This is a genomic window from Pseudoxanthomonas mexicana, from assembly GCF_001556105.1.
GTDB classification, from domain to species: domain Bacteria; phylum Pseudomonadota; class Gammaproteobacteria; order Xanthomonadales; family Xanthomonadaceae; genus Pseudoxanthomonas_A; species Pseudoxanthomonas_A mexicana_A.
Genome location: NZ_LSIF01000041.1, coordinates 1 through 43,244, shown reverse-complemented (window position 1 = coordinate 43,244; position 43,244 = coordinate 1). Strand labels below are relative to the sequence as shown.

Here is a 43,244-nt window from a genome sequence, read left to right as displayed (position 1 = left end):
CCGCCGATGCGCCCGCCGCCGCGGCGAGCGGCACGACCGCGCCCGCTGCGGACGCCCCGGCAACCCCCGCCGATGCCACGGCCGCCGCGCCCACCCCGCCCACCGCAGGCGCCGAGACGCCCGCCACCAACACCAACCCGATCGTGCCGCCGCAGGGTCCGGCACCGGTCGCAGGCAAGGACTACGTCGAGATCCCCAATGGCCAGCCGTATGCGCCGCTCAACGGCCAGGTCGAAGTCGTCGAGGTGTTCGGCTACGTCTGCCCGGCGTGTGCGCGCTTCGCCCCCGAGATCGCCTCCTGGAAGAAGAAGCAGCCTGCCGACGTGCGCGTGTCCTACGTGCCGGTCGTGTTCGGTAATGTCTGGGCGCCCTATGGCAAGGCGTTCTACGCAGCGCAGGCCAAGGGCCTGGTCGACCAGACCCACGATGCGGTGTTCATCGCCATCCATCTGCAGCGCGCGCTGCCGGGCGAAGGTCAGCCGCCGGCGGATCCCGCACAGATCGCGCAGTGGTATGCCAAGTACGGCGTCGATGCGAAGGAATTCGTCTCGCTGATGAACGGTTTCAGCACCAACGCTCAGATCGCCCGCGGCATGCAGTTCGCCAAGAACAGCGGCGTGGAAGGCACCCCGACGATCATCGTCAACGGCAAGTACCGCGTCACCGGCGGACAGACCTACGCCGACGTGCTGCGCATCGCCGATCACCTGATCGCGATGGAACGCGCGCAGCCCTGAGCGAAGCGGAAGCCCCCACTTCCATGACCGACTCCCCCGCCACGCGGCGGCTGCGACTGCTCAGCGCCAACATCCAGGCCGGCTCCAGCACCCGCCGCTACAGCGACTACGTGACACGCAGCTGGTCGCACGCGCTGCCGGCGGGCAACAAGCGCGGCAGCCTGGATGCGATCGCGCAGCTGGCCGGCGAGCACGACATCGTCGGCCTGCAGGAAGCCGACCCGGGCAGCCTGCGCTCGGGCTTCACCAACCAGACGCACTATCTGGCCGAGCGCGCCGGGTTCGATTACTGGACCCACCAGCCCAACCGCAACGTCGCGCGCGTGGCCGGCAGCGCGAACGGTTTGCTGAGCAAGCTGGAACCCGTGGAAGTGACCGACCACAGCCTGCCCGGCCGCATCAGCGGCCGCGGCGTGCTGATGGCGCGCTTCGGCGAAGGCGACGAAGGCCTGACCGTCGCGGTGGCGCACCTCTCGCTGGGCGCCACCTCCCGCCGCTCGCAGCTCGCCTTCATCGGCGAACTGCTGTCGGACCACCCGCACGCGGTGCTGATGGGCGACTTCAACTGCGCGCCCGATACGCCGGAAATGGAACTGCTCTACAAGCGTACGCGCCTGCGCCCGCCGGCCTTCCGCGTACCCACGTTTCCCAGCTGGCGGCCGCAGCGCGCAATCGACCATATCCTGCTGAGCGAAGGGCTGCGTGGCGACAATGCGCGCGCGATGCCCGCCGCCAACTCCGACCACCTGGCGCTGGCGATGGATATCGACGTGCCGGACAGCGCACTGCGCTGAGTGCACAGTCGCGGGCGCTTCAAGGCGTCGATGCGATGCGCTGCTTGAACGCATCCACGTCCATCGGACGCCCGAACAGGTAACCCTGGAACAACCGGCATCCCTGTTCGCCCAGCAATGCGAACTGGTCCTCGTGCTCGATGCCTTCGGCGATCACGTCGATGCCGAGGTCGCGCCCCAGCTGCAACAGGTTGCGGGTGATCGTGGCGGCCTGCGCATCGCGGACGATCCCGCGGGTGAACGCACGATCGATCTTCATCTCGGCGAAGGGCAGCTCGCGCAGGTAGGACAGCGAGGAATAACCCGCGCCGAAATCGTCGAGCGACAACCGCACGCCCATCGCGTGCAAGGCCCGCATCTTGGCCACGGCGTCGTCCATGTCGTGCACCAGCACGCTTTCGGTCAGTTCGAGCGTCAGCAAGCCGGCGTCGATGCCGCTGCGCGTCACAGCATCGTCCACCTGCTGCACGAAGTCGGGTTGCCGCAACTGCAGCGCGCTGACGTTCACCGACAGACGCAACCTGCGCAGCGCGGGTTGCGACTGCCAGGCCGCGAGCTGCCGGCAGGCTTCGTTCAGCACCCACTGGCCCAGCGGCAGGATGAAGCCCGTGTCCTCTGCCGCCTGCATGAAATCGGCCGGGCGGATCAGGCCGCGACGCGCATCGTGCCAACGCAGCAGCGCCTCCGCGCCGATGATGCGACCGCGTGCGTCGACTTGTGGTTGGTAGAGCAGCATGAAGCGACGTTGCGACAACGCGTCTCGCAGAGCCCGGTGCAGTGCGCGATGCTCGGCAACGTCGGTTTCCGCCAGACGCAGCACGACCAGGAAACTCGCCATCGCCGTGGCCAGGTTGACCCAGATGCCGACGCGCCGTACGTCTTCGGCGATGGCGAACGAGTACGGCAGGCGTATCGGAGCCCCTGCGAATACCGCGAACAACACCAGCAGCACGACGACCATGCCGTAGCGCAGCCATGGCCGCTCGTCACGGAATACGTGGTGTGCGCAGAGCGCGAGCACCAGCAGGAAGACATGGCTCGTCCGCGGAACGGCGTCGGTCGACACATCGAGAAACGTCGAGAAAAAGCACAGCAGCATCGACAGGCCGGCGAATGCCACCCATGAGGCGGCGCGTGGACGATGAAGGCGCGCCATCACGATCACCACCAGCCCCAGCAGCGCGATCGCCAACTCGACGGCCACGATCGGCCATGCGCCCCGCCAGGCAAAGAACGTGGCCCAGCCCAGCCCCAGCAGCAGCATGATCAGGCCGGTCGCCAGCAGCAGATAGAAGGCACGGCGACGACGCCGGCGGTCCATCATCCCCGGCCAGCCCACGGCTTGTGCGTTGTCGATCGGCGCGTCCATACGATGAGCGTCCTCCCGCCAGCCCGCATCGTACTCCTGCCATGACCGAAGTCACGGCGGGCACGGCCGCCTGCACACGCCATCGATCAAGCGATGCCGGATGCCGCCGCGACGGCGTTGATCCAGCGTCAGCGCCCTGTCGTACGAACGCGCACCCACGGCGCCAGCCAGCGCAGCCAGCGCGGCTGCCAGGCAAGCGTCATCGCCACGCTGACGGCGCCGGCCGTCATCCCCATCATCCAGACCAGGCAGGCCATGGTGGCGTGGTCGACCGCCAGGCAAAGCGCCAGGGCAGCGACCAGTGCCAGAATGCCCGCGACACGCAATGCGCGCCCCATTCCTGCAGAAAGTGCCGCGCCCCACACCTGCTGGGCATGAACGGGCATCGACAACGCCAACCACCCCATGCCGGCCACGCTGGCCAGCAACGCCGCCAGCGACATGACGGCCGCGGGGATGGACTCATGCATGGGTCGTCTCCGCGTTGGCGGGGTGCGAGACTGGCAGCGTGGCGGCACGACGCGCCAGGGTGCGTGCGGTCAACGCGGCCAGTACACCGCCGACCAGGAGCGTCAGATCCACGCCCGCCACCGGCCAGTAGCCCACGCCGATCGTGCGCAGCAGATGGTCGCCGGTGGTGATCCAGTTCAGCAGCACCGCCGCCAGGGCCAGCACCGCGATCATGCCGCACTGTTCGCGCCACGCTGGATTGGCAAGGCCGCGAGCGACCGGTGCGCTGCGCCATGCGGCATGCAACAGCGCCAACAACCAGGTGCCCCAGAACGCAGAGCGCTCCCAGTCGCCGCGGGCAGGCAGGTCTTCGGGCAACAGCCGGTTGGCGACGAGGATGCCCAACGCCGCAAGCACCATGCCGGTCACCGTGGTCACCGCCAATGCGTCGACCACGCGTGCGCCCTGCTGTCCCTGTCGCGCATGCTGGCGCTTGCGCTTTTCCACGAAGAACAGGAAGCCGGTGGCGATGCACACCGCACCCAGCAATCCCCCCAACACGTACATCCAGCGCAGCAGCCAGTGGCGGAAGTGCTGCAGGTGCAGGCCGGTGAGGAATTCGGCGACCCGGCCTGCCGTCGTGGGCGCGGGGTCTTCGTGGATCAGTTCGCCCGTCGAGGCCTTGAAGTGGATGCCGTCGCCGACCAGTGCGATGCGATCGGTGCCGGCGCGGTACACGCTCACGTAGCCATTGGCGTCGCCTACGTGCTGCAGCACCAGGAAGCCGACCTCGCCCGCCTTGTCGTTCGCCTCCCAACGGCGCTGCGCCTCGGCCACCATCGCGTCGACATTGGCCAGGCCTGCGGGCACGCCGGCGCGCTCGTGGGGAAGGCCGGTTTCACGCGCCTCCACTTCCGCATTCAGGTCGTGCAGTTCATTCAACTGGGTATGGCCAAGCGGGAAGTAGTACGCCGCCGCGAAGATCAGCAGGCCGGTGAAAGCGAAGAAGAAGTGGAACGGCAATGCCACCACGCCGGTCAGGTTGTGCAGATCCAGTACGCTTCGCAGCCCTCCCTTCGCGGGCCGGAAGGTGAAGAACTCGCGGAAGATCTTGCGATGCATCACCACGCCGGTGACCAGCGCGACGAGCATCATCAGCGCGGAAAAGCCGACGATCCAGATGCCAAGATTCTTCCAGTCCAGCGTCAGTCCGTAGTGCATCGGATAGAAGAATCCACTGCCGACTTTCAGGCGGTCGTTGGGCAGCGGCGTACCGTCACGCGGGTCGATGGTGCTGTCGGCCCAGATCGCCTCCTCGGGATCTTTCGCGTTGGGCACCTCGTAGCCGGCGAATACCTGCAATACCGGATCTCGGTGCGTGGTGTACGCACTCCAGCTGACCACGGTATCGAAGCGCTCCGGCATCGGCCCGTTCACGCGCGGACGCATCGCGTCGACCGCGGCTGGCAACGGCTGCATGCGCTCGAACGCGGGGCGAAGGACCCGTTCGTACGACGGCATCGGCTGCGGCTCGAAGCGCGTGGACGGAATCGCCCAACGATCGATTTCGCGGTCGAACACCGACAGCGCACCGAAGAAGAACGCCGCCATCAGCACGAAACCGAGGACCAGGCCGAACCAGGTGTGTAGCCAGGCCATCGCCTGTCGGAAACTCTGCATCACGATGGCGTCCTCCGCCTCAGACCAGCAGCGATTGCACGAGCGAGCCGGTGGCGGCCAGCAGCGCCCCCCCTCCTGCCAGCGCTGTCCACACCACCCACAGGCGGCGTGCCGCGAACGCCCACAGGAAGGTCGTCAGGAACGCGAGCACGCCGAACAGGCTGGCGAGGAATTCAGCGTCGTGGAAACCCATGCCGGCGGCGAACATCAAGCTCGCGCCAGCGGCCACCACGCCCCACGCGAAGGCATAGCCGCCGAACACGGCGGCCGCGACGCGTGCCGTCAGGCGCAAGCGCGGTGAACGGGGGATCGCAGTCGTGCGGGACATGGCGATGGCTCGTGTCTCGAAGGAAATGGGCCGATGCCTCAAAACCGCCAGTTCAGGCTCAACGTGTAGTTGCGCGGCGCACCGTAGTAACCGCTGTAACGGAGCGTGTTGATGTACTTCTCGTCACCCACGTTGTTCACGTTCAAGCGCAGCGTCGCATTGGGCTGGAAGTCCCACGCCACGAAGCCATTGACCACGGCATAGCTGCCCTGACGCACAGTGAAGCCGCTGGTTTCCGTGTTGGAGATGTCGCTCTGCCAACGACCGCCGATGCCGTATGAAAGCGCGGCGTAGCTGGGCAGGCGACCGCTCACCACAATGTTGGCGGTACGTCGCGGCACCCAGGAAAAGGTATCGCTGCCGTCCACGCCATCCAGCTTCAGCGTGGTGTAACCGAATACGACATCCAGGTGGTCACTGACCTTGCCCGTGGCTTCGAACTCAACCCCCCTGGATTCGACATACCGGCCTTCGTAATAGAACTGCCCCAGATCGTTGTAGCCGATACCGGTCGCGAAGTTGTCCTGCTCCGCGCGGAACACCGCCACTGTGGTCAGCAGACGCTTGTCCCACCAATCCGCTTTCACGCCAAGTTCGTAGTTCGAGCCCTTGGTCGGATCCAGGTAGACCCCATCCGCATCCGACTGGCTCTGCGGCTGGTAGATGTCCGAGTAGCTGATGTAGCCGAGTATGTTCGGCGTGAAATCGAATGTCAGGCCAGCGTACGGACTGGTCTCCTTCTCGGTCTGGTTGAACGGCTGCGTGTAGTTGACGCCGTCACGCTGGTATTCAACCCAGTTGAAGCCGACCACCGCCTTCAAGCGATCGGTCAGCGCCAGTCGAGTGGCGCCGTAGGCGCGCTTCAGGCGCTCGTTCAACGTGCTGTAGACCGACAAGTCGCCCCACACGGGCTCCGAGATGTAGTCGCCCGGCCAAGGGAACGCGGGCATGGGAACGTAGCCGCACGCCACGCCGTCGCACATCGCGCCGGCATACTGGCTGCTGACGCTTTCGCTCTTGGACCAGCTCACGCCCAGCATCACTTCCTGCTCGCGACCGAGCATCTGGAAGCGGCCGTTGACCGTGGCCGCACCGAGATCGGCGATAAACGTGTCCGCACCGCCCCACGGATAGCCATACAGACCCAGGCCCGTCACCGGATCCATGCCGGCACCCACGAGGTCGGTGGCATAGAACAGCTTGTCGTCATTGCGGATATCGCGACGGTTGTAGGACAGCTTCAGCTGCCAGTCCTCACCCAACTGGTGGGCGTATTCGATGAAGCCGGTTTTGGTGGTCGTGTCCCAGTAGGTCCAGTCCTGCGTGGTCGACGCGCCGCGATCCCATTCGGCCTGCGTGCCGTCGCTGTACGTGAAGCCCAACGCGCCCCACATGTTGCCGTTGGTCTTGCCTTTCTGCCAGGAGTATCCCAGCGTCAGCGTGCCGTTATCGCCGATCTGGCCGTCGACGACGCCGTAGAGGAAATCGCGCTTGTCGTCCTTGCCGCGCAGATAGGAATCGCCTTCTTCGTGCGCAGCGACCACACGACCCGCCCACGTGCCGCCCTCGGTGAACGGCGTGGAGTAGTCCACTTCGGCACGGCTCGTGCCCCACGTGCCGTAGCTGATGCCTGCCGAGCCTTTCGTGTCGTTGGTCGGACGCTTGCGTACGTAATTGATCGTGCCCGCGGCATTGCCTACGCCCGTCAGCAGGCCATTGGCGCCGCGGATGACTTCCAGCTTCTCATAGCCGAACGTGTCCTGCGTACCCGTGACGATGCCCCAACTATTGGGCAGGCCCACGCCGTCGATCTGCGTGTTGGCGATGTCGAAGCCGCGCGCGGTGAAGTTGGTACGGTTGGTTTCCCACTCCTCCACCTGGATACCGGTCGCCATGCGCAGCGCTTCATTGAGGCTGTCGGCGCCGAACTGCGTCATCTGTTCGCTGCTGACCACGCTGATGGACTGCGGTGTTTCCTTGATGGCCAAGTCCAGGTTGGTCGCACCATTACTCACGCGGTTGGCACGCTGGCCGACCACCATGACCGTGTCCAGATCCGTGGCGCTGGCATCGCTGGCCACCGGCACGGCGGTCGCCGTCTCCTGGGGAGCGGCCAGCACGGCACCGGACACGCACAGCAACGACAGCCCGATGGCCGCCTGCAGCCGGCTCTTCAAGGGAGGGAATGGACCAGCCTGGACGAACGGCCGGGGGGACGAGGACAAACGACGCATGGGAGAAAGCCTGAGGCAGGAAGGAGGGGGGTGCGATCCATCGCCCGCACGTCGATTGCACGCCAATGGGCGCCTGGAGATGACGTCGCGCGGCGACGCCAGGCTTGTCAGGCCCGGCGCGCAGCCCCGAATTAAATGCGAATGAGTCTTATTTTTCAAGCTCAGGCATGCCATCCGACCTGCGACCGATCGTCGCGGCCGCTGCCTCAAAGGCATTTTCTGCCGGGCATCCGCCTCGCCGCCGCCATCGGATGGAAACAAAGAAGCCGGCTTTCGCCGGCTTCCTGCTCCACCTTCTCTACGCGGTCAGAACCTCAGATTCGCCCGCACGTAGAAGAAGCGCCCGCCCGGGATGTCGTAGGTCGAGGCTTCGTACCCGTTGAGCGAGCACGAGGTACAGACCGGCGGATCCTCATTGAACAGGTTGTTGACGCCACCGATCAGCTTCAGGCCCTTGAACCATGCCAACTCGTAACCCACCTGCAGGTCGTGGTACGTCGTGGCCGCCAGCGTGTTGGTGGTGGCCGTGCTGCAGAATTCTGCCGGATCGGCGGCCAGGCAGGCTTCCTCCATCGCTGACAGATGACGGATGCTCCAGGCGGCATTCCAGTTACCGAGCCTCCAGTCAAGCGTGGCGGTCGACGTCCATTCGGGGATCGCGCTGTCGTTCACCACGATGCCGGGACCCTGCGGCTGCACCTGACCACTGGCGTCGCGCGCTTCGTAGCGGGTGACGAAGGTGTTCTGCCAGATCAGCTTGAAGCGGCCCACATTGGTTTCCGGCAATGTCCAGAACACGTCGGCATCCCACCCATCGGTCTTGATCGAGCCGAGGTTGATCAGGAAGTTGGCGAAGGTGTCGATCTCGCCCGACGCCAAGCGATTGATGCCGCTGCAGTACTGCGGATCCTGTGTGGTGGCGCACAGGTCCAACTGAACCTGCGCATTGATGGCCTGGATCGCACCCTCGAGGTTGTGCCGATAGTAAGTGACCTCGATGTCGAGATTGTCCGACCACGCCGCGTTCTCGGCGAACGAAGGACTGAACACCAGACCCGTGCTGAAGCTGCGCGCGGTCTCCGGTCGCAACGCAGGATTGCCACCGGTCAGCACCGGGATCTGCGGGTCGTTCTGCCGTGCGCCGGCGGGCACGCCCGGACATGCGACGGGTGCGAGCGAGCCGGCCGGCGCACTCGGTGGTACCAGGCAGGGATCTACCAGCAACGCATCGAAGCGGCTCTGCGAGCCGAACAACTCACCGATTGAGGGTGCGCGGAATCCTGCAGCGTACGTCGCACGCAGCAGCAGGTCTTCGGCGACCTGCCAGCGCAGGCCATACTTCGGGGTGAACTCGCCGCCGTAGGTGGAGTAGTCGGAGTAGCGACCAGCCAGGCTCAGGTCGAGTTTGCCCGGGCCATCCTGCTGCGCATACAGCGGCACGTTCAATTCCAGGTAGACCTCGTTGACGTCGTACTTGCCCGAGGTCGGCGACGACGGCACGCCGTTGTACTCGCCAGCGACGGTCTGTGGATCCGGGTTGTAGCTACCTTCGTACTTGCGGTACTCGTAACCGGCGGCGAACTCGACATCACCCGCCCACGCCGGGAAGAGCGCACCGCTGACGTTGGCAGTGACCTGCGTCAGCTTCTGCTCGCTGCGGTCGCGGAACAGCGGACTGATGTAGGCGAGCATCGCCGGCGAAATGGTGTCGAAGCCGAAGATGTCGAGCGGCGTGCAACCCGTCGTCGCCGCGCACACGGCGGGATCGCCCAGCGCGATGGCGATGTTGCGCGCGTTGTAGCTTCCGTGGTTGGTCTGCTCGGCCTCGTTCTTGCTGAAAGCCGCGTTGACGTCCCAGAAGAACTGCCGTTCGCCGCCGAACGAGCCCTCCAGGCCGGCCGCCACGTACTGCGTATCGACTTTCTGCTCGAAGATGCGCGGCCCTCCTTCGATCGGGCGGCGACGAATCGTGCTGATGTTTCCACCGGGTCCTCCGGTCAGGGCGAAGCCGAACGGATTGAAGGGATGGTTGGCCGGGATCGTCAGGTTGGCGGTGTAGCTGGTGCCGGCGCCAGGTCCGAGATCGATGGGCTCCGGCGCGGCCTGGTTGGTGGATTCCCGGGTGTTGTACAGCGCCTTGGCGTAGAAGTTCAGCTGTTCGGTGATCGAGAAGCGGTATTGCGCGAACACGCCCATGCGCTTGGACGGCGTCATCAGCAGGTTGTAGGGTGCGTAGTTGAACGCATCGCGGCCGAAGTCGAAGCACTGGAAGCCATCCGTGCGCGTCACGCCCGAAGCGCAGCCCGGCAAACCCGGGGTATAGGTCGGATTGGTCTGTCCAGGCTTCACCGACAGGTCGTAAGGGTTGCCATTGGGATCGGTAAAGGAGAAGCGTCCGCCCAGGATGCGCGAGCTGCCGCCCTGGATCGGAATGGCCGAGATGGCGCGGCTGGCCGAGCTGACCTCCTTCTGTTCGGTGTAACTCAGGCTGAGGAACAGGTTGCTGCGATCGTTGTCGAAGCCCCAGGCGAGATCCGCGCCGGTGACATCGCCGTCACCCTTGTCGAACTGGCCGTAGTTCAGCGTGAGCTGTCCGCCGTCGACGTTGCGACGGGTGATGATGTTGACCACGCCGGCGATCGCATCGGAGCCGTACAGTGAGGACGCACCGTCTTCCAGCACCTCGATGCGTTCGACCAGGGCCAACGGAATCGTGTTGAGGTCGACCGCTGCGCTGACGCCAGACGCGGAGGACTCGTTGACCCAGCGCATGCCATCGACCAGCACCAACACACGCTTCGGCCCCAGGTTGCGCAGGTCCACCTGGGCGGAGCCCGCCCCGACGCCATCGCCGTTCGGTGAGAAGCCGAAGTTGCCTGACGAATTGAACTTGGTGTTGAGTGCCGACCCGGACCCCGTCAGCTTCTGCAGGATGTCGCCGATGGACGTCAGGCCCGTGCGTTCGATCTGCTCGCGCGACAGCGTCTGCACCGGGACGCGACCTTCCATTTCAGCGCGCTTGATGCGGCTGCCGGTGACGGTGAGGGTATCGAGGGTGGTCGCTTCCTGCGCGACGGCGGTGGCCGGCAGGGTCAAGAGCACGGCAAGTCGAATGGCCGAAGCCAGGGTGTGGCGGCGCGAGTTCATGGATTCTCTCTCCGGAAAGGGGCAGGTCGCACGGCGGATGCCTAAAGCGGCCTGCCTTTCGTTGTAAAGAATCTGTAAAACGCCGACAACGGAAACAAGTCACCGTTCTGAAGATGGTAACGACGATTATCGTGGAGTAAACGCAATTACCCGGAGTTTCTACACGCGGTCGTCACGAGCATTAATAACTAAACACGTTTAGATAATCCGGCATCAGCCGCTGGCGATGATGGCGATGCCCATCACCACCATGAAGATGGCGAACACGCGCTTCAGCGCTTTTCCACCGATCCGGTGCGCCAGCCGCGTGCCGTAGGGCGCAGAGAGCACGGAGGCGATCGCGACGCCGATGGCAGCCGGCAGATATATGTAGCCCACCGCATGCGATGGCAATGCGCCGGGCGGTGCATGCAATGCGTAACCCAGGGCGCTTGCGATACCGATGGCCACGCCACAGGCACTCGACGTACCAACCGCGCGCACGGGTTGCACGCCGCGCCACACCAGCAACGGTACGGTCATGCTGCCGCCGCCGATGCCGACCACCGCCGACACCGCGCCGATCGCGGAACCCGCCACGCTCATGCCAGGGCCGCGCGGCGCAGGCACACCGCGTCCTTCCGGATGCGCGTTGCCGCCAAAGATCATCTGCGCGCCGGCAATGAAGCAGTATCCCGCCACGATCCAGCGCAGCACATCGTCATCGAGGTAGACCGCCAGGCCACTGCCCAGCCAGCCACCGATCAGCAGCCCTGGCACCATCCACGCCACGGTAGGCCACAGCACGCTGCCACGGCGATGGTGCGCGTAGGCCGACGACGTCGCCGTCAGCACGATGCTCGCCAGCGAACTCGCCAACGCGGCATGCATCGCGGCCTCTTTCGGAATGCCGTGCATCGGCAGGATCCACGCCAGTGCCGCGACGAGCACCAGTCCGCCACCGATCCCGAGCAGGCCCGCAAGGATGCCGGCCAGCACGCCGAGCACCGGAAATATCCACACACCTTCCACGCACCACCTCACTGTCATGGCCTGTCTACAGGGAGGTTCAGCCGGCATGGGTATAGTCCCGGCATGATCCGAATCCCCCCTGCCATCGTACTCGCTGCCTTCGCCAGCCTGTGTTCGGCACCGGTCGCGCACGCGCAATCGCTCGATGCACAGCGCCCAGCGATACGCGATGCGCTCGCCGCCGCCGAAGCCGGACGCCTTGATACCAGCACCGCGTCATCGCTCGCCCGCCATCCCTTGTACGGCTGGGTCGAACTCGCAGTCCTGCGCCGTGATCCGGATGCCGTGTCCACATCGCAGGCGCACGCGTTCCTGCAGCGTTACGACGGCCAGGCGGTGGCGAACCAGTTCCGTCCGCTGTGGCTGGCAGCCCTCGCGCGCCGGCAGGACTGGCCGACGTTCCTCGGCGCATGGAAGCCCTCCGACAGCATCGCCCTGCAGTGCGCGCACCTGCAGGCCCGCCAGGCCACGGGCCGCATCGATGCGGCATGGACCGAGCAGGCGCAGGACCTCTGGCGCAAGGGCGCGAAGTCGCTGCCCGGCGGCTGCGACACGGTGTTCAACGTGCTCACCGCGCAAGGCACCTTGTCCTCCGCATTGCGCTGGGAGCGCATCGACGCCGCCGCGGGTGAGCGCCAGACGGCAGTCATGCGCAGCGCCGCGCGCGGGCTGCCGGGCGATGAGCTGGCGCTGGCCAACGACTACGCCGCCTTCATCGACGCCATCCATCCCCGCGCGCTGAACTGGCCAAAGACCGACCGCAGCCGCCGCATGGCGGCGCAGGGCCTGGCGAAGCTGGCGCAGAACGATCCCGATACCGCCGAGCGCCTGCTGCCGCAGTACGCGGACGCGCTGGGCATGGGTGAAAGCGAGCGCGGGCACGTGCTGTACCAGATCGCGCTGTGGACGGTCGCATCGTACGGACCGGATTCCGCGCGTCGCCTCGGCAACGTACCGGAATCGGCCTACGACGAACGCCTGCACGAGTGGCGCGTCCGCGAAGCGCTGTCGCGCGGCGACTGGCCTGCGGCGCTCGCCGCACTGAAGAAGATGCCGCCCGCGCAGCGCAATGACTCGCGCTGGCGCTACTTCGAAGCACGCATGAGCGAGAAGACCGGTGACCGCGCCGCCGCGCAGCGCCTGTTTCGCGAAACGGCAGGCAGCCCCACCTTCCATGGCTTCCTGGCGGCCGACCGCCTCGAGCAGTCGTACGCGCTCTGCGCCTGGATTCCCAACGATCCCGCGACGGCGAAGCAGGCCATCGCGCGCGACCCGGCCATCGTGCGTGCGATGGAGCTGTGGCAGCTGGAACGCCCGGGCTGGGCGACGGCCGAGTGGAACGAGGCACTGTCGCGCTTCGACGACACCCAGCGTCGCATCGCGGTGGAGGTGGCGCAGGACAACGGCTGGTTCGACCGTGCGGTGTTCTCGCTGGGCAGCGTGCGCGGCGAGAGCCGGCCCGACGAGCAGCGCCTGTACCAGCTGCGCTTTCCGCTGCACCACGGCGACACCATCAAGCGCGAAGCGGCGAAGCACAGCATCGACCCGGCCTGGGTCGCCGCCGAGATCCGCGCCGAAAGCATCTTCAATCCGAAGGCGCGCTCGGGCGCGAACGCGATGGGGCTGATGCAGGTGCTGCCGACCACCGGCGCCGGCGTCGCCAGGCGGCTGGGCATTCCGTATGCCGGCGCGGCGAGCCTGTACGACCCGGACACCAACATCGCCATCGGCACGGCCTACCTGCGCGAGATGGAAGACAAGTACGGGGTGCCCTACGTCGCCATTGCCGCCTACAACGCAGGACCGGCGCCGACCGCGCGCTGGCAATCGCAGCGTCCGGGCTTCGATCCGGATATCTGGATCGAGACGATCAGCTACAAGGAAACCCGCGAGTACGTGGCGCGCGTGCTGGCCTTCAGCGTGATCTACGACTGGCGCCTCAACGGTAACGCGCTGCCGGTCAGCGACCGCCTGATGGGGCGCGTGCAGGCCAGGCGCAAGGCCTTCACCTGCCCCACCGCGCAGATGCCGAAGAGCTGACGGCGCCACCGGTTCGCATACGCCGCTTATCATGGCGGCATGAAGACCTATCTCGTCGGCGGCGCGGTACGCGACAAATTGCTGGGCCTGGCGCCCGGCGACCGCGACTGGGTCGTGGTGGGCGCCACCCAGGTGCAGATGGAAGCGGAGGGCTTCAAGGCCGTGGGCCGCGACTTCCCGGTGTTCCTGCACCCGCGGACGGGCGAGGAATACGCCCTCGCACGCACCGAGCGGAAAAGCGGCCGCGGCTATCGCGGCTTCGTCGTCGATGCCGATCCGTCGGTAACGCTGCAGGAAGACCTGCAGCGACGCGACTTCACCCTCAATGCCATCGCGCAGGACGACGACGGCACGCTGGTCGATCCCTGCGGCGGCGCGCGCGATATCGAGGCGCGCGTCCTGCGCCATGTCGGGCCGGCCTTCATCGAAGATCCCCTGCGCGTGCTGCGTGCGGCGCGCTTCATGGCGCGCTTTGCGTCGCTGGGTTTCACGATCGCCCCCGAGACGATGGCGCTGATGCGCGACATGGTCGCCAGCGGCGAACTCGATGCGCTGGTACCCGAGCGCGTCTGGCAGGAGCTGCGCCGCGCGCTGGCGTCGGCCACGCCGTCCGCGTTCCTTTCGACGCTGCGCGCCTGCGGTGCCCTTGCCGTCGTGTTGCCGGAAGTGGACGCGCTGTACGGCGTGCCGCAGCGCGCGGAGTACCACCCGGAAGTGGATACCGGCATCCACCAGCAGATGGTCAGCGACATGGCCGCGCGCCTGGCGCCGGGCGACGCATTGATCGGTTTCGCCGCGCTGGTGCACGACCTTGGCAAGGCGCTGACGCCCGCCGACGTGCTGCCCAAGCACATCGGCCACGAGCATGCGGGTGTGAAGCCGGTGCAGGTGCTGTGCGAACGGTTGAAGGTGCCCGCCGACCACCGTGAGCTGGCGATCATGGCGTGCCGCGAGCACCTCAACGTGCATCGCCTGGCCGAACTGCGCGACGGCACGGTGATCGAACTCTTCACGCGCTGCGACGCGTTCCGGCGTCCCGAGCGCATCGCGTGGCTGGCCACCGTGTGCGAAGCGGACAAGCGCGGCCGCGGCGGCAACGAAGAGACGGACTACCCGCAGGGCCGGGAGCTGGTCCGCCTGCACGCGGCGGCATGCGGCGTCGGCGCGCGCGACGTCGCCCGCGACGGCATGACAGGGCCCGAGATCGGCGCCGCGGTGCAGGCCGCTCGGGTCGCGGCCGTGCATCGCGCCCGTCACAGCGACGGGTGATCGACCACGCCACGGCATCGAGGTGATGCCGACCCTCAGCGCGACAGTCGCAGGCGGCTGATCGTGCCGCGTCCCGGCGCCGACTGGATCGACAATGTCCAGCCCAAGTGTTCGCACAGGCGCGCCAGCAGGTCGAGTCCGATGCCGCCGCCATCGCGACTACCGCCACGCGCCATCTGCGCGTAGATGCGACTGATGTCTTCCGGCGTCATGCCATGTCCGGGATCTTCAAGGGTGACCGTTGCGTTGGCCTTCAGGCGCACGTGGATCTCGCCACGATCGCTGTTCTCGATGGCGTTGCGCAGCAGGTTGCCGATCGCGGCCTGCACGATGTGCAGCGGTGCGGACACGCTGCTGGGCTGCAGCTCATCGATGACGACGGACAGGTCCTTCCCCACCATCATGTGCCGGTGGTCGTCGATGATCTCGGGCAGCAGTTCATGCAGCACCACCACCTCGTTGCTGCGCGACAGCCGTGCGGGATCCTTGGCCAGTGTCAGCAGCAGGGCGATCAACCGCTCCACGTCGCGCGCGGTGCGATGGATGCGCTGCACCTGCTGGCGTGCCGGCGCCGGCAATCCGGGCTGCTCCAGCGCAAGTTCGCTGGCGCCGGCGATGACGGCGATGGGGGTGCGAAGTTCATGGCTGCTGGTGTCGATGAAGACGCGTTCGCGCTCGACGAAGGCCTCGTTCCTGCCCAGGTAATCGTTCAACGCACTGGCGATGACGACCAGTTCCGCGCTGGCCTTCTCACCCACCGCGATGCGCTGGCCCATGCGATCCGGCGCGAGCGCGCCGATGTCGCCCGCAAGTTCCTGCAATGGCCGCAGGGTACGACGCAGCCCCCACGCGACCAGCGACCCCATGCTGACCACCAGTGCCGCCGCCAGGCCAAGCACGGTCAGCGTGAGCGAGTCTTCCTGCGATTCCAGTTCGGTGATGTCCAGCACCAGCGTGTAGCGAACGCCCTGCTGCGCCTGCACCAGGACCAGCACTTCACGATCGTCGAGGACCAGTTCGTCGTGGATGCCGTCCTGCAGGTCCGCGATGGCGGCCGGTGGTGCACGACCGGGCACGCTGTAGAGCTGCAGGTCGTCGGTGTCGCGCCACGTGTAACGCGGGTCTTCGTTCAACCGCTCCACGTGGTGGACCAGTTCGGTGCGCATCAACGAATCCCATACCAGCCGCTCGGCCGCCTCGTTGAGGATGTAGCCGTGCACCACTACCACCACGGTCAGCAGCAGCGCGTAGCCGGCCAGCCACATCAGGATGTGCGAACGCAGGCTGCGACGCGGCGTCACGCGGTCGTCGCTTCGTGCGGCACGGCAAGCCGGTAGCCGGTGCGCGGCAGCGTCTGGACCAGCTTGACCGGGAACGGGCCGTCGACGCTGCGGCGTAGTTCGTAGATGTGCGAACGAAGCATGTCGCCATCCGGCGGATGGTCGCCCCACAACGCGTGTTCCAGCTGTTGGCGGGTGACCACGGCGGGGCTGGCCTGCATCAGTGTTTCCAGCAACGTGCGGCAGGCGGGATACAGGTGCAGGGGCTGACCGGCGCGGGTGACCTCCAGGGTGGCCAGGTCCAGCTTCAGGTCGTGCACTTCCAGCACCTTGCGCCGCTGCCGGCCTTGCGTGCGGGCCATCAGGGCTTCCAGCCGGACTTCCAGTTCCGGCAGCGCGAACGGCTTGGTCAGGTAATCGTCGGCGCCGGCGCGGAAGCCGGCGATCTTGTCGGGCAACTCGTCGCGCGCGGTCAGCATGATCACCGGCAGGGTTGAGCCGTGCTCGTCGCGCAGCCGGCGCAGCACGTCCGGACCTTCCAGGCGCGGCAGCATCCAGTCCAGCACGAGCGCGTCGTAGGACTGGGTCGTCGCCAGGTGCAGGCCGGTCACGCCGTCGGGCGCCGCGTCCAGCGTATGGCCGCGCGCCTCGAAGTAGTCGAAGAGGTTCGCCACCAGGTTCCGGTTGTCTTCGATCACCAGCAGCCGCATCATGAGCCCCGTGCGGGAGGAGGACCGGCAGCATCGCAGGCCGGGCGTCGAAGCGACGTCGGAGTTCCGACGATTCTCTTGTGCCGCATGATCCACGATCGCGCGCTCCCTTGCAGGCAACCCAGAGCCCCCGATGACCCCGATGCGCTTTCGCCACGCGCCCCGCTGGCAGGCACCGTTGCTGCTGACCTTGATGGTGTGGGCGCTGCTGGCGGGCCTGGGCCTGCGCGAGCCCATGCCGGCGGACGAACCGCGTTTCGTGCTGGCGGCAAAGACCATGGTGGAAACGGGCCAGTGGCTGTTCCCGCACCGGGGCATCGAGCTGTATGCCGAGAAGCCGCCGACCTTCATGTGGCTGCAGGCGGCCAGCTACCTGCTGGTGCGCAACTGGCACGTGGCGTTCCTGCTGCCTTCGCTGCTGGCCGCGCTGCTGACGCTGTGGTTGTCGGGCGATCTCGCGCGCCGGCTCTGGGGGCGACGCGCCGTGCCGTATGCGGTCTTCGGCCTGTTCGTGTGCCTGCAGTTCGCGCTGCAGGCCAAGCGCGCGCAGATCGACATGGTGCTGGTGGGCATGACCACGCTGTCGCTGTGGGCCTTGCTGCGCTACCTGCTGGAAAAGCCGAGCCCGTGGTTGCTGCTGCTGGGCACGTTCGCCGCCGGCCTGGGCACGGTGACCAAGGGCGTCGGCTTCCTGCCACTGCTGGTGTTCCTGCCGTGGCTGTGGGTGCGGTGGACATCGCGCCGGACGCTGCCCCCGCATCGCGGCGTGCATGCGTTCGCAGGCGTAGCGGGCTTCCTGCTGGGCACGGGCGTCTGGCTGGTGCCGATGCTGGCCACGGCATTGGCTTCGGGCGATCCGGCGCTGCATACCTATGCGCGCGAAATGCTGTTCAAGCAGACCGGTACCCGCTACGCCAATGCGTGGCACCACGTGAAGCCGTTCTGGTACTACCTGCAGACGATGCTGACGTTGTGGCTGCCGGGCGCGCTGCTCACGCCGTGGTTGCTGCCCGCCTGGTGGCGGCGCCTGCGTCGGGCGGATGCGCGTCATGTCCTGCTGCTGGGCTGGGCGGTGCTGGTACTGCTGTTCTTCAGCGCCAGTCCCGGCAAGCGCGAGGTTTACATCTTTCCGATGCTGCCGGCGCTGGCCGTGGCCGCGTCGCCGCTGCTGGTGGGTCTGCTGCGACGTCGCGGTGTACGCGCGACGTTGTGGTCGTACATGGCCGTGCTGGTCGTCGTTACCGGAGCACTGGGCCTGTGGCTGGTGACGGCGTCGCCCGAGCGGCTGCATGCCCTGGTCGATGGCCGCGGCATGGACATGACGACGGTCGCTCGGTTCAGCCGCTGGCTGCTGGGGTTTGCCGTCGTGGCGGCGCTGCTGATGGTCGCGGCGCGACGACAGGTCGCGGTGGCGCTGGTCGCGGTGACGGCCGCACTGTGGACGGCCTATGGCATGGGCTTCATGCCGGCGATCAGCCCGGACAGTTCCGCCAAGGTCCTGATGCAACGCGTCGGTGAACGGATCGGACCGGATGCCGACCTGGCCATGCTCGGTTGGCGTGAACAACACCTGCTGCAGGCCGACCGGCCGGTCACCGACTTCGGCTTCAAGCAGCCATGGGTGGACCAGTGGCAGCACGCGCACGCATGGCTGCTGGAGGCGCCCGGCAAACGCTGGCTGTTCCTGCGCAAGGAAGCCATCGGGCCGTGCCTGGATCCGGCGCAGGTGATCGACATCGGCGCATCCAACCGGCGCGACTGGATCCTCGCGCCCGGTCGCGCATGGATCGAGGGGTGCGACGTGCCGGCGGACTGGTCGGCGGACGTCAGCGAAGACTGAATCACCGGCAACACGATGCGCGATCGCGTGCATTCCGTTGGCGGATTAACGCGGCTCCGACGCAAATCCGACCGCGTTACGACGCCTCGGCCACCAGCATGCGCGCACTTCCCTGTCGTCGCATGCCGCATGTCGCCTGCTCCTCTCCGTCTTCTCTCCCGCCCCATCGGGCAATCGTCGCCGTGGCTTCCGTGGTCGCTGCCGGTGCTGCTGCTCGCATGGCTTGCCGCGCAGCACGTCGACATGGCCCTTGCCCGTGGGCTTTTCCATTGGCAAGGCGATGCCTGGTCGCTCAAGCGCAGCCTGTTGCTGGAAAACGGCCTGCATCGCGGGGGTCGCCTGCTGGGCCAGGCCGCCTGGACGGGCGTGCTGGTCGCCACGCTGCTGCGCTGGCGATCGCCTTCCTCGCGCACGTGGACGCGGCCCGCGGCACGACTGCTGCTGTCGGTGCTGGCGTCGGTCGCATGCGTCGCGGCGCTCAAGGCGGTTACCCATATGGACTGCCCGTGGGATCTGGCCGGGTTGGGCGGCGATCGTGCCTTCATCGGCTTGTTCGAAACACGGCCCGCTTCGCTGGGGCCGGCCGCATGCTTCCCGGCGGCACATGCGGCGGGTGGTTTCGCCTGGGTCGCGCTGTACTTCTTCTTCCTGCACACCGCACCGCGCTGGCGCCATGCAGGCCTCGCCGTCGGCCTGCTGGCCGGCGCGCTGTTCGGCCTGGCGCAGCAACTGCGTGGGGCGCACTTCCTCTCGCATGACGTCGCCAGCCTGATGGTGTGCTGGACCATCGCATGTGCGGTGGAGGCGGTCGGCGCGCGCTCCCCGGTGGAGGCGCACGCGTGAACGCGTCCGCCCCCGATCGTTCGTCCACGCCATCCCGTTGGCGGCGCGCCCTTGCGCTGCTCGCCGTCCGCCCCGAGGTGGGGAGCGAGACACTCATCGTCGTCGCCAGCCTGTATTTCAGCCTGTTCGCCAACGCCGTGTTCTGGCAGGCCGCCGCACCGCTACCGTGGTCGCAGTGGGCCTGGACGCTGTCGCTGTTCCTGCTGGTGACCGCGGTGCATGGTGTGTGGCTGTCGCTGCTGGTGTGGCGCGGCACGGCCCGCATCGTGTTGTCGGCGCTGGTGGTGCTCGCAGCACTGGCCGGTCACTACATGGCCAGTTACGGCATCTACATCGACGCCGACATGATCCGGAATGTGTTGCATACCGACTGGCGCGAAGCCAGTGACCTGGCAGGCACCGACGCGCTGCTGCCGCTGCTGGCCGCGTTGCCTGCGCTGGTGGTGGTGTGGCGCGTGCGCGTGCGTCCGCGCACGTGGTCACGCGTCCTGCTGATGCGCGCAGCGTTCCTCGTCGGCACCGTCATCGTGGGCCTGGTCGGCGTGCTGCCATCGACGCAGCAGCTCACCGCCTTCCTGCGCAACCAGCGCGAAGTGCGCTATCTGGTCACGCCAGCCAACGTGCTGGTCTCGCTGGCGAAGGTGGTCAGCGAAGATCCGCCGGGGCGCACCCGCGTGCAGCTGCCGATCGGCGAGGACGCCGTGCAGTCGCCCGCCGCCGCCGTGCGCCGGCCGCGCGTGCTGGTACTGGTCGTCGGCGAAACCGCCCGGGCCGCCAACTGGGGACTCAACGGCTACGAACGCCAGACCACGCCGGAACTGGCGAAGCGCAACGTGCTCAATTTCCCGCGCGTCACCGCCTGCGGCAGCAGCACCGAAGTGTCGCTGCCGTGCATGTTCTCGCCACTGGGGCGCAAGCAGTACGACGAGAAGGCGATCCGCAGCCAGCAGTCGCTGCTGCACGTGCTGCAGCGCGCGGGCGTGGAAACGCTGTGGCGTGACAACCAGTCCGGCTGCAAGGGCGTGTGCAACGGCCTGCCGGTCGAAGACCTGCACGCCCGCACCGACGCCGGCCTGTGCGACGGCAAGCGCTGCCACGACGGTATCCTGCTGGTAGGCCTGGGCGACGCGATCCATCGTCATCACGGCGACCAGGTGATCGTCCTGCACATGCTGGGCAACCATGGGCCGAACTACTTCGAACGCTATCCGCCTGCGTTCAAGGTCTACCAGCCGGTCTGCCAAACCTCCGACCTCGGACGCTGCTCGCGCGCGCAGATCGTCAACGCCTACGACAACGCACTGCGCTACACCGATCGCGTGCTGGCCGACGTGGTCGACCAGCTGGCCGGCATGAAGGATCTCGACACCGCCATGCTGTATGTCTCCGATCACGGCGAATCCCTCGGCGAGAAAGGGCTCTACCTGCACGGCATGCCGTACGCGATCGCGCCGAAGGAACAACTGGACGTGCCGATGGTGGCGTGGTTCTCCGATGGCTGGCGTGCGTCCACCGGCCTCGACGATGCCTGCCTGCGCCGGCAGACCGGCGGATCGCGCAGCCACGATGACCTGTTCCATACGGTCCTGGGCCTGACCGACGTGAAGACGTCCCTGTACCGGCCCGACCACGACATTTTCCTTGCCTGCCGGGGCGGGCGATGAGCACGGCCTCCCCTGCAGGCATCGCCATGACGCGCCTGTCCGTCGTCGCCACCGAACTCGGAAAACTCGTCTGGCCGGGGCGGACCGGCCTGCACAGACGTCATGGAGGCGGATCGACCTGTTCGGCACGCGGCGGCAGGCGCAGGTCGCCGGCGCGCATGACGCGCAGTGATATTCCGCGCGATGATCAGCTGGGGTTCGGCGTGAGCTTCAGCAAACGCCCACCGCTGCCATCCTCCAGCAGCCACAGGGCACCGTCGGGTCCCTGTTCGACTTCACGGATGCGCTTGCCCATCGGATAGCGGCGCGCTTCGCGGGCCTGCTCGCCGGCAAATTCGATTTCGACCAACGCCTGCGATGCGAGCCCACCGATGAACCCCCTGCCGCGGAACCACGGGAACAGGTCGCCGGAGTAAATGATGAAACCTGCCGGCGCGATCACCGGCGTCCAGGAGACTTCGGGTGCATTGAACTCTGGCCTCGTGGAGTGATCCGGGATCGGTGTGCCGTCGTAGTTGTCGCCGTTCGAGACGACGGGCCAGCCGTAGTTGCTGCCACGTTCGATCAGGTTCAACTCGTCGCCTCCCTTCGGCCCCATATCGTGCGCCCACAGGCGACCCGCGCCATCGAATGCGATGCCCAGCATGTTGCGGTGGCCCAGGCTCCACACCTGCGCGGCAATGCCGCCCTGCGCCGCGAACGGATTGTCGGGCGGCACGCTGCCGTCGTCATTGAGCCGGATCAGCTTGCCGAGCGCCGACTGCAGGTCCTGCGCCGGCGTCGATGCCTGGCGGTCGCTGGAGGTGATCCACAACTTGCCGTCCGCGCCGAACGCCAGCCGGTGCCCGTAATGGGCATCCCCGTTGACCTTGGGCAACTGACGCCAGATCACCTGCAGGTTGGACAGGCTGCCGCCATTGCCACTGGCATCCAGTACCAGCGTCGCGCGCGCCACGGCCGCACCGCGGGTGCTGCCGCTGCCGGCTTCCGCATAGCTGAGGTAGACCAAGCGGTTGTCGGCGAACTGCGGATGCAACAGCACGTCGCCGAACCCGCCCTGCCCGCCGTAGGCGACGGCCGGCACTCCGACCACTTCACCGACCTGCCGGGTGATGACATTGGCCAGCCTCAGCTTGCCGGACTTCTCCGTCACCAGCAGGCGACCATCCGGCAGGAACGTCATGGCCCATGGCTCGTTGAACGTGGCGATAGGCGTGCTGGTGAACGGCGGGTCCGGGACGACACGTGCGCGTGACAGGCCTGCCATGACGCGGCCTGTGCCCGGTGCCGTTGCATCGGGTGAAACGACGAGTGACGGCACGATGGCGGGGGCCGGCGCACTTGGCGTGGCGGCGCCACGTGCCATCACGACGGTGGCCCCCTGGTCTTCCACCGTCACCCGCTGGCAGGCGGACAGGCACAGGCAGCAGGCGAGCACGATCGGCATCTTCATGGCAGGCGGCATCCGGCGGGTGACTGGCTGCCGTTGTACCCCACGCGACGAAGAAAAGCGTGACGAAACCGCTGCATCAGACTTTCAGGTACCAGCGGCGGCGATCCATTCCCCATACGACGCACCACCACAGGGCAACGAAGGCCACCGCGAAGGCCAATGACGGCAGGTACGGGCCGAATCGTGGCGCCATCCAGCCGGCGAATCCGATCCCGTAGATGGGCGCCATCCAGCCTGCGGCGAGTACCAGATAGGTCATCACCGCCGCCCCCACGTAGGCCGCGATGGCATTGATGCCGAAGCGGCGGCCGATCGCCGGCCATCCACGGCGATCCACGAGGACGTGCGCGGCGGCGAGTGCCAGCATGGCGCAGCCGGCGGTGAACAGCGCGTAGGACGAGGTCCAGAGGGCCTTGTTCAGCGGCATTGCCTGCCCCCACAGCAGCCCGAGCAGCAGCGAGGCCGCGCCGCCGCCGAGCACCGCACGCAGGTCGCCCGCGCGCAACCACGCACCCGCCCGCACGCCGAGCAGCGTGGTGGCGATGGCGGGCAGCGTACTGAGCAGGCCCTCGGGATCCTGCCCGCGTCCCAGCGCCGCATTCCACTGGTAGAGCCACGGCGCGAACAACACGGTGTCGATGCGTGCGGCGAGGTTGGTGTACGGCGCGTAGCCCCACGGCGCCATCAGCACCCAGTAGCCGAGCAGCAGCGCCACGATGAGACCCCATTGCATGCGTGGCGTCACGTACAGTGCGACCACGCCGACGATGGCGAAGCACAGTCCGATCCTCTGCAATACGCCCCAGGGGCGGAACGATGGCCGGTCCAGCAGCAGGAAGGCGAGCAGGTGCAGCGCCAGACCGAGTGCGATGATCTTCGCTGCCCGCCACAGCACCGCACGCCGCAACACCGCAGGCGGCACGCCGGCCTCCATGCGCGGCACGACGCCTAGTGCGACCGATACACCAACGATGAAAAGGAAGAACGGAAACACCAGGTCGGTCGGCGTCACGCCGTGCCACTCGGCATGCAGCAGCGGCGCGTAGACGTGTGACCAGTCGCCCGGCGTGTTGACCAGCAGCATCGCCGCCACCGTCAGCCCACGCAACGCATCGACCGACGCGAACCGGGCCGGCACAGCGGTCATGCGAACGTCACTCGCCACCTATCCAGGTGCCGACCACCTGCAGGTCCGAATCCAGGGCAACCAGGTCGGCGCGCCAGCCGGGCACGATCCTTCCGTACGTGTCGCCCAGGCCGAGGAACTCGGCCGGATAGGTCGACGCCATGCGCGCGGCTTCCTCCAGCGGCAGGCCGACCAGGTGCACGCTGTTGCGCACGGCGGTCGCCATGTCCAGCGCGGAGCCGGCCAGCGAGCCGGCGGCATTGCGTACCACGCCATCGACGGCGGTGATGGTTTCGCCATAGAGATCGAAGGACGGATCGTCGGAGCCGACCATCGGCATCGCATCCGTCACCAGGAACACCTTGCCGCGTGGCTTGGCCGCCAGTGCCACGCGCAGGCTGGCCGGATGCACGTGCACGCCATCGACGATCACGCCGCACCAGCAGCCATCGTCTTCCAGCGCCGCGCCCACCGCGCCGGGCTCGCGCCCCTGCAGCGGCGACATCGCGTTGTACAGATGGGTGAAGCCGGACACGCCGGCGTCGATGCCGGCGCGGATCTGTTCGTACGTGGCCGCCGTATGGCCGGCGACGACGATGGCGCCGCGCGCCACCATCACGCGGATGGTATCGGCGGGCACCTGCTCCGGCGCCAGCGTCAGCAGCGTCACGCCATTGTCGAGCGACGTCGCCATCGCCACTTCGCCGTCGTCGGGCACGCGGAACTTCGCCGCGTTGTGCGTCCCCTTGCGCGCCGGCGCGATGTACGGCCCTTCCAGGTGGATGCCGAGCACGCCCGGTACCGCTGCCTCGATGGCGGCGCGCGTCGCCTCGACCGCGCGCGCCATCACCTCGGCATCGTCGCTGATCAGCGTCGGCAACAGGCCGGTAGTGCCGAACCGGCGATGCGCTTCCGCGATGGTGCGGATCGCGTCGACGCTCGTGTCGTTGTTGAACAGCGCGCCGCCACCGCCGTTGACCTGCGCATCGATGAAGCCGGGCACGAGCGAGGCGCCCTGCAGATCCTGCCTGACAGCATCGGCAGGCAGCGCTTCGACAGCGATCAGGTCGACGATGAGGCCGTCCTGCATCAGCACGGCGAGCCCCTCGACGAAACCGTCCGGCGTCAGCACACGGGCATTGCAGAGCGCGGTGGCGGCAGGCAGCGCATTCATACCGTTTCGGTGACCTTGTTGAGGTGAGGCGGCACGTCGGGATTGTGTCCGCGGCGCAATGCCAGCGCATTGATCGCGCGGTAGAAACTCTGGACGGTCAGCAGCGGCGCGCAGGCAGGATGCGGCGCTTCGACCAGCGGCAGGTCGCCCTGGCGCGAGGCGACCCATACCTGCGCACCGCGGCCGCGGAACTCCTGTGCCAGCGCCAGCGTGCCCGCTTCGGTTTCATCCGGTTGCGCGAAGCACAGCACCGGGAACCCAGGGCCGACCAGCGCCATCGGCCCATGCTTCACTTCAGCCGAACTGTACGCCTCGGCATGCAGGCCGCAGGTTTCCTTGAACTTGAGTGCCGCCTCCTGCGCGGCGGCCAGGCCCAGGCCACGGCCGAGCACGAACAGGTTGTGCGCGCCGACCAGTCCCTCGGTCAGCGGCGACCAGTCGGCTTGCCATGCGCGTTGCAACGCTTCGGGCAAGGCGCGCGCCGCGTCATGCAGCAGTGCTTCGTCTTTCCAGTACGCAGTCAACTGCAGGATCGCGGCCAGCGAGCCGAGATAGCTCTTGGTCGCGGCCACGCTGCGCTCCGGCCCGGCATGCATCTGCAGCACCGTGTCGGCCAGCTGGGCCAGCGGCGAATCGGCCACGTTGACGATGGCGACGACGCGCGCGCCGGCCTCCTTCGCCGCGGTCGCGTTGCGCAGCAGGTCGGGACTCTTGCCCGACTGCGAGATCACCACATAGAGCGCGCCATCCAGCCGCTGCCTGGCTTCATAGACCGAACCGACCGACGGCGAAGCGGAGGCCGTGACCACGCCGAGCTGCGTTTCGAACAGGTACTTCGCGTACGTCGCGGCGTGATCCGAACTGCCACGCGCGCAGGTGACGACGAAGGGCGGCGGGTTGCGGCGGAGATCGGCTGCCAGCGCCTTCACCGTGTCGGCGTTGCGCGCGTACTGGTCGGCGATGATGGCCGAGGCCTGGGCGGCCTCCTGGTGCATCAGGGTGTCGGCGGGAGCGGGAAGCGATGTCGTCATGTCGAAGGCGATTCAGGTCGTTCCGCGCGTGGGCGGACCGGTGCGGTGGAACCGCGCACGACCAGTTGCGGCACGAAGCCCTGGTTGTGCACGGGCGTGGGATTGTCGTCGTAAGCGTCGGTGCGCAGCCCGGCGATCAGCAGGCGTGCCGCCTGTTTCGCGATGTCCTGCGTCGCCTGCTTGGCGGTGGTGAGCGGCGGCCATGACTGCTTGGAGAACGGACTGTCTTCGAAGCCGGCGATGGACAGGTCGTAGGGCACGTTCATGCCGGCCGACTTGGCCGCGGCCAGTACGCCGGCCGCGATTTCGTCGTTGGAACCGAAGATGGCGGTGGGTGGCTCACGCAGCGCCAGCAGGCGGCGGGCACCACGGAAGCCGTCATCGAACGTGTAGTCGCCCGGCACCACGAGATGCTTGTCCAGCGTGATGCCGTAGTCCTTCAATGCCTTCTCATAGCCGGCGTAGCGTTCGGTGCTCGACCGGTGTGCCAGCCCGCCCCACAGGAAGCCGATGCGCTGGTGTCCGAGCTGGATCAGGTGCTCGGTGATCTCGTAGGCGGCGTCGCGGTCGTCGACGTAGACGCAGGGCAGCCCGTCTTCCGGATCTTCGGTCGCCGCGATGATGCGCACCAGCTTCACTCCCCGCGCGGCGAGTGCGGTGACCAGGTCCGCACGTTCGGACATAGGCGCGGTCAGTACCAGCCCGGCCAGGCGCGAGCGCTGCACGAACTCCACCAGTTCTTCCGCCAGCAGTGGCGAGGTGGAATCGACGGGATGGATCTGCAGGCCGAAGCCGGTCTCCTTGCACGCCGCCAGCACGCCGTTCTGCACGCCGATGATGTGGTACGGGTTGGGGTTGTCGTAGACCAGCCCGATCACGAACGGCGTGCCGCTGCGCAGGTTGCGCGCGGACTGGTCCGGCTCGTAGTCCAGCTCGGCGATGGCATGCAGCACCCGCGCACGCGTGCCCTGCAGCACGGAGGGCTCGTTGTTGATGACCCGGGACACGGTCTTCAGCGAGACCTTCGCGCGTTCGGCGACGTCCTTGATGGTGGGTCGGCGCATGGGCGTTTCCGTCATGGAGGCGAGTCCGCCATGATGCCGCGTTCCGGCACCGCCGTCGCCGCCCGCTTCGACGCGCCTACCCGGTGCCCGACCAGCGCGTAGTAGAGGATGTAGAGATAGCCCGGGATGGCCAGTCCTGCGAACACCAGCTGGAAGTCGTAGTGCTGCTTCAGCACCGCGAACGCCTGCGGCAGGATCGCGCCGCCGGCGATACCCATGATCAGCAGCGCGGAGCCGGTCTCGGTGTGGCGGCCCAGTCCCTTGATCGCCAGCGGGAAGATCGCCGGCCACATCATCGCGTTGGCGAAGCCGAGCGCGGCGACGAAGCCGACCGACACGTAGCCGTGCGTCAGCAATGCGCCCAGTGCGAACAGCACGCCGAGTGTGGCGGAGATGGCGAGGTAGCGCTCCTGCGAGATGAAACGCGGGATCACGGCCAAGCCGACCAGGTATCCCGCCAGCATCGCGAACAGCGTGTACGTCGTGAACAGCTTGGTCTGGTCCAACGGCAGTCCGAAGCCCCTTCCGTACGTCCCGATCGCATCGCCCGCCAGCACCTCAACGCCCACGTAGAGGAACAGGCACAGCACGCCCAGCCACAGGTGCGGGAACTGCGACAGACCGCGCCCGTCGTCGGGCGCACCGGCCGTGACCGCGGCGTTGGCTTCGGACGGCTTCACGTCCGGCAGCGGCGAGAACAGGATGCCGATGGCGACCACCACCAGGATGCCCGCCATGGCCAGGTACGGCAGGTGGATCTTCGCCGCGAACGCATCGAGCAACACCGCCCTGCCGGCCGCATCGGCCACTTCGACCTGCGCGGCCAGGTCGCCTACGCCGTGCAGCACCAGCGTGCCGAGCACGAGCGGTGCCAGCATGCCGGCGACCTTGTTGCAGATGCCCATCAGCGCGATGCGCTGGGCGGCGCTGTCGATGGGGCCGAGGATGCTGACGTAGGGGTTCACCGCCGTCTGCAGCAGCGCCAGGCCACCGCCGATCACGAACAGGCCGGACAGTGCGCCGGGATACCAGCGCTGGGTGGAGAACTCGCCGAACATCGCGGCGCCCACCGCCATCACGAACAGGCTGGCCGCCAGGCCCTTCTTCATGCCGGTGCGCTTGAGCAGCGCCGCGGCGGGCAGGGCAAGGAAGAAGTACGACAGGTAGAACACCATCAGCACGAGGAAGGCGTTCACCTCGTCCAGGTCGAAGGCGAGCTGCACGAACGTGATCAGCGGCCCGTTGATCCAGGTGAAGAAGCCGATGATGAAGAACAGCACGCCGACGATGGCGAGCGAGCGGAGCGGGCTGGACCCGGCTGCGGTGGTCATGGAATCCCCTTGGACTGGCGATGCCAGGCGCCAGAGCGTCGGACATCGGGAACAACGTTGTCAAAGCCAATCGGTTGAACCGGGAAATACTGCCGGCGCCGCCACGCTGAAACCATCAATGTGATAGCAGCGGCGTCGTGCACTGCAGCATCAAGTCCCGCAGGACTTGCCCGGATTCCCCCTTCCAATTCAACAATTAAAGCCATTAATGCGAGAAATGATTCGCTGAATACGGAGATCGTTTCCGTTTTGCGATGCCTCCGCGCCTGCTGAACGGCTATTTCATGACAGAGCCTTGACAACGTTGTCAAACACTTTCCACACTCCGGCCATATCGGGGTGCGGGAATCCCGGCCGCGAACATGTGGGGAAACGTGTGGTCGCCATCGCCAATCCAATGCCGACAGATGCCATCAGCGGGGCGCACGACGCCTTCATCGCGGCGGATGTCGGTGGCACGCACGTCCGGATCGGCCTCGTCCGCGGCAGCCGCGATCCGGGCGAACCGGTCAGCGTGCTGGAGTACCGCAAGTACGCCTGCGCCGAACACGCAGGCCTGGGCCACATCGTCGCGGACTTCATCGCCGGCCTGGGCACGACGCGGGTAGCGCGTGCGGTCATCGCCAGCGCCGGCTACGCGCTCGAAGACGGCACTGTCATCACCAACAACCTGCCGTGGCGCCTGTCGCCGGCCGGGCTGCGCGCACAACTCGGCTTCGACGACGTCCGCCTGGTCAATGATTTCGAAGCGGTGGCGCACGCCGCCGCACAGATGGACGCCAGCGAGGTGCTGCAGCTGACCGGGCCGGCCATCGCGCCGAAGCACGGTCCCACGCTGGTCCTCGGCCCGGGCACCGGTCTCGGCGCCGCCGTCTGGATCCCCGCCGGCAGGCGCGCCGTCGTGCTCGCTACCGAAGCCGGCCAGGCCGCGCTGACCGCCGGCAATGCGCTGGAAATGGCGCTGCTGGACGAGATGCTGAAGACGCGCTCGCACGTGCCGGTCGAACAGGCGCTGTCGGGCCCCGGACTGATGAACCTCCATGCCGCGCTCCGCGCCGTGCGTGGCGCGCCGCCCTCGCCCTACACCCACCCGGGCCAGATCACCGCGGCCGCGCAGTCGGGCGAAGACGCGCTGGCGCGCGAAAGCCTCGACGTGTTCTGCGGACTGCTGGGTAGCGTGGTCGGCGACATGGCGCTGCTGTACGGCGTACAGGGCGGCGTGTACCTCGCCGGCGGCATCCTGCCGAAGATCCGCGACTTCCTGATCGGCAGCCGCTTCGTGCCGAGGTTCCTCAACAAGGGATCGATGCGCGAGGCACTGGAACGCATTCCCGTGAAAGTCGTGGAGCACGGGCAGTTGGGTGTGATCGGTGCGGCCCGGTGGTACCTGGACCGCGACGAAGGCAATTGAGGGGAAGCGCCGGGACAGGCGCGGGCATCAAGGGGCGGGGTGCAGGGGATACGTGCAACGCCAGGCAACACCGAAGTACCAGGCACGGCGGAACAGCGCGAGCGATGGCTGCCGGAATTCAAAACAATGATGGGAGAGACATCATGAAGTACCGCACCTCGATCCTTTCGGCCTCGATCGCCGTAGGCCTCGCGTTTTCAATGCAGGTCAGCGCGCAGGAAGCCACTACCCCCAGCACCGCAGAACAGGCTACCGACCTGGATGCAGTCATCGTCACCGGCATCCGCGGCAGTGTTGAAAAGTCGCTGGACGTCAAGCGCGATGCCAAGAGCCATGTGGAAATCATCACCGCCGAAGATATTGGCAAGATGCCCGACAAGAACGTCGCTGACTCCCTTCAACGCATTCCGGGCGTAACCGTCAGTTCGGCGGGCGCCAATGAGGGCGGCTTCGACGAGAACGACCGCGTTTCCATGCGAGGCACCAATCCCAGCCTTACACAGACGCTGTTCAACGGTCACAACATCGCGTCTGGCGATTGGTTCGTCTTGAACCAGACAGGCACGGTCGGCCGCAGCGTCAGCTACACCCTGCTGCCCTCCGAGCTGGTCAGCCAGATCGTGGTGCACAAGTCTTCGCAGGCCAGCCTGGTCGAAGGCGGCGTAGCAGGCTCTGTCGACATCATCACGCGCAAGCCGCTGGAGTTCGCCAAGAACTTCACCGCCGAAGCTTCGATCGGCGCGGTCTACTCCGATCTTCCCAGCAAAACCGAACCGCAGTTCAGCGGACTGCTGAACTGGAAGAACGACGCCAACAATTTCGGCGTGTTGCTACAGGTGTTCTCGGAGGAGCGCAGCCTACGGCGCGACGGCCAGGAACTGCTCGGGTACGAACGCATTCTGCCGGGAAGCACAGTGGCTACCAGTAATCCTGACCTGGCGAATGTGTGGTATCCGACTATGATCGGTTCGGCGCTGTTCGAGCAGAAGCGCGAACGAAAGGGCGGCTTGCTGGAAGTCCAGTTCAAGCCGTCGGATGACCTTACGCTCGGCGTGAACGCTTTCGTATCCAACCAGAAAGCGGGCAATTACAACCGCAACTACCTGCTGTGGGTGACTCATTTCCTGGCGCAAGGCAATGGCCAGGCGCCACTGCCGGGCTACGTGGTTCGCAATGGCACGCTGGTGCAAGCCAACTTTGCCGGCGTCCCCGGGACGACCTACGGCGTGTACGACCAGATCTCGCGACCTGATGCGAGTGCGGATTCTTCGTTCGTCGCATTCGATGCCAAATGGCAGGCGAGCGACAGTCTGGTCTTCAAAGCGCAGCTGGGCACCTCCGAAGGTACCGGCAAAACGCCCACTCAGGACGTGGCCGAGTGGAATGTCGGCATCGGCGCGGGTGGCGGGTGGGGCCTCAATGGCGTCGGCGCGGCCAACTGGACCATCGGCGGCAATCCCGCCAGTCCGACTGCGGACACGCTGGGCTGGATCTTCGGCTACCAGGACGTGAAGGTGGAGGACAAAGAAAAGTGGGGGCAGCTGGACGGAGAATACTTTATCGACCGCAGCAACATGACCTCGCTGCAGTTCGGCGTACGCTACGCCGAGCACAGCCGCGAATCCCTCGGTGCCACGGGTCAAGGCCCCGCCTGTAAGAATTCCAGCGGCAACACCGTGGCCTTCGACTGGAGTCAACCCTACTTCTGTCCGGTGGGTACGCAGTCGCCGTTCGACCCCGCCAACTATCCGACTGGTGGCTATACCAACTATCCGGGTGACTTCGCGAATGGCCTGGGCGGTAGCTTCCCGCGCGACATCTGGTACTTCTCGCCGCAGCAACTGGCCGCGTTCAACGACCGTTTCACCAACCGTGATCCAAGCACGCGCACCGACTGGGCCGGTCTGTACGGCATCCAGGAAGAGACGTCTGCCGGTTATGCACAGCTGAACCTCGAAGGCGATCGCTGGAGCGGTAATGTCGGCCTGCGCTATGTGCGTACGCAGCAGCGCATCCGCAACAATGTATCGGGTACCGGTTCGCCGGATGCGCTCACTGGCTCGGACTTTGGACCGTACCTGCCGGTGGTCACCGAGAACACGTACACCGACCTGCTGCCCAGCGCCAACCTGAAGTTCAACCTCACCGACGACTTGGTGGCGCGCGTCGCCGCCTCGCGCACGATGACACGTCCGGACTACTCCGCGCTGGCCGGTGCCGTATCGCTGAGCCCGCCAGCATCCCCGGGTGCGCCGGGCTCCGGCAGCGGCGGCAACCCTGATCTTAAGCCGATCCTGTCCACCAACTTCGATGCGTCGCTGGAATGGTACTTCGCCCCCCGGGCTTTGCTGGCCGCCAGCGTGTTCTACATGGACCTGAAGGACTACGTGTCTTACGGTCAGGAAACGCGTCAGTACATGACCTATAGCACGACCAACCCGCAGGGTTTCTTGGCGGACTACGTGCTGACGGTGCCGGTGAATACAAATGGCAAGGTGAAGGGCGTCGAACTGACGTACGAACAGCCCATCGGCGAGAACTTCGGCATCAACGCGAACTACACGTTCGCCAACGGCGAGCAAGATGACGGCCGTGATCTGGTGGGTACTTCGAAGAACACGTACAACATCGGCGCATACTTCGAGAATGACCGCTTCAACGCACGCATCAACTACACCTATCGCTCTGAGTTCTACAGCGGCTTGGATCGCGCCACGGCGTTCTATCAGGACGAGACCGACGTGCTCTCCGCCTCGCTGGGCTACAGGGCCTCGGATTGGCTGTCGATTACCCTGGACGGCCTGAACCTCAACGAGCCGAAGCTCAAGTACTACGCGCTCAACCGGGACCAGCCGCGCTCGATCTATCAGAACGGCCGCCAGTACTACCTGAACTTCCGCTTCAAATTCTAAGCACTACGATGTAAGGGAACGCTCTCCCTCTGCGGGCCTGGACTTGTCCGGGCCCGCCTTTTTTTGGGCATGCTGTGCCCTTCGCTATCGAGGACTCCGATGAAACGATCCTTCGCCCATCGCGCCCTGGCCGGACTGGCCTTCACCCTGCTGGCGCTTGTGGGTTGCAAGAAGCCGGCCGGTGACACGGCCGCCGATGCTGCCGCATCCACGCCGATCACGCCGTCGCTGATCCCGGCCCCCGCTGAGCTGCAGACGAGCGATGGATCATTCGCTATCAGTGCCAAGACCCGCCTGTTCGCCAGTGGCGAGGCGGCGACGCGCGTCGCGCAGCAGTTCGCCGCCTACCTGCAATCGGCGGGCGCGCCGGCGCTGGCCACCACGCAGGAGGACGGCAAGGGCGTGATCCGCTTCGTGCTCGAACCCGCCAACACCGCGCCATCGAACCCGGAGGCCTACACGCTGGACGTAACGCCCGATGGCGTCACGGTGAAAGCGCAGGACGAGCGCGGCCTGTTCTATGGCGCAGTGACGCTGTGGCAACTCATCACGCAGGGCGACAAGGGCCGCGTTACGTTGCCCGCCCTGCACATCAACGACGCACCGCGCTTCGGCTGGCGCGGCTTCATGCTGGATCCGGCGCGCCATTTCCAGCAGGTCGATGACGTCAAGAAGATCATCGACGCGATGGCGCTGCACAAGCTCAACACCCTGCACTGGCACCTGACCGACGACCAGGGCTGGCGCATCGAGATCAAGCAGTATCCGAAGCTCACCGAGATCGGCGGCTGCCGCATTCCCGCTGGCGACGGCGGCAAGGATCCGAAGACGGGCGAGCCGCGCCCGTACTGCGGTTTCTACACGCAGGACCAGATCCGCGACGTGGTGAAGTACGCCGCCGAGCGCCACATCACCGTGGTGCCCGAGATCAATGTGCCGGGCCATGCGACCGCTGCGATCTCCGCGTATCCGGAACTGGGCTCCATCGATACGCCGCTGGTGCCGTCCAACGAGTGGGGCGTGTTCCCCAACCTGGTCAATGTCGAAGAAGGCACCATCACCTTCCTCGAGAATGTGCTGGGCGAAGTGGTCACGTTGTTCCCCGGTACCTACGTGCACGTTGGCGGCGACGAAGCGGTCAAGGACCAGTGGGAAGCCTCTGCGCGCGAACAGGCGCGCATGCGCCAGGTCGGCGCGAAGACCGAGATGGACCTGCAGGGGTACCTGGTCGAGCGCCTGGAGAAATACCTGTCCACCCACGGCAAGCGCCTGATCGGCTGGGACGAGATCCTCGAAGCGAAGTTGCCGCCCGAAGCCACCGTGATGTCGTGGCGCGGTATCGAAGGTGGTCTGCAAGCGGCACGCCAGGGCCATGACGTGGTGATGTCGCCCTCCAACAAGACCTACCTGGACTACCTGCAGACCGCGTCGCCAAACGAACCGCCTGGTCGCCCGGCCCTGATCACGCTGCAGGATGTGTACGGCTTCGAACCGGTGCCGGAGGAGCTGGAAGCGAGCCAGCGCCACCACATCCTCGGCATCCAGGCCAACCTGTGGACCGAGCACACCCGCACGTTCGCCCGCCTGCAGCACAACGCATTCCCACGCCTGGCCGCGGTGGCGGAAACCGGCTGGACGCCGGCGGCGAAGAAGGACTTCGCCAGCTTCACCGCCCGTCTGCCCACACAGCTGAAGCGCTACGACGCCATCGGCCTGGGCTACGCGAAGACGCCGTTCGAACCGCTGATCGCCACCGAGGACGACCGCAAGGCCGGAACCGCCAAGGTCACGCTGTCCAATCCGCTCGACTACCCGGTGCACTACACCACCGACGGCAGCGAACCGACGCAGGCCTCGCCGACGTTCGCCACGCCGCTGGACGTGAAGCTGCCAGCCACCGTGCGTGCGGCCGCGTTCGCCGACGGCCGCGCGCTGGCGCCGGCGTCCACGTTCGAACTGACGCCTGCCGCGATGCTGACCCGTACCGACGAAGCGATGGGCGTGTGCCCGGATGCGGGACGCCTGCTGCTGCGGCTGGAAGATGACGGTCCGCTGGAAGGCGAGCGCGCGATCTTCAACGCGACGATCTTCTATCCGTGCTGGCAGTGGAACCAGGCCGACCTGGACGGCATCGCATCGATCAAGGTGCGGGCGGGCCGCATTCCGTACTACTTCCAGCTGGCCCACGACGAGCCGGCCCGTACCTTCGAACCGGCGAAGTCACCGCTGGGCGAACTGGAGATCCTCGGTGGCGGATGCAAGGGCCACACGCTGGCGACCGTGGCATTGCCTGCCGCACCTAACGCCGACGGCTTCCTCGACCTCGAGGCGGCGCTGCCGGCCGGCACCACCGGCAAGCAGGACCTGTGCGTGCGCTTCACCGGCGATACGCGCCCGCAGATGTGGGTGCTGGACCGCATCACGCTGCAACCGCGCTGAGGCGCCGTTCGGCAGCAGGAGAAAGCCGGGCTTATCCCGGCTTTTTCTTCTTCAGGGCCGCGCGGGCGCCAGGCGGGCGTCGATCAACAACAGGAGGCGGCTCAGTGGCGTCAGCCGCGTCGCAAAGCCTGCCGACACCCCCAGCGCATTGGCCAGCGCATCGTACGCATCGGCCATGCGCGTAGATGTCAACGAGCCCTGCGCGAGTTCCAGCACGATCCCGAGGGCGACCAGCAGCAGCGCCACCACGACACATCCTCGGCGTGCGGCGAACAGCTGCATCGCCGATGCCGACAGCAGCGCGTACGCAAGGAAATGCTCCACCTTGTCGCCGCCCTCCGGCACAGGCGGCAAGCCACTCAGGTTGACCAACGACAACACCGCCACCGTTACAACGGCGAGCAGCCAAAGCCCCAGCCACAGACGCGGCCGGCGGAAAGGCTTCAATACGAAAATGCCGCTCACAGGCGCCAGCTCAGGTCGTTGAACAGGAAGGCGGTGCCGAACTCGACGTCGCTGGAGAACCCCATCACCTGGAAGCGCTCGCCCATCTCGCTGGGCAGGGTCAGCCGCTTGGCCTCGTTGCGAAGGCGCAGCAGCGTGGTCTCGTCAGCACGCGCCTCGGCTTCGTTCAAACGCTCCTGCAAACCGTTGCCGAGCAGGAAGTTCGCCTGCGTCGTGTAGCCGGCCAGGTCGAAGCCCGCCTGCGTGCCGGCTTCGGCCAGCGCGGTGAAGTCGACGGACGCCGTGATGTCCTGCAGTCCCGGCCACAGGTAGGGATCGTTGTGCACCCGGTGGCGGTAGTACGCACGCAGCGTGCCCTCGTCGCGATCCGGCTGGTAGAACTCGCGGCGGGTATAGCCGTAGTCGGCGAACAGCATCGCACCGCGATCCAGCCCACCCATCACCGCCTGGATCCAGTACGGGAGCTGTGGCAGCAACTCGGAGCGATAACCGTCGGGGAATGGCTGCTCCAGATAGCGTTCGACATGGCGCACCGCGGCGGCCAGCAACGCATCGGCCGGACGATCGGCGCGCACGAAACGGCCATCGGCCTCGACCGCCACGCCCTCCTCGAACACCTCGCCATCGCGCAGTGTGAAGCGCGGCGTCGGCAGGGCATCGATCACTTCGTTGGCGAACAGCACGCCATTCCATGTCTCGGACGGCGGACCGTCCAGCCATTCCACGAGGTCAAACACCGGCGGAATCAGGCGTTGGCCGAGCCGCTCGCGCTGGCGCTCGCGCAGGTCGGCGCTGGGCTCGAGGATGGCATAGCGCGCAGGCAGCGCATCCAGCTCCAGCAACCGCTTCAGCATGATCTCGGCGAATGCACCGCTGCCACCGCCGATCTCGACGAACTCCGCTTCAGGACCGATCTGCTGCAGCACCGGCGCCACCGCCTGCGCCACGCAACTGGCGAACAGCGGCCCCAGTTCCGGCGCGGTGGTGAAGTCGCCAGCCTCGCCGAATTTGGTGCTGCCCGCGCTGTAGTACCCCATGCCGGGCGCGTACAGGCTGCGCTCCATGAACCGCGAGAACGGCAGGCTGCCGCCCTCGGCCGCGATCTCGTTGCGGATCAGTGCGGCGAGCCGCGCGCTGTGCGCCTGCGCGGCGTCATCGGGAAGAGGGAGGTCGGCCTGCATATCGCACCAGAAGCGGGAATCTCCGCCATTGTACGGGCCGTTTCACACTGGGGCGCCGGCTCTAGCCAACCCAGGAGGGCACGCATAGAATCGTGATGCACAGCAGCAACGGACACGCCATGACCTATTGCGTCGGCATCGAAGTCAACGAAGGCCTGGTCTTCGCCGCGGATACCCGCACCAGCGCCTCCTTCGACGACGTGCGCGTGTACCGCAAGATGCACGTGTTCGAATGGCCGGGCGACCGCGTGTTCGTCATCATGTCGGCCGGCAACCTGGCCACCACGCAGCTGACCATCTCGCGGCTGCAGCGCGACGCCGACGATCCCAACGCGAAGCAGAGCCTGCGCACGTTCTCGCACCTGTACGAAGTGGCGGAATACGTCGGCGACACGCTGGTGGCAAGCCAGGTAAAGATGAGCGACGAAGCACAGCAGAGCGGCGTCAACGTGCAGTCGACGCTGATCCTCGGCGGACAGATCGCCGGCGAGCGGCCCGGCCTGTACATGATCTACCCGCTCGGCAACTGCATCGCCACCTCGCCGGAAACGCCCTATCTGCAGATCGGCGAATCCAAGTACGGCAAGCCGATCCTGGACCGCATCATCCGCCCGGAAACGCCGCTGGAAGACGCCGCGCGCTGCGCGCTGGTGTCGCTGGATTCGACCATCCGTTCCAACCTGTCCGTCGGCATGCCGGTGGACATGGCGCTGCTGCGCAACGGCGACCTGAAGATCAGCCAGAAGATGCGGCTGGAAGCGGACACGCCGCTGTACTCGGAGATCCACGACACCTGGTCGCGCAAGCTGGAGGCTGCGGTGCACAGCTTGCCGAGATTTCCATGGGAACCGCAGCGCGAAGCCGAGCCGGCGACCGGTCCGCTGCCGGTGATGCCGCCGCGTCGCGCGCCGTCGCGGCAGGATCCCGGCGACGCGCAAGGACAGCAGTAGCCCTGCTGCTTTCTGTAGGAGCGACATCAGTCGCGACCACGCACTTGAAGACCGCTGAAACCGCGGCCCTACAAGAGCATCGGCGGACGACTCCTGCGCATGCTTCCAGCGTCGGTTAACGCATCGACCGTGCGGTCGCGACTCACGTCGCTCCTACAGGCAAGCCCATCAGCCGTGGAAGTAGCCTTCCGCGATGGCATCGTGCAACGCGCCCAGATGCACCTGGATCTGGTCCATGAACTGCGCGGGATCGCGCGTCGCCAGCACGGCCGGATCGGCGTTGCGGGTCAGGCCGATCACGCGGTTGAGGTGGCGGTCCACGCCGGGGCGCGGCGGCATGGTCGGCAGCACGCTCTGCACGCGCGACAGGCAGAAGTGCACGCTGCGCGGGAATTCGTTGTTCTGCAGCAGGAAGCGCAGCGCCAGCTCGGCGGTCACGCGCTGGCGCACGTGCCGGCGGAACATCTGGTAGCCGGCCAGCGAGCGCAGCACGCTCATCCACTGCATGTTCTGGAACGCCTCGCGGTCGTCCTCGTTGCGCGGCGTCACCAGTCCCGAGGCGCCAGCATCCATGATGCGGGTCGTCATGTCGGCCTGCTCAAGGCCGGTGCCCAGGCGCAGGAACTGGTAGCCGATGTCGCGGCTGACGTTGGCGCTCAGCAGTCCCGACACCTTCAGGCAGCCGTCGACGATGCGCTGCAGGAATTCCAGCCGGTAGCGTCGGCTGAGGCTGCGCTCGCCCTGCGCACCGATGTAGAGGTGCAGGTCGTTGATCGCTTCCCACACGTCCTGTGGCAGCGTATCGCGGATGCTGCGCAGGATTTCGCGCGCCGAATCCACGGACGTGCGCAGCGACGACGGATTGCGTTCGTCCAGCAGCAGGAAGCGGATCACGTCCGCATCGCCGGCGGCGTCCGCGGTCTCCGGGTAACACTGTTCGAAGCACTCTCCGGCGCCCACCGTATCGATCATCGGCCGCCACGCGAAACGGACGGAACGCGGCATGTCGAGCTGCAACTGGCTGCCGACGCCGACCAGGCGCGCGGTGTTCTCGGCACGCCGCACGTAGCGGCTGAACCAGTAAAGGTTGTCGGCGACACGGGAGAGCATCAGGCAGCCTCCTCGTCGTCGGACAGGTCGACCACCCAGGTGTCCTTGGCGCCGCCGCCCTGCGAGGAGTTGACCACCAGCGAGCCCTTCACCATCGCCACGCGCGTCAGCCCGCCGGTGGTGACGTAGGTGTCCTGGCGCGACAGCACGAACGGGCGCAGGTCGATATGGCGCGGCGACGGCCCCTGCTTGGTGACGATCGGCGCGGTGGACAGCGCCAGCGTGGGTTGTGCCATGTAGTTGCGCGGATTCGCCTCGATCAGCGCCTTGAATTTCTCGCGCTGGCGCTTGGTCGAGCGTGGGCCGATCAGCATGCCGTAACCGCCGGATTCGTTGGCCGGCTTCACCACCAGCTTCTCGATGTTCTCCAGCACGTACCTGCGCTCCTTCGCGTTATGGCAGAGGTAGCTGGGCACGTTGGGCAGGATCGGATCCTCGTCGAGGTAGTACTTGATCATCTTCGGCACGTAGGCGAACACGACCTTGTCGTCGGCGACGCCCGCGCCCGGCGCATTCGCCAGCGCCACCTTGCCGGCGCGCCAGCTGCGGATCAGCCCGGGCACGCCGAGCACGGACTCCGGATGGAACGCCTCGGGATCGATGAACAGGTCATCGACGCGCCGGTAGACCACGTCGACCCGCTTGGGGCCGTACACCGTGCGCATGTAGGTGCAATCGTCGTCGGCGACGAACAGGTCGTTGCCCTCGACCAGTTCGATGCCCATCGCCTGCGCCAGGTACGCGTGTTCAAAGTAGGCGCTGTTGAACACGCCCGGCGTCAGCAGCGCGATCACCGGCGTGTTGCCCGGCCGCGGCGACAGCGCGGCGAGCGTGTCGTACAGCTGGCTGGGATATTCGTCGACCGGCAGGATGGAACTGGTTTCGAATAGCTCGGGGAACACGCGCTTCGCCACCATGCGGTTTTCCAGCATGTAGCTGACACCACTGGGGATGCGCAGGTTGTCTTCCAGCGCATACAGCGTGCCGTCGCCGTCGCGCACCAGATCCGACCCGCAGATGTGCGCCCAGACGCCCAGCGGCGGCGTGATGCCGACGCACTGCTCGCGGAAGTTCACCGAATCCTTCAGCAGCATCGCCGGGAACACCTTGTCCTTGACGATCTGCTGCTTGCCGTAGATGTCGCCGATGAACAGGTTCAGCGCGCGCATGCGCTGCTTCAGGCCCGCTTCGGTGCGCTGCCATTCGCTGAGCGGAATGATGCGCGGGATCAGGTCGAACGGCAGCGTGCGGTCGACGTTGCGGCCGTCGGAGTACACGGTGAAGGTGATGCCCTGCACACGGGCCACCACGTCGGCGGCCAACTGGCGTTCGGCAAGTTCGCGACCGGACAGGCCGGCGAGGTACTCGACCAGACGACGCGCGGCCGGCCGCGGCCGTCCATCGGCCTGGATCAGTTCGTCAAAGGTCGTGGTGCGGTACTTCGCCCAGTCCATTCGCCCTTTCCGCTGTCCTTCGCCGGCACATCCGGCGAGGGGTGATGCGTCGCAACATGCACGGTCGATGTGCGCGCCGTCAAGCATGGGCGCGGCACGCAGCTCGACTCACGTTTTCGGCGTCGCGCTGCGCCATTCCGGTGCAAAGCGGGGACAATGCCCACTCCCGCCCCGGAGTCCACCATGTCCACGCCGCGTCGTGTCGTCCTGATCACCGGTGCTGCCCGCCGCATTGGCGCGGCGATCGCGCGCCGGCTGCATGCGGACGGCTACGATCTGGCGCTGCATTACCGCGGTTCGGCCGTCGACATGCGCACGCTGGTCGACGAGCTGGAGGCCGCTCGCCCTGGCAGCACGCTGATGCTGCAGGCCGATCTGGCGACCTTCGACCGGTTGCCGGAGCTGGTGGCGAAGACCGTGGGTCATTACGGTCACCTGGACGCACTGGTCAACAATGCGTCGGCGTTCTATCCGACGCCTGCCGGCAACGCCACGCCAGCGCAATGGGACGAACTGTTCGCGGTCAATGCGCGCGCACCGTTCTTCCTGGCACAGGCGGCAGCGCCCCACCTGCGCGCCGTGCATGGCGCCATCGTCAACATCGCCGACGTCTACGCCGACCTGCCGCGTGCGGACCTGGCGGTCTATGCCGCGTCCAAGGCCGCCCTGCTCGCTGTCTCGCGCGGACTGGCGGTGTCGCTGGCGCCCGAGGTGAGGGTGAACGCGGTATCGCCCGGCGCCATCCTGTGGCCGGACGGCGGCATCGATGCGGAGGTACAGTCAGGGCTGCTGGCACAGACGCCGCTGGGACGCGTCGGCGAGCCGGACGACATCGCCGGCACCGTGGCGTGGTTGCTGGGCGATGCGGCGGGTTACGTCACCGGCCAGGCGATCCGCGTGGACGGCGGACGCGGGATCCGCTGACCCCACTCAGGTGAAATCGATCGCCACCACGCCCGGTGGCGCATCGCGATCGGCATGCGCCTGCCACAGCGCATCCAGCCGCTGGCCGCTGCGTGGATCGACCATGTCCGGCGCGATGTCGGCCAGCGGCAGCAGCACGAACGCATGCTTCAGCTCGTCGCGTGGCAACCGCAAGTTGCCCGGCCCCTGCATCACCCGGTCGTCGTAGAACACGATGTCAATGTCGAGCGTGCGATCGGAGAAGCGCGGGCCGCTGCGGTCGCGGCCGTGCGCGTCTTCCAGCGCATGCAGCCAGTCGTTCAGCGCGAGCGGATCCAGATCGCTGTCGATCACCGCCGCGGAATTCAGGAAATCGGTGCCGTCGAAGCCGACCGAGCGCGTGCGATAGACCGGCGACAGCAGCACGTCGCCGAAGCGCTCGCGCAACGCCGTGACGGCGGCGCGCAGGTGACGCTCGGGTTCCACGTTGCTGCCGAGGCTGAGGTAGGCCTTTCCCATGGGTCAGTCCGGGCGCACGCCGCGTTCGATCAGCACGCCGACGTTGCGTGCGCCGGTGACGGCGCCGGGCTTGCTCAGCTTCAGCCGCACCCAGGCCACACCGAAGTCTTCGCGGATGATCTCGGCGCAGCGTTCGGCGAGCGTCTCGACCAGCCCGAAGTTCGCCTCCTCGACGAACGAGATCAGTCGCTTCGAGACCGCCTTGTAATCCAGCGTGTGCGCGATGTCGTCGCTCCCGGCCGGCACGCGGTTGTCGAACGCCATCTCCACGTCGAGCGCCACGGTCTGGCGGATCCCGCGCTCCCAGTCGTAGATGCCGATGACGGTCTCGATGCGCAGGTCTTCGATGAAAACGATGTCCATGGCGGGCTGCTGATGACGGAGTGCGCGCATGGTAACGGCAAACCGTGGCAGCGCCCGCATCACGCGTTCGCGTTCACCTGAGGCAACGTGGCCATGTCCCAGCGCGGCGTGACCTTCACTTCCGCCGTTTCGTGCTGGCCCGCTTCCAGCCGCAGCGCACCGGCGAAGGCGATCATCGCGCCGTTGTCGGTGCACAGCGACGGCCGCGGGAAGCAGGCGCGGCCCCCGCGCTTCGCCGCCATCTCATGCAGCTTCGCGCGCAGGCGCTTGTTGGCGCCCACGCCACCGGCGATGACGATGACGTCGCTGCCGGCTTCGTCCAGCGCGCGCTCGCACTTGATCGCCAGCGTGTCGACCACCGCATCCTCGAACCCGCGCGCGATGTCCGCGCGGGTCTGGTCCGACTGGTCGCTGTCGCGCCAGGCCAGCAGCACCTGGGTCTTCAGGCCGCTGAAACTGAAATCCAGGCCCGGCCGGTCGGTCATGGGCCGGGCGAACTTGAACCGGCCCGGGGCGCCCTTCTCGGCCAGCGCCGCCAGTTGCGGACCACCGGGGTATGCCAGACCCATCATCTTGGCGGTCTTGTCGAAGGCCTCGCCGGCGGCGTCGTCCAGCGTCTCGCCGAGCAGGCGGTAGCGGCCGATGGCGTCCACGGCCAACAGCTGGGTATGGCCGCCGGAGACCAGCAGGGCCACGAACGGCGCCTCGGGCGGGTCGTCTTCCATCAGCGGCGCCAGCAGGTGGCCTTCCATGTGGTGCACGGCCACCGCCGGCACGTCCAGCGCCCACGCCAGCGACCGGGCCACCCCGGCCCCGACCAGCAGCGCTCCGACCAGGCCCGGACCGGCCGTGTAGGCCACCCCGTCCAGGTCGCCGGTGCCCAGGTCGGCCTCGGCCAGGGTCTGGCGGATCAGCGGCAGCAGCTTGCGGACGTGGTCCCGGCTGGCCAGCTCGGGCACTAC

At 66.9% G+C, this 43,244-nt stretch carries 34 protein-coding genes; 12 read left to right on the top strand and 22 right to left on the bottom strand.

Annotated features, from left to right (window positions below):
* Together AX730_RS07495 and AX730_RS07490 are read left to right on the top strand one after the other, a co-directional pair.
* On the top strand, nucleotides 1-737 hold a 737-nt coding region (locus AX730_RS07495), incomplete at its 5' end, for a thiol:disulfide interchange protein DsbA/DsbL (protein WP_062354229.1).
* A 23-nt stretch (nucleotides 738-760) separates the two neighbouring features.
* A complete protein-coding gene (locus AX730_RS07490; protein WP_062354226.1) occupies nucleotides 761-1,531 on the top strand; it encodes an endonuclease/exonuclease/phosphatase family protein in 771 nt (256 codons plus the stop codon).
* 19 nt (nucleotides 1,532-1,550) lie between these two features.
* Here the strand turns inward: AX730_RS07490 and AX730_RS07485 are convergent, their stop codons facing one another.
* The 7 genes from AX730_RS07485 to AX730_RS07455 form a co-directional block, all read right to left on the bottom strand.
* Nucleotides 1,551-2,900: a putative bifunctional diguanylate cyclase/phosphodiesterase gene (locus tag AX730_RS07485; RefSeq protein ID WP_083537793.1), complete on the bottom strand. Its 1,350-nt coding sequence runs from the start codon at nucleotides 2,898-2,900 to the stop codon at nucleotides 1,551-1,553.
* Between the two features lie 128 nt (nucleotides 2,901-3,028).
* Nucleotides 3,029-3,370 carry a DUF3325 domain-containing protein gene (locus tag AX730_RS07480; RefSeq protein ID WP_062354223.1) on the bottom strand — a complete coding sequence of 114 codons (342 nt, stop codon included), beginning with the start codon at nucleotides 3,368-3,370 and terminating at the stop codon, nucleotides 3,029-3,031.
* Nucleotides 3,363-5,030, bottom strand: coding sequence for a PepSY-associated TM helix domain-containing protein (locus AX730_RS07475; protein WP_232310206.1), 1,668 nt, complete (start codon nucleotides 5,028-5,030; stop codon nucleotides 3,363-3,365). Before AX730_RS07475 ends, AX730_RS07480 begins: the two co-directional genes overlap by 8 nt.
* A gap of 19 nt (nucleotides 5,031-5,049) precedes the next feature.
* Entirely contained in the window at nucleotides 5,050-5,358 is a 309-nt protein-coding gene (locus tag AX730_RS07470) for a hypothetical protein (RefSeq protein ID WP_062354214.1), read from the bottom strand.
* A gap of 38 nt (nucleotides 5,359-5,396) precedes the next feature.
* On the bottom strand, nucleotides 5,397-7,535 hold the full coding sequence (locus AX730_RS07465; RefSeq protein WP_232310205.1) for a TonB-dependent siderophore receptor: 2,139 nt from the start codon (nucleotides 7,533-7,535) through the stop codon (nucleotides 5,397-5,399).
* Nucleotides 7,536-7,898: 363 nt separating this feature from the next.
* Nucleotides 7,899-10,739 (bottom strand): TonB-dependent receptor plug domain-containing protein, encoded by a 2,841-nt coding sequence (locus AX730_RS07460; RefSeq protein WP_062354211.1) that lies wholly within the window; start codon nucleotides 10,737-10,739, stop codon nucleotides 7,899-7,901.
* A gap of 213 nt (nucleotides 10,740-10,952) precedes the next feature.
* A complete protein-coding gene (locus tag AX730_RS07455) occupies nucleotides 10,953-11,768 on the bottom strand; it encodes a sulfite exporter TauE/SafE family protein (protein ID WP_232310204.1) in 816 nt (271 codons plus the stop codon).
* Nucleotides 11,769-11,813: 45 nt separating this feature from the next.
* On the opposite strand from AX730_RS07455, the gene AX730_RS07450 reads away from it, so the two are divergent.
* Together AX730_RS07450 and AX730_RS07445 are read left to right on the top strand one after the other, a co-directional pair.
* Nucleotides 11,814-13,790: a transglycosylase SLT domain-containing protein gene (locus tag AX730_RS07450; RefSeq protein ID WP_083537791.1), complete on the top strand. Its 1,977-nt coding sequence runs from the start codon at nucleotides 11,814-11,816 to the stop codon at nucleotides 13,788-13,790.
* A 39-nt stretch (nucleotides 13,791-13,829) separates the two neighbouring features.
* A complete protein-coding gene (locus AX730_RS07445) occupies nucleotides 13,830-15,059 on the top strand; it encodes a multifunctional CCA addition/repair protein (protein ID WP_062354210.1) in 1,230 nt (409 codons plus the stop codon).
* A gap of 35 nt (nucleotides 15,060-15,094) precedes the next feature.
* Here the strand turns inward: AX730_RS07445 and AX730_RS07440 are convergent, their stop codons facing one another.
* Together AX730_RS07440 and AX730_RS07435 are read right to left on the bottom strand one after the other, a co-directional pair.
* On the bottom strand, nucleotides 15,095-16,360 hold the full coding sequence (locus AX730_RS07440; protein ID WP_407071479.1) for a sensor histidine kinase: 1,266 nt from the start codon (nucleotides 16,358-16,360) through the stop codon (nucleotides 15,095-15,097).
* Entirely contained in the window at nucleotides 16,357-17,049 is a 693-nt protein-coding gene (locus tag AX730_RS07435; protein WP_062354243.1) for a response regulator transcription factor, read from the bottom strand. Before AX730_RS07435 ends, AX730_RS07440 begins: the two co-directional genes overlap by 4 nt.
* 133 nt (nucleotides 17,050-17,182) lie before the next feature.
* Here AX730_RS07435 and AX730_RS07430 point away from each other — a divergent pair, with 133 nt between their 5' ends.
* The 3 genes from AX730_RS07430 (at nucleotide 17,183) to AX730_RS07420 (ending at nucleotide 21,396) form a co-directional block, all read left to right on the top strand.
* Nucleotides 17,183-18,889: an ArnT family glycosyltransferase gene (locus tag AX730_RS07430; protein WP_062354207.1), complete on the top strand. Its 1,707-nt coding sequence runs from the start codon at nucleotides 17,183-17,185 to the stop codon at nucleotides 18,887-18,889.
* Between the two features lie 129 nt (nucleotides 18,890-19,018).
* Nucleotides 19,019-19,732, top strand: a complete 714-nt coding sequence (locus AX730_RS07425; protein WP_232310202.1) for a phosphatase PAP2 family protein — start codon at nucleotides 19,019-19,021, stop codon at nucleotides 19,730-19,732.
* Between the two features lie 56 nt (nucleotides 19,733-19,788).
* Nucleotides 19,789-21,396 (top strand): phosphoethanolamine transferase, encoded by a 1,608-nt coding sequence (locus AX730_RS07420; RefSeq protein ID WP_062354240.1) that lies wholly within the window; start codon nucleotides 19,789-19,791, stop codon nucleotides 21,394-21,396.
* A 187-nt stretch (nucleotides 21,397-21,583) separates the two neighbouring features.
* Here AX730_RS07420 and AX730_RS07415 read toward each other — a convergent pair whose 3' ends face one another.
* The 6 genes from AX730_RS07415 to AX730_RS07390 all read right to left on the bottom strand — a co-directional run bounded on the left by AX730_RS07415 (nucleotide 21,584) and on the right by AX730_RS07390 (nucleotide 28,575).
* A complete protein-coding gene (locus AX730_RS07415; RefSeq protein ID WP_062354238.1) occupies nucleotides 21,584-22,663 on the bottom strand; it encodes a PQQ-dependent sugar dehydrogenase in 1,080 nt (359 codons plus the stop codon).
* 262 nt (nucleotides 22,664-22,925) lie between these two features.
* Nucleotides 22,926-23,996: an acyltransferase family protein gene (locus AX730_RS07410; protein WP_062354201.1), complete on the bottom strand. Its 1,071-nt coding sequence runs from the start codon at nucleotides 23,994-23,996 to the stop codon at nucleotides 22,926-22,928.
* A gap of 7 nt (nucleotides 23,997-24,003) precedes the next feature.
* Nucleotides 24,004-25,149, bottom strand: coding sequence for an N-acetylglucosamine-6-phosphate deacetylase (nagA, locus tag AX730_RS07405; RefSeq protein WP_062354198.1), 1,146 nt, complete (start codon nucleotides 25,147-25,149; stop codon nucleotides 24,004-24,006).
* Nucleotides 25,146-26,180, bottom strand: a complete 1,035-nt coding sequence (locus AX730_RS07400; protein ID WP_062354195.1) for an SIS domain-containing protein — start codon at nucleotides 26,178-26,180, stop codon at nucleotides 25,146-25,148. Before AX730_RS07400 ends, nagA begins: the two co-directional genes overlap by 4 nt.
* Nucleotides 26,177-27,244, bottom strand: coding sequence for a LacI family DNA-binding transcriptional regulator (locus AX730_RS07395; RefSeq protein WP_062354235.1), 1,068 nt, complete (start codon nucleotides 27,242-27,244; stop codon nucleotides 26,177-26,179). The genes AX730_RS07400 and AX730_RS07395 overlap by 4 nt, the downstream gene beginning before the upstream one ends.
* 11 nt (nucleotides 27,245-27,255) lie before the next feature.
* A complete protein-coding gene (locus tag AX730_RS07390; protein WP_062354192.1) occupies nucleotides 27,256-28,575 on the bottom strand; it encodes a sugar MFS transporter in 1,320 nt (439 codons plus the stop codon).
* Nucleotides 28,576-28,951: 376 nt separating this feature from the next.
* Here AX730_RS07390 and AX730_RS07385 point away from each other — a divergent pair, with 376 nt between their 5' ends.
* From AX730_RS07385 to AX730_RS07375, 3 genes are all read left to right on the top strand, one after another.
* The gene (locus tag AX730_RS07385) at nucleotides 28,952-29,986 is read left to right on the top strand and encodes a glucokinase family protein (protein WP_407071478.1); all 1,035 of its coding nucleotides are present in this window, start codon (nucleotides 28,952-28,954) and stop codon (nucleotides 29,984-29,986) included.
* A 143-nt stretch (nucleotides 29,987-30,129) separates the two neighbouring features.
* Entirely contained in the window at nucleotides 30,130-32,898 is a 2,769-nt protein-coding gene (locus AX730_RS07380) for a TonB-dependent receptor (protein WP_062354186.1), read from the top strand.
* Nucleotides 32,899-32,997: 99 nt separating this feature from the next.
* Nucleotides 32,998-35,337: a beta-N-acetylhexosaminidase gene (locus tag AX730_RS07375; RefSeq protein ID WP_407071477.1), complete on the top strand. Its 2,340-nt coding sequence runs from the start codon at nucleotides 32,998-33,000 to the stop codon at nucleotides 35,335-35,337.
* A gap of 51 nt (nucleotides 35,338-35,388) precedes the next feature.
* Here AX730_RS07375 and AX730_RS07370 read toward each other — a convergent pair whose 3' ends face one another.
* Entirely contained in the window at nucleotides 35,389-35,784 is a 396-nt protein-coding gene (locus AX730_RS07370; protein WP_157074148.1) for a VanZ family protein, read from the bottom strand.
* 14 nt (nucleotides 35,785-35,798) lie between these two features.
* Nucleotides 35,799-36,983: a class I SAM-dependent methyltransferase gene (locus AX730_RS07365; protein WP_062354177.1), complete on the bottom strand. Its 1,185-nt coding sequence runs from the start codon at nucleotides 36,981-36,983 to the stop codon at nucleotides 35,799-35,801.
* A 119-nt stretch (nucleotides 36,984-37,102) separates the two neighbouring features.
* Here AX730_RS07365 and AX730_RS07360 point away from each other — a divergent pair, with 119 nt between their 5' ends.
* Nucleotides 37,103-37,933 carry a proteasome-type protease gene (locus AX730_RS07360; protein WP_062354232.1) on the top strand — a complete coding sequence of 277 codons (831 nt, stop codon included), beginning with the start codon at nucleotides 37,103-37,105 and terminating at the stop codon, nucleotides 37,931-37,933.
* A gap of 168 nt (nucleotides 37,934-38,101) precedes the next feature.
* Here AX730_RS07360 and AX730_RS07355 read toward each other — a convergent pair whose 3' ends face one another.
* Entirely contained in the window at nucleotides 38,102-39,043 is a 942-nt protein-coding gene (locus AX730_RS07355) for an alpha-E domain-containing protein (protein ID WP_062354174.1), read from the bottom strand.
* Nucleotides 39,043-40,497, bottom strand: a complete 1,455-nt coding sequence (locus AX730_RS07350; protein WP_062354172.1) for a circularly permuted type 2 ATP-grasp protein — start codon at nucleotides 40,495-40,497, stop codon at nucleotides 39,043-39,045. Before AX730_RS07350 ends, AX730_RS07355 begins: the two co-directional genes overlap by 1 nt.
* A gap of 183 nt (nucleotides 40,498-40,680) precedes the next feature.
* Here AX730_RS07350 and AX730_RS07345 point away from each other — a divergent pair, with 183 nt between their 5' ends.
* The gene (locus tag AX730_RS07345) at nucleotides 40,681-41,421 is read left to right on the top strand and encodes a pteridine reductase (RefSeq protein ID WP_062354169.1); all 741 of its coding nucleotides are present in this window, start codon (nucleotides 40,681-40,683) and stop codon (nucleotides 41,419-41,421) included.
* 6 nt (nucleotides 41,422-41,427) lie between these two features.
* Here AX730_RS07345 and folK read toward each other — a convergent pair whose 3' ends face one another.
* From folK to tsaD, 3 genes are all read right to left on the bottom strand, one after another.
* Complete coding sequence (gene folK / locus AX730_RS07340; RefSeq protein ID WP_062354166.1) at nucleotides 41,428-41,919, bottom strand: 2-amino-4-hydroxy-6-hydroxymethyldihydropteridine diphosphokinase; 492 nt, start codon at nucleotides 41,917-41,919, stop codon at nucleotides 41,428-41,430.
* 3 nt (nucleotides 41,920-41,922) lie between these two features.
* The gene (gene folB / locus AX730_RS07335; RefSeq protein ID WP_062354163.1) at nucleotides 41,923-42,282 is read right to left on the bottom strand and encodes a dihydroneopterin aldolase; all 360 of its coding nucleotides are present in this window, start codon (nucleotides 42,280-42,282) and stop codon (nucleotides 41,923-41,925) included.
* 59 nt (nucleotides 42,283-42,341) lie between these two features.
* The coding region (tsaD, locus tag AX730_RS07330; RefSeq protein WP_062354160.1) for a tRNA (adenosine(37)-N6)-threonylcarbamoyltransferase complex transferase subunit TsaD at nucleotides 42,342-43,244 on the bottom strand (903 nt) is incomplete at its 5' end.

Coding starts and splice junctions, on each gene's coding strand:
- AX730_RS07380 (WP_062354186.1), top strand. CDS start 30,130: ATGAAGTACCGCACCTCGATCCTTTCGGCCTCGATCGCCGTAGGCCTC.
- AX730_RS07490 (WP_062354226.1), top strand. CDS start 761: ATGACCGACTCCCCCGCCACGCGGCGGCTGCGACTGCTCAGCGCCAAC.
- folB (WP_062354163.1), bottom strand. CDS start 42,282: ATGGACATCGTTTTCATCGAAGACCTGCGCATCGAGACCGTCATCGGC.
- AX730_RS07480 (WP_062354223.1), bottom strand. CDS start 3,370: ATGCATGAGTCCATCCCCGCGGCCGTCATGTCGCTGGCGGCGTTGCTG.
- AX730_RS07425 (WP_232310202.1), top strand. CDS start 19,019: ATGTCGCCTGCTCCTCTCCGTCTTCTCTCCCGCCCCATCGGGCAATCG.
- AX730_RS07470 (WP_062354214.1), bottom strand. CDS start 5,358: ATGTCCCGCACGACTGCGATCCCCCGTTCACCGCGCTTGCGCCTGACG.
- AX730_RS07375 (WP_407071477.1), top strand. CDS start 32,998: ATGAAACGATCCTTCGCCCATCGCGCCCTGGCCGGACTGGCCTTCACC.
- AX730_RS07460 (WP_062354211.1), bottom strand. CDS start 10,739: ATGAACTCGCGCCGCCACACCCTGGCTTCGGCCATTCGACTTGCCGTG.
- AX730_RS07430 (WP_062354207.1), top strand. CDS start 17,183: ATGACCCCGATGCGCTTTCGCCACGCGCCCCGCTGGCAGGCACCGTTG.
- AX730_RS07365 (WP_062354177.1), bottom strand. CDS start 36,983: ATGCAGGCCGACCTCCCTCTTCCCGATGACGCCGCGCAGGCGCACAGC.
- AX730_RS07400 (WP_062354195.1), bottom strand. CDS start 26,180: ATGACGACATCGCTTCCCGCTCCCGCCGACACCCTGATGCACCAGGAG.
- AX730_RS07350 (WP_062354172.1), bottom strand. CDS start 40,497: ATGGACTGGGCGAAGTACCGCACCACGACCTTTGACGAACTGATCCAG.
- AX730_RS07450 (WP_083537791.1), top strand. CDS start 11,814: ATGATCCGAATCCCCCCTGCCATCGTACTCGCTGCCTTCGCCAGCCTG.
- AX730_RS07345 (WP_062354169.1), top strand. CDS start 40,681: ATGTCCACGCCGCGTCGTGTCGTCCTGATCACCGGTGCTGCCCGCCGC.
- AX730_RS07485 (WP_083537793.1), bottom strand. CDS start 2,900: ATGGACGCGCCGATCGACAACGCACAAGCCGTGGGCTGGCCGGGGATG.
- AX730_RS07360 (WP_062354232.1), top strand. CDS start 37,103: ATGACCTATTGCGTCGGCATCGAAGTCAACGAAGGCCTGGTCTTCGCC.
- AX730_RS07395 (WP_062354235.1), bottom strand. CDS start 27,244: ATGCGCCGACCCACCATCAAGGACGTCGCCGAACGCGCGAAGGTCTCG.
- AX730_RS07355 (WP_062354174.1), bottom strand. CDS start 39,043: ATGCTCTCCCGTGTCGCCGACAACCTTTACTGGTTCAGCCGCTACGTG.
- AX730_RS07455 (WP_232310204.1), bottom strand. CDS start 11,768: ATGACAGTGAGGTGGTGCGTGGAAGGTGTGTGGATATTTCCGGTGCTC.
- AX730_RS07390 (WP_062354192.1), bottom strand. CDS start 28,575: ATGACCACCGCAGCCGGGTCCAGCCCGCTCCGCTCGCTCGCCATCGTC.
- AX730_RS07475 (WP_232310206.1), bottom strand. CDS start 5,030: ATGCAGAGTTTCCGACAGGCGATGGCCTGGCTACACACCTGGTTCGGC.
- AX730_RS07445 (WP_062354210.1), top strand. CDS start 13,830: ATGAAGACCTATCTCGTCGGCGGCGCGGTACGCGACAAATTGCTGGGC.
- AX730_RS07435 (WP_062354243.1), bottom strand. CDS start 17,049: ATGCGGCTGCTGGTGATCGAAGACAACCGGAACCTGGTGGCGAACCTC.
- folK (WP_062354166.1), bottom strand. CDS start 41,919: ATGGGAAAGGCCTACCTCAGCCTCGGCAGCAACGTGGAACCCGAGCGT.
- AX730_RS07410 (WP_062354201.1), bottom strand. CDS start 23,996: ATGACCGCTGTGCCGGCCCGGTTCGCGTCGGTCGATGCGTTGCGTGGG.
- nagA (WP_062354198.1), bottom strand. CDS start 25,149: ATGAATGCGCTGCCTGCCGCCACCGCGCTCTGCAATGCCCGTGTGCTG.
- AX730_RS07415 (WP_062354238.1), bottom strand. CDS start 22,663: ATGGCAGGCCTGTCACGCGCACGTGTCGTCCCGGACCCGCCGTTCACC.